Source organism: Paenarthrobacter sp. 10N417, assembly GCF_056394745.1.
In genome coordinates this window covers 169,645-226,930 of the sequence record NZ_JBFTIL010000007.1, presented here as the reverse complement: position 1 = coordinate 226,930, position 57,286 = coordinate 169,645, and the positions used below count along the sequence as shown (strand labels likewise).

Genomic DNA, 57,286 nt, shown 5'->3' with positions numbered 1-57,286 from the left:
TCATCTTAATGTTGCGGTCGATGTACTCCCTTTCCAGGGTGTTCTCCGAGGGACGCACCTGGAATTGCTGGATAACCCATGGGTACACGCCACCAGCCAGGATGGCGGTGATGATGAGCATCGCTGTACCGATTACTGGCAAGCGCCAGCGGCCGATAACCGCAGCGATGATAAAGAGGATGGCAACCAAGCCGGCGGCAACCGCCAGGATGGCCTTCGTGGGTACAACGGCATTGACGTCCGTGTATAGTGCACCCGCCCACCGTCCTGATGAGCTTTGCACCGTTGAGTACCTGTCCAGCCAGAAATTCACGCCAAGAAGCAACAGGAAGAATGCACCCGTCACGGCAATGTGGATCTGCGCGGCACGGCTTGTGAAGACACCACGCTCCATGAGCCGGATGCTTCCGTACAGGTAATGAGTGAGGATGCCCGCAATGCCGGCCACTACGGCGATGCTGATGAGGAATCCGGTAACAAAGCCAAGGAACGGAAGCGACATCAGGTAGAAGCTGATGTCCAGATTGAACAACGGATCTGTTTGGCCAAAGGGTTCCTGGTTGAAGAAGAGGAGGACCTTCTGCCACTGGCTGGCGGCGGCGCTTCCGGCAAAGAGTCCGAACAGGATGGGCAGGCCGATCATGACGACCCTGCGGACAGGCTCAAACTGGGCCTGGTAGCGGTTGAGGTTGTCACGTGACTCAGCATCCGGAGCGTACACCGGCCGGGCGTGGTACGCGATCCTGATGGCAAAGTAAACGGCAGCGAACATCATGGCGAAACCGACCAGGAAGGTGACGATCCGGGCGAGGTTCTCGCGGACATAAACTTCGAAGAAGCCGAGCTGTTGGTACCAGAGGACGTCAGTCCACACATTGGCGAAGAAAATGAATCCAACGACGGCCACTGCAACGACGATGAGTGTCGGAGTCAGGGCACCTCGTCTCAGCGGCGATCTTCCGGGCGGGTTGGAGCTGGCGGGACGGGACAAACTCTGTACCTCATTGGTGGTCGTCAGTTAAAAGTCGGTGTGCGTGTGTTCGACGATCTCTGCCCCTGGGCGATGGCGGAGTCCGTCATATATGCCACGAGTGGCGGTGGAGCTAAGTTCCACCGTCAGTCTAGTTGTTGGCGCAGGTGGGAAGGCCCGCCGTGTCTTGTCCTGAACCGAGTCGTTCCACTGCCGCGGTGGCATCGGCCAGCGTTTCCACCTTCACCACCTGCAGGCCATCGGGAATATGCCCTACGACGTCGGCACAATTCGCCGCCGGAGCCAGGAACATGGTGGCTCCATGCTGACGCGCTCCGATCATCTTCTGTGCAATGCCGCCGATGGCTCCCACTGCCCCATCAGCCGTGATGGTTCCAGTCCCTGCCACGTGCTTTCCTCCTGTGAGGTCCCCCGGCGTGAGATTGTCCACGATGCCCAGGGCAAACATCATTCCGGCGCTCGGACCCCCCACATTGTCCAAGGAAATTTTCACGTCAAAGGGGAAGGTGAAGTCGCTGCCCAGGAGAATGCCCAGAACGTAGCGGCCAGCGGGATTCTTGGTGGGCGTTATCGTTTCCGTGACGGCAGAACCGTTCCTGTCCACGACGACGGCCACGGGAGCGCCGTTTCCGGCTGCCAGTTCAGCCTGGACCAGGCTGAGGGAGGAGATCGGCTTTCCGTTAATGGAGGTCAGCCGGTCTCCTTCCTGAAGTTTCCCTGCTGACGGAGACGGGTCCGACAGGCCTGCAACCTTAAGCCTCTGTTCAAAAGGGATGTCCAATTGCCGCAGTGCTGCGGCAACAGCGTTTTCCTGCGAAGTCTCCATGGCAATCTCGCCTTGCTGGACTGTCTCCTCCGCTGTGGTGCCTTTGGGATAGATCAATTCCTCGGGATAAACGGCTTTCGATTTGTCCAACCAGGCGCGAAAGACCTCGAAAATAGTTGCGGGAGTCTTCGGCCCGCCCGCCATCACCACAGTCGTCAGGTCCAGGTTCCCCTTGGCTGGATAGGACTCATGTCCCGAAATGCTGATGACCGGTTTGTCGCCATCCTGCCCCAGCGTATTAAAGGTCGGTCCGGCAGACTCAACAACATAGGGAACCGGCAAAGCAGCCGCCCCGATCCCAAGTCCCAGTGCCAACAGGCCCGAAACCACCATGATCATGTAACGGCCGCTGCCGGGAGGTTCCGGAGATTCGGGGGAGGAATCGGCGTCGTGCGTTTGACGCGGGTCGAGCGAGCCCTCCGGGCTGGGCGAAGTAAGCATTGAGGCCTCTCTTTACCGGCACTATGCGACCGGTATTTTGGCTCCTGCCGCTGGCCGCGGCGACGGGCACATACCAAACATCCACATTACGCGGTTGGACGTTGTGTGGATGCTTTGCCTACAGCGAACGACGCCACGCACAGGCAGACAGCCTTCCCACCGCGCGGTACGGTGAAAGTGATCACCAGCCAGTTCGACGATCGGCGGCACCATGACTTCCAATCCCAACAACCCGTCAGATGACGATGAGACGCCCAAGGACCCGCTGGCGGAAATGCTGCAGAACCTGATGGGCGGCCAGGGCATGGGTAACATCGATCCCGCCGAACTCGCCAAGGCCGCAGGGCTGCCCAACGATCCCCAGCTCCTGCAACAAATGTTCGCGCAGGTCCAGGCCATGATGAGCTCAACGTCCGAGGGTCCCGTGAACTGGCAACTGGCCCATGAGAACGCTCGACGCGTTGCGGCTTCCGGGAGCGATCCCTCGGTGAACGCCCAGCAGGCCCGGGACATCGATGAAGCGCTCCGGCTCGCGGAACTGTGGCTGGATCCGGTAACAGATCTTTCCGCTACTGGACTTATCGGCCGTGCATGGTCCCGCGCGGAATGGGTTGAAGCAACCCTTGGAACGTGGAAGCGGCTGACTGAGCCAGTTGCCAACAGCATCGCCAATGCCTTGTCCAACGCGCTGACCCAGCAGATGCCCGAGGAAATGAAGTCCATGATGGGTGGTGCCTCGTCCATGCTGCAGAATATGGGCGGCGCCATTTTTGGGATGCAACTGGGACAGGCGATTGGCGCACTCTCGGCCGAGGTAGTCAGCTCCACGGACATTGGTGTTCCCTTGGCTGACCTGGAGATGGCTCTGCTCCCCGCCAACGTCGCCAAGTTCGGCGAAGGACTCAGCCTCCCCGAAAATGATGTCCGGCTCTTCCTCGCCGTCCGCGAGGCAGCCCACGCCCGGTTGTTCGTGCAGGTGCCGTGGCTTCGCGGCCACTTGCTCGGCGCCATTGAAGCCTATGCGCGAGGCATCCACATTGACATGTCCCGAATCGAGGATCTCGCCCGGGATCTGGATCCCGGCAATCCTGAAGGAATCCAGGAGGCCTTGTCCCAGGGTGTCTTCACTCCGGAGCGGACGCCAGTGCAGACCGCCGCTCTTGAGAAGCTCGAAACGGCGCTTGCCCTCGTGGAGGGGTGGGTAGATGAACTCACTGCTGAAGCCACGGACAAGGTACTGCCCTCGGCTACCGCCCTGCGCGAAACTGTCCGTCGCCGCCGTGCCACCGGCGGTCCCGCCGAACATGCTTTCTCTTCGCTTGTGGGGCTGGAACTGCGCCCACGCAGGCTTCGCGAGGCCGCTACTCTGTGGGCGACACTGAAAGAAGAACGCGGTATTGCAGGCAGGGATGCAATCTGGCACCACCCTGACCTGCTGCCCACCGGGGAAGACCTGGACGATCCCAAGGGCTTCTCCGAACGCCGCAGGCTCGCCGAGGCCAGCGACACCGAAGTTGACGATGCTCTGCAGAAGCTCTTGAGCGGTGGCTACGATGAGCCCGCTGAAGCCACATCGGAGGACGAAGACTCCCAGGATGAAGGCTCCCAGGACGACACCGGGCCTGACTCGGGCAGCGAAGACCCGAAGTCACCGTCCACTTAATACTCACCGTCCACCTAAAGTCAGCAATGGCCGCCACGGATTTCATGGCGGGCATTGCCGTCTCTAGCCCGTCGCGTCCGGTTCCGTTCCGGCGGATTGGTTGGCGTCACCGCTCAACCCACGGGAAGTCGCGAACGCGACCCCCTCCAAGAATGCTTTGGCGCGCTGTGTCTCCGGGTAGGCCTCAAGCAAGCGCCAAAACTGCGCGTTGTGTCCAGCTACCAGCAAATGCGCCAACTCGTGCAGGAGCACGTAGTCGATCACCCATTGGGGCATTGCCTGAAGCTTGTTGGAAAGCCGGATGGTTCCATCCGCTGGAGTAGCCGAACCCCACCGTGAGTTCTGGTTGGTCACCCAGCGGACCGACGTCGGAACCGCCCGTCCTCCGAGGTAGGTCCGCGAAAGGTGCGCTGCATGCTGAGCAAGTGCCTCGTCCGTAGCAGGCCTGCGCCGATCTGGTTTACCCGCCCGGCGCTCACCTTGCCTCTGCAGCTTCGCAAGCATGCGCCGCACCCACTCGCGCTCCTGCGATTTGGTAAAGCTTGCCGGAATCGCGACAACGGCATTACCGTCTTCCCAAAACGCTGCTACCGTCCGCCGCCTCCGGGCTGAGCGCCTGACGACTACCGGAGCGCCGTCGTCGGTGAGCATCTGAACGTCGGGCTGACCGGCTGTTGAACGCGGCATCAGAGGTTGGTACTTTCTGCGAGGACGGCGAGGACGGCTTCTCCGTAGCGCTCCAGTTTGGACGGCCCTACCCCCGCCAGTCCAGCCAATTCCTCCAGCGACGCCGGCCGGGCTTCGGCTATTGCCGTTAATGTGGCATCAGTGAAGACAACGTAAGCGGGAACGTCGGCAGATTGCGCTTCATCGCGCCGCCACTGCCTCAGGGCGTCGAAGGTCTGTTCCTCGTACGTGGGCGGGCATTGGTTGCAGCGACCAACCTTCCTCTCTGCCCCAGAGGCAAGCATGCTTCCACACACCCTGCACGACGCCGGTGCCGCAGCTTTGCGGCGCGTGGAACCTGCCCGGCTCCTGGCGTTCGCGGACGCCACCGAATCCGGCCGGAGTCCATCGAGGAAGCGGGAGGGCTTGCGGTTGGCACGGCCACCCGGAGTACGCGCAGAGGACCACGACAGGTTCAGATGCTCACGCGCACGGGTGATCCCGACGTAGAGCAGCCGGCGTTCTTCGTCGACGTCCTCCGGAGTGTCCGCGAAGGAGATAGGCATGAGTCCTTCGCTGAGGCCCACCAGGAACACGGCGTCCCATTCAAGCCCCTTTGCCGAGTGAAGGGAGGCAAGGGTCACACCTTGAACCGTGGGAGCATGCTGGGCAACCGAACGTTCCTGGAGCTCGTTGACGAACTCAGCCAATGTGAAAGACTCTCCGCGGGTGACTGACAACTCATCAGCCAAGGCCACCAAGGCAGCCAGCGATTCCCAACGCTCGCGAAGGGCTCCCCCGCTGTGCGGCGCGGCTTCGCTGTAGCCAAGCGAAGCAACAATGTCACGGACAATCTGGCCCAAGGGCTCCGGAGGGCCTTCCGCGACAGCCCTGGTTGCAGCCCGCAACTGCAGGATCGCATCCCGGACCTCTTTGCGGGCGAAGAACCTCTCTCCGCCGCGAAGCTGGTAACCGATCGCCGCCGACGCCAACGCTTGCTCGTATGCTTCGGATTGCCCGTTGGTGCGGAAAAGTATGGCGATCTCGCTCGCCTTGACTCCCGTGTTGAGTAGCTCCTGGATTCTGCCGGCAACGACCGCCGCCTCCGCTTCGTCGTCCGGACATTCCATGAACCGAGGCTCCGGGCCGGCCGGCCTTTGGGCGACAAGCTTGAGCGGAGGCGCCCACGCCGCATCGGCAACCGGTCCGCCACTTCGCCGGGACCCGAGGAGATCATTGGCCAGCTTAACGACCTGTGGCGTGGACCTGTAGTCACGGATGAGCTTGACCACCGTGGCACCTGGATAGTGTGCCTTGAAATTCAAGAGATGCTTGGGCGAGGCCCCCGTAAAGGAGTAGATGGTCTGGCTGGCATCGCCCACCACGCATAATTCGTCACGGCCACCCAGCCAGAGATCCAGGAGCCGCTGCTGAAGCGGGGAGACGTCCTGGTACTCGTCGACGACGAAGTGGCGGTATTGCTCCCTCACGGTCGCTGCCACTTTGGGATCCTCCTGGAGGATTCCAACGGTAATCAGCAGGACGTCTTCGAAGTCAATGACGTTGCGGTCAGTCTTAATATCCTCGTACGCCTGGAACACCCTGGACACAGCCGTGAGGTCGAAACCACCCGGAGTCCCGCGTCCTTGTGCATTCTCCAGGTAGTTCGCAGGTGTGAGCATAGAGACTTTTGCCCACTCAATCTCTGCAGCCAAGTCCCTGATGGACGCGCGATCGGTGCTGAGGCGAAGCCTGCGTGAGGCCTCCGCGATCATGTTCGCCTTGTGGTCCAGCAGGCTGGGCAGGGTGCCGCCGATCGCCTGAGGCCAGAAGAACTGTAATTGCCTCAGGGCCGCAGCGTGGAAAGTCCGTGCCTGGACATTGGCCACGCCAAGATCCCGAAGCCTGCTGCGCATTTCGGCCGCCGCCCTGGCGGTGAAAGTCACGGCCAGCAGCCTCTGAGGCGAATACACTCCCGAGTGCACTCCATAGGCGATGCGGTGCGTGATGGCGCGGGTCTTGCCTGTGCCCGCACCTGCAAGTACGCACAGGGGGCCTGTCAGAGTGCTGGCTACTTCACGTTGCTCATCATCCAGGCCGCTGAGGATTCGCTCCTCGAGTGAGCCACCGACGTCGAAAATTCCTTCTGTCACGGCTGGAGGTCTTCGATGACGCCGCCGTACCAATGCTCAATCAACGAGCGCGCGATCGACAAGCGCGTGGAGATGGTGATCTCGCCACTCAACACGGCCTCCTGCAACTCTTCCCGGCTGAACCACCGCGCTCGGGTGACCTCGACGCCGTCGGGGCGGGCAACGGCGTCGTTCGTTATTGCCGTAAAGCCCAACATGAGCGAGGCAGGGAAGGGCCACGACTGCGAACCGAGATACTGGCATGCAGTAACGCGGACACCTACTTCCTCGCCAATTTCGCGGACAACAGCCTGCTCAAGCGATTCCCCGGGTTCAACAAATCCAGCGAGGGTGGAGTAGTTCCTGGCGTCGGCAGGCCCGCCGCCACCCAGCAGAAGCCGGCCATCAGGGCCAACTACAGTAACGATGATCGCCGGGTCTGTGCGCGGATAGTGCTCAGAGTTGTCCTTGGGACACCGGCGCACCCAGCCCCCGGTTTCAATATCGGTCGGGGTACCGCACTGCGGACAATGGGTATGTGTTGCGTGCCAGTTGGAGATGGCGCTGGCTTCGATGAACAGGGCGGTGTCAGTAGCATCGAGACGTCCGGCAACTTCCCGGAACCCTGCCCACTGCGCATCGGAAGGGATCAGGGCTGTCCCCGGAACGGGCGGTTCAGCAACTGTAAACAGCAAAACAGGAGTACCCTCGGCCACGGAAGAAGGCCGCAAGGTTGTACCCAAGTAGATAGCCGTCAGGGCGCCAGTTTTTGCCTCGCCGAGGGCCGCCCACAGCGGGCCAGCGTCCCCGAACCAGAGGCCGTCCCTGTTCACCAGCGCCTTGCGTTGGGAAATAACCATGGCCTTGGCCTTGCCGGAGACGATGAGGTCTTCAACCATGCCAGGCTTCATGCGCTCACTGGAGCCTCGGTCCACCAACGCCGGGCGCACTGGAAGAACAGTTTCCATCAAGTGGTTGGCCAGCGCCGGAGACTCCGCATAACTCATGTATCTACCGTACTGATTCGCACCGACAAAGAACATTTGGATCGGCCGCTTGTGCATATCCTGGCATTGCCGGCCGCTGAACTGAACCGATGATCCACTTCGGCCTTGTTTTCGTGCGGATCTGAAGACTCGCCGCACTGCATCATGGCCACAGGCGCCAGTCAATCTACCGTGGAAGACGTGAGAAGAACACCGCTCGAACTGGCCGCTGTAGCAACCGCGGCGGTGCCCGGACTGACACCGACGGCTACAGCCTATTCCCCCGACGACGACGCCGACTTCGATTCGGCGTTGTTGCTCGACGCGGAAGGCAAGCGCTGGCGCGTCCGTTCGCCGCGCCATCCCGAGGCCAGTACCCGCCTCGAAACGGAATTCATGGTCCTGCGGGCCTTCGCGCCCGCCATCCGTGCCGAGCTTCCTTTCCACGTGCCAACCGTCGCCGGCACAGTCCGGCAGGGCGCTCTCACAACGTTCGTGTACGCCCATCTGCAAGGTTCCACGCTGTCCATTGACGAACTATCCGCTGGCAGCCCGGCTTTGGCCCGTGATATTGGCAACGCCCTTGCCGCCATCCACGACCTCCCCTTGGCACTGGTCAACAACGCTGATCTACCCAGTTACTCGGCCAACGAGTTTCGGCAGCGCAAGCTCAACGAATTGGACCAGGCAGCCACCACTGGCAGGATTCCTGCCATATTGCTGCGTCGCTGGGAACATGCCCTTGAGGACGTCGCGCTCTGGCGATTCAACCCCTCGGTGGTTCATGGCGACCTTCATGAAGACAACCTGATGGTCCAGGACGACACTGTGACGGCATTAACAGGATGGACCGACCTTCGCATCGGGGATCCCGCCGATGATTTTGCTTGGCTGGTAGCGTCCAACGAATCCTCGTTCGTTGAGGCCGTGCTAAGCCGGTATACCGAAGCGCGCCGGGACACGCCTGACGCCCATCTGCTTCGACGGGCCGCTTTGCTGGCTGAATTCGCGTTGGCCCAGTACCTGGTGAAGGCAATAGCCGTTGGGCACGAGGATATGACGTCGGAGGCAGTATCAATGCTGCAGTCCCTCGCGGACGACATCGAAGAGCAAGCCCGGCATGACCAGGCCGTACTTGCCGCAGAGCAGGCAGCAGCAGCCGAGGCGGAGGCCGAAAAGGCAGCACTACAGGATGCCTCGAAGCACTCGACGCACACCCAGCAGCCTGCCGTTACAGTTGTGGCGATTCCCGACGCCGGCGCCTCAGTTTCAGCGACGCCCCTACCTCCCACGTCTTCCAAGGACGTCCCCCACGCCGGATTGCCTGACGCCCAAGCGCCTGGCAAGGAAGCGCCTGGCAAGGAAGCGCCTGGCAAGGACGCAGCATCAGGCCCGGATGCCGAAACCAGGTCCGATAAGTTGGCGGAAGAACCCACCTCCCGGCCTCAGGATGACGCGTCGACTGCAGCTTTGAACGTTGTCAATGTGACACCACTGCATGCTGGCGAACGTTCATAGACCAGCGTTTCCACACCGGGGTTCCGGGCGAGCTATCCAGCGCTCCTTCTACCTGGAGACCCCACCCGATAACTCGTTCTTGAGGGCCTTGCTGATGATCTGCTCAAGTTCCTCGGCACTGCCCAAGTCATGCGGACGCACGACAGCATCCTCTGCAACGTAGTAGAACGCCGCGCTGACTTCCTCCAGGGGAACGCCCTTCAACCTCGCCCATGCAAGTCGGTAGACAGCCAGTTGCACGGCTCTCGCTGCGAGCTGTTTGCCCGCCGGCCGGCGACCCGTCTTCCAGTCAATGAGTTGCCAGCGCCCGTCCGCGTCACGGAAAACGGCGTCGATCCGTCCGCGGACCACCACCTCACCGATCCTCGTTTCCACAGGCACTTCCACAAAGGCTGGAGCCCGGTGCGCCCACTCGGATTGCTTGAACGCTTCAACCATGTGATCCAAGCCGTACGCTTCGTCGATATGGGCATCCGAGCCAGGTGCTTCGTCGATGTCCAACATGCCGGTTGTTCCGAAGTACTCCTCCACCCAGGCGTGGAAGGCTGTGCCCTTTCGGGCCGAAATGCCTGGTTCGCGGGGCACGGGCCGACGGAGTTGGGCCAGCACAGCTGCAGGATCTGAGCCAAGGTCAACAAACAGGGACGCCGAGATATGGCTGGGCAAGTGCACGTCCTGATGAAGTTTTCCCTGGAGCCGGCGATCCAATAGCAGCTGGGCTTCGTGTGACCAGCGCCCCGGGTTGCCTGTCAACTCTTCCGGTGATGCTTCGGAAGCGGCTCCCTCCATGAATTCAAGTACCTGGGCTGCAGCCCGGTCCATGGCGGCCCGGCGGCCGGGAACGAGCCTGATACGGGCTCCGGTACGCGGATCGGACGGGCCTTCGAGTGGATCATAAGGAAATTGAGCCACTTCCAACGTTGCTGTGAGCGGACTGCTATCGGGCAGTGATTCTTCGGCTACTGATTCAGGGTGGACCACAACGCTCCGCCCGGCCACGACAGCGAGGGCATTCCCGGACGAGGAGGGCACTCCCGCGAGTGGCGCCAACTCGGATAGGAACGACGACATCCCTGCCATACCGGACCTGGACCCATTCCACGCGGAGCTGGATACCATCAAAACGAACTTGGCCCGGGTGTAGGCGACGTATGCAAGCCTGCGTTCCTCGGCTTCGCCATGATGTTGAACTTCCGACTTGAAGTCCYTCTCTGCGTCCAGCCAACCCTTTTGGTCCTGCTGGTCAAGATCCCACTGCGGCAGATCGGCTCGGTCACCCCGCAACGGCCATGGCAAGGCAGCTGCACCGCTGCTCCACCTTGAGTCCCTGTTGCTGGGGAAGGAACCCGCGTTGAGCCCGGGGACAAATACGACGTCCCATTCCAGCCCCTTGGAGGCATGGACGGTCAAGAGTTGGACTGCTTCCCGGTTGGTTTCAAGAGGGGCAATATCCAGGCCACCCTCTTCGGAGGCCGCAGCTTCCAGCCAGGAGAGGAACGCCAGGAGGTCGATCCGCTGCGACGTCTGCAGGAATCCAGCGGCTGCGTCCTGGAAGGCATCCAGGTTTCGCCGTGCTTGATGAATGCTCACTCCCGGCTTTGCCGCCACCTCGATATCCAGCAACATGGCACGCTCAACTTCGCCGAGCAGTGTAGTCAGGTCATCACCGATGTACGTTCGAAGGGAGCGCAATTCCTCAGACAACCTCGTTAATCGTTGCAGGGCTGAAAGGCTCAGTGTTCTCCCATGTCCGGATGTCCAGCCCGGCCGCGGCAGGAAGTCCAGGGCTTCCACCAGGCTTGCGGCGTCAGTGATGTCGCTTTCCATCACGACTGCAGCCGGTTCTTCGTCGGCGACCTCAAGGGTGTCGCCAGGTCCTGACCTCCGCTTGGCCAGGAAACGGGACCAATCGTTGAGCGCCATGAGGTCCGCTGGTCCAATGCGCCAGCGGGCTCCCGCCAGAAGTCGCATCAAAGCATCGGAACGGCCAGGATCAGCCAGGACCCGCAGCGTTGCCACCAAGTCCACGATCTCAGGAGTGTCCAACAGACCGCCGAGGCCGACGATCTCATAGGGAATTCCTTGGAGTTCGAATTCCCTCCGAAGGCATTCCATCTGCGCACGTCGCCGGCACAGAACCGCCATGGTTGGCTTGACCGGAGTACCGTCTTTCTCTTCCTCGAAGACAGTCCTCTGGTAGCGCCGGATGTCGCGGGCAATAGCGCCAGCCTCGTCTTCGTCAGTGCCAAAGCGACCGATAACAACGCTGCCTTCGGCCGCGGCCGGACTCGGCACCAGGGGCGGAACAGCAACGCCACCTGCATTCCCTCTCTCCCCCGCCGGACCGTCGGTGGCCGCGGCTTTGTTCAACGGGGCCGCAATTGTGTTGGCCGCTTGGAGGATGTTCCGGCCGTTGCGCCAAGCCGTGGTCAGGTAAGACGTCGGGGCCACGGAATAGGCCTCGCCGTCTGACTCTTGGTCGTTGTGCCTCACAGGGAACTCCTGCACAAAGTGGAAGAGCTGCCCCGCCGAGGCACCGCGGAATCCGTAGATCGATTGGTTGGGGTCCCCTACCGCGGTGACGGCATGGCCGAGACCGAAGAGGCGCGAAAACAAGACAAGCTGAGCATGCGAAGTGTCCTGGAACTCGTCCAGCAGCACCACCTTGTAGCGTGCCCGCTCAGTGGCCGCAGCCAATGGTATTTCCCTCGAAATGCGGGCCGCGAGTGCCACGAGGTCCCCGAAATCCAGCACTCCCCTTTGCCGTTTTGCATCCTGGTACCGGAGAACCATGTCTGCGACGCTGGCCCGGGTCCGCAGCATGGCAGCGAGCTCGCCTGCCGCCTGCGTCGGGTTCTTCTTTGCACCGGCCACATAAGGGAGCTGTTCGAAGGACTGAACGCGCTCCAGCAACCAGTCCCGGACGGCGGCCGGGTCCTGCAGGTGTTCTGCGCACTCACCCGCGAGCTGGATGACGGCATTGACGAGCGTCGACTTTGCCGCGGTGAAATGCTCATATTCGCCGTCGTAGGCCTCAACGACCTCGCTTGCCAACTGCCACGATTGCGCGGCACCCAGCAGGACGACGTCGCGCTCGATACCCAATCTCAATCCATAGTCCGAAACAATTCCGCTCGCGTAGGAATGGTAGGTGGACACCTTGGGCTCAAGGTCATCGGCACCCAGAAGCCCCTCAGGGAAGCCGATGCTGCCATCGTCCTCGCCTGCTATTCGCTGGAGGGTGGCCAGTTTGGCCCGGATTCTGCTGGCCAGCTCGCCGGCAGCTTTACGGGTAAATGTCACACCAAGGACTTCCTCGGGCCGGACCCAACCATTGGCCACAAGCCACACAACGCGGTCTGCCATGGTGGCGGTCTTCCCCGAGCCCGCGCCAGCTATCACAAGGCGCGGAGTGAGCGAGGAAGAAATAATGCTGGCCTGCTCAGCAGTGGGATGGTTCTTTTCGCCAAGAATGTCTGCCAACTCGGACGGGGAGAACCTGGGAACAGGCAGCCCGGACTCCACATCCAGGATTTCGGCGTCCCTGGTTTCGGATCCTTCAAGAAGATCGGTAGTCATTCAGTGACCTGCTTTCCTCTGGCGCACAGTGGGCAAATATCGGGTAGACGGCAGCCATGTCCGCCGTGTCCCCCTTTGCTCGGATCGTGCCGGGCCTCGAACGTCGCGCCGGCCATGAGTTCCGCGGCCTCGTTGACCAAAGCCTCTGCCCAGTTGTCGTCAGGCTCGAGTGGATCCTGTTGTTGAACCCCGGGGGTTTTGGTCTTGGTTCCCAGCTGTGCAAGGACGGCCCCACCGGGAACAGGTTTGTCGAACTCCCCCAACGTGCCCGCATCCTCAAATGCACCTTTGAGAACCGCTGCCTGGTACGCCCCCAGCTGAGGGTGCCGGGCCACTTCGGCCTTGCCCGGCTGGCGTTTTCCGGTCTTGAGATCGACGATCACCAAACGGCCTTCGGCGTCGATTTCCAAGCGGTCAACCTGTCCGCGAAGCACAGCGTGCCGGGTGGCTGCGGAATCATCCGCACCTTCCTCCAGACATGCAGAAGGAAGGTGGACGTCAGGAAGTTGGACTTCGAAGTCGTGCTCCACCGCGAGCAGGCTCCGGCCTTCGCTGCGCATGATGAGCACGTACTGCGCTAACTTGCGAACCATCAGTTCCGCGCGCTGGTAATCGAGCTTGCCCTCCCAATTGTCCTTCATGCCAAGGGTCGGCCAGCGGCGAACGAGTTCGGCAACGTACTGGGCACCCGAAGCGTCCGGCAGCTCCTGTGCAATGGTGTGGACCAGTGTGCCAAGGCTCCGTGCGAAGTCGGTGGCAGCTTCTCCCCCGGCCGCTTGCACAAACCAGTCCAGGGGGGACTTGTGGACAGCCTCCACCTTGGATGGCGACACGGAAACAGTGCCTCCCGCCGGGGCCACCGCTTCCTCGGAGCTCAAGGGAGCCAAACCCCACCATGTATCCGGATGGGCTCCCGCTACTGGTGGATCAACAGACGCGAGGCGAGCCAGCACCCGCGCTGCTTCGCGCGCGGTGGACGATTCGCCGTCGTCCTGATCCTCAGCCTGGGCATGCTGTCTCAACTCAGCTACCAGCGCACGCAGGGTCATTGGACGATCCACCGGGGTGTAGTCACGCCTGTAATCGCCGGGAGCCAAGGGGGCCACATAATCCAGGAAGGCCGATGGTTGTTCGTCCTCGGAGGAGACTGCCGTGCAGATGAGGACCTCCTTGGCGCGCGAGACCGCTGTGGAGAAACTCCTGAGTTCGTCGTAGCGAATGTCCCTCAGCCTGCTGAGGGGCCCGCGGCCCAGCGCGTATTCAACTCCATGCTCCACGGCGTCCGCAAACAGGGTACTGCCCAGGAGTTCGCCGCGTAGACGGGTGTTCGGCCAGACACCTTCCTGCAGGCCGGCCACGATCACGACAGGCCATTCGCGGCCTGCAGCACTGGCGGGAGTCATGATTTCCACGCACTCCTCAAGCTGGGCCCTCGCCGCAAGGGTGTCCATCGGAAGTTCCTGGTTCAACAAGTAATCGAGGAACTGTTCCGGGCCGGAGCCAGGCAGTTGATCCACAAACCGCTCAGCTGTGTGGAACAGCGCCATCATGGCGTCAAGGTCGCGGTCAGCGCGGGCCCCGGCACTCCCTCCTTCCAAGGCGGCGTCAGACCAGCGCGAAGCCAAGCCCGTGGCATGCCACAGCGCCCAGAGGACAGATTCCGCATTGGCCCCCGGCTCGGCTGCTGCGGCGGTGCCGGCAGCGATCATCCGTGCAAGCCGCCGGGCAGGGTTCCCTTCAATCCCCAACGACGCCAGCGCTCCGGGTTCAAGCAGCGCTTCTACCAGCAAAGCGTCACTGGATCGACCGCCGCCCCCCAGGAGCTCCTCGCGCCGGAGAGATTGACGGAGGCGGCGGAGCTCAATGGCGGAGGCTCCACCAATACGCGAAGTCAGGAGGGAAACAGCGGTCTCAGGAGTGAGCTTGGCCGGGTCAAGGATGACAGCGAAGACCTCCAGGAGGGGTCGGACGGCCACCTCGTCCCGTACTGCGGAATCAGCCACCGGAACACGCACGGGGATTCCCTGTCCGTTGAGGTAACGCTGGAGCTGCGAGATCAATCCACCATTGCGGACAATGACGGCGATGTCACCAAACTCCCGGCCCTCACGCAACTGGGCTTCCAGAATCCGCTGTGCAACATACCGGAGCTCATGGACGGGAGAAGGCAGCACATGCCCTTCCACCCGCCCCCCGTTGCTGTTTTCCTGAGCGCCTTCGATGGAGTCCGGCTGTTCGAGGCGCCTGGCCCGTTGGCCTCCGGATCGTTGGGAGATACGTGCGGCAACCCTTGTCCAGGCCTCCGCCACCTCGGGTCGGTGACGATGGGTGATCCACAGTGGCCGCTCAAGAACCTCGTGGCTTCCTTCGAGCAGCAAGGGCAGCTCGGCGACAAGGTCCGGCCGCGCTCCGCGAAAGCCTTGCACCACCGTGTCTGGCGAATATGTAACTACGGCGTCCTTGCCCTCAGCAATATCCGCGAGGAGTTCAAACACGGCAGGATTGGATTCCTGGGCGTCGTCCACGAGAATCAGCTGCAGGCGGTCGCGCTCAGCGGCCAGGAAAGCGGGCGAGTCCTGAAAAATCTGGCGCGCCGTGGTGATGATCCCCGCGGGATCGAAGGCCTCGGGCATTCGGAGGTCCAAAACATCCCTGTACTCACCGTAGAGCTCGGCGGCTGCCATCCAATCCGGACGCCCACATTCATAGGCGAGGCCCACCAGGTCCTCTGCAGTGCGGCCGGCCTCGATAATGCGATCAAATAATTGGCGGACCTCGTGGCGGAAACCACGGGTGGGCAACGCTGCGGAGAGGTCCTCTGGCCAGGGCAACTGGTGCCCTGGGCGGGAATGGCCCTCCAGTAACTCTTTGATGATCAGATCCTGTTCCGGTCCGGACAGGAGCTTGGGCGGCCGGGGCAACGGCAGGACGCCTTCCGCTTTGGCGCGCCGGATGACGTCGAACGCGTACGACGCCCAGGTGCGTGCCGGCGTCGTACTGAGGCTCCTGTCCAGGCGACCGGTGAAGGTGTCCCGCAAGGCGGCCGCAGCGTGTCGGCCAGGGGCGAGAATAAGGATCCGTTCGGGATCTACGCCGTCTTCATTAACACGGCGGACCGCTGATTCGACCAGCACTGTGGACTTTCCGGTGCCCGGACCTCCAGGGACCAGGACAGGTCCGCCTCCTTGCCTGACTGACACCACCGCACGCTGGTCCGGAGACAGGTCAGATGCCGCGTAGTGAATCTCGCGCGGCGGAAGCAGGCGGAGGGCTGCCGCGGCTTGGCGGGCTTTACTAGCTGTTGCGGTCACACAGTCATTTCATCATCGGGCACCGACAAAATATGGAGCTGACGCTCCAACTGGTCCGAGATCACATCAATAAGATCGAAATCAGGATCAGTTGGTGCCCATCGTGCAGTGCCGAGGTCCACACGCCAGCGGCCCTCACCTGTCCGCAGGAACTCCTCAAAGGCGCCGTGCAGGGGCGTGGACTCCTGCACATAATGGCGCAGGGCCTCTGCCTCGTGGCCGGGCGGGGCATCACCGCTTGCCCGCAGGACGCGCCACCAAGCTACGGAACTGCCGTAGTGGCTCATCACCGCGCCCACTTGCCTGGGTCCGCCGGCTCCAAGGAGTTCTGCGACGTCACCATATGACACGGCCGTGCCGGGCGGAACAAGGTCCACGACAGCCAGTACCGCCGTCACATACTCCATCCGCATGTGCTCCAGCGTAGCTGCAGGAGTGTCGTGCCCAGTACTGTCGGTGCCAGCCGGTAGCGTGAAAACATGAGCTCCTGGAATACCCTCCCCCGCGCTGCCTTCGACCTCGAAACCACAGGGAAGAATTCCCGTTCCGCCCGCATCGTCACGGCTTCAATCACTGTGGTGGACGCGCACGGACAGCTCATCAAAGAGCATGAATGGCTGGCGGACCCCGGGGTGGAGATTCCGCTGGAGGCCAGCGAGGTCCACGGAGTGACCACGGAGAGGGCCCGCGCCGAAGGCCGCCCGGCGGCCGAGGTCGCCCGCGAGTTGGCCGCCGTTCTTCAAAAATTGTTCGACGACGACACTCCCGTCATTGCTTTCAACGCCAGCTACGACTTCACGGTGCTCGCCGCCGAGTCAGCACGGCATGGTGTCCCGCAATTGACCCGTTTCCCGGTACTGGACCCATATGTGATGAACAAGCAGGTGGACCGGTACCGTAAGGGCAAGCGCACCTTGACAGCTTTATGCGAGGAATATGGTGTGAACCTGGACAACGCCCACACCTCCGCTGCGGACGCCTTGGCGACACTGCGCGTTTTGGATGCCATGGCTGGCAAATTCCCCAAGTTGCAAATGCCGGCCTCCAAGCTGCACCATTTGCAGGTGGACTGGGCCGCATCCCAAGCTGCTGACTTCCAGCAGTATCTGCGGCGAAGCAAGCCCACCGCTGTCATCGAAGGCGAGTGGCCCGTACTGCCACCCGAGGACGCCAGTCGAGGCGGCTTCTGAGGGGGTTCCAGCTCCAGACCAGCCGGAGTTGGGACGCAAGTCACAAGAATCCCCAAGCTCCTTCAGCACGAACCTTGCACGCAGGGATTCCATCACCTTGCCTATCGCCGGAATAGTTCGGCGAGGTAAGGCGTCATCCAGAAACTTTATTCGTAATAAGCGAGCCAGAGCAATCACTTGTTCGATTCACAGCGCTTCCGTGGGCTGGTGACATAATTAAGTTTGGCGGGTTGAAGTCTGCTAGGGCAGCCATCCCCATACTTGCTGCCACGTTCCCCGCCCACCGCGAACGTCTCTGTGACCCGACGAAAGTGATTTCTTCATGAAATTCAAAGCCCTCAAGTGGCTGTCTGCTGCTCCCGTAGCGGCGGCCCTGGCGATCTCCTTGGCAGCATGCGGCGGAGGAACCTCCCAGCCCAGCGGCTCGCCCACCGATGCCCTCGCCGGCAGCGACCAGCAGACCCTGGACAAGTACACCACTGCGGACGTCACCGCGTTGGACAAGATCGACAAGTCCAAGCTGGGCCTCGTCACCGATGGCACGCTGCGTGTTGGTACCCTGTCTGATGCACCGCCGAACATCTTCATTGATCCTTCGGGCAAGTTCACCGGTTATGACAACGAGCTCCTGCGCGCCATCGGCGACAAGCTTGGCCTGAAGGTGGAGTTTGCCTCGACTGACTTCTCCGCCCTGCTCTCGCAGGTAGCAAACAAGCAGTTCGACGTCGGATCCTCCTCGATCTCCACCACGGACGCCCGTCGCAAGACCGTCGGCTTTACCAACGGCTACGACTTTGGCTACATGGCCGTTGTGACCAAGAACGACGCCAAGGTCACCGGCTTCGCCGACCTCAAGGAAGGCGTCCGGATCGGCGTCGTCCAGGGCACCGTCCAGGATGACTATGTCACCAACACACTTAAGCTCGAGCCCGTGCGTTTCCCTGACTACAACACCGTTTATGGCAACGTGAAGAACGGTCAGATCGACGCTTGGGTGGCTCCCTCCCAGCAGGCTTCCGGCCAGGTCAAGGACGGCGACGGTACCAAGATCGCCGAAAAGGTTGTCAACACGCAGAACTTCACGGCTTACGCTGTGAACAAGGACAACCAGCCCCTCCTCGATGCCCTGAACGCCGGCCTGGACGCCGTTATTGCTGACGGTACATGGACCAAGCTCACCTCCGAGTGGTACAAGGATCGTCCCACCGCGGCCGAGCAGACTCCGCAGGGCTGGAAGCCGGGCAGCAAGGCCGTCCAGATCCCGGCCAAGTAACCCGGGCGTTCCATGGATATCCTCAAGCAACTGGCTGACACCTTCTTTGACTGGGAGGCGATGGGCGAAGTCATTCCCAAGATGTTTGCCGTCGGCCTGCCGAACACCCTGGTGCTCGCTGTCATTTCGGGCATCATCGGGACCCTGCTGGGCATGGCCCTGGCCCTGATGGGGATTTCCCGGAACGCCGCGGCCCGGTGGATTGCACGCATCTACACGGACGTCCTCCGCGGACTTCCGCCCGTGCTGACCATTCTGGTCATCGGATTCGGCTTTGGCCCCATCATCCGTGAACTGACTGGTTCCACGAGCCCCTACCCGATGGCCATCGCAGCATTGTCTTTGATGTCGGGGGCATACATCGGCGAGATCTTCCGCTCCGGTATCCAGAGCGTGGACAAGGGACAGCTCGAAGCGTCCCGTGCCTTGGGGTTCGGCTACGGCGCTTCCATGCGTTTGGTAGTGGTTCCCCAAGGCATCCGCCGAGTGCTTCCTGCCTTGGTCAATCAATTCATTGCCCTGATCAAGGAATCCTCCCTCGTCTTCCTGCTGGGCCTGCTGGCCACTGAGCGCGAGATCTTCCAGATCGGCAAGGACGCGGCTGCGACCAGCGGCAACCTCTCGCCTTATGTGGCTGCGGCCATCTTCTACCTGGTGCTCACTATTCCGCTCACGCACTTCGTGAACTGGATTGATGCCCGCTTCCGTTCAGGCAGGCCTGAAAAGAAAGAACCGGACGATGCCGCGGCGGTCGTAGGGAAGGGAGCCCACGCATGAGTGAATTCACATCCGGCACGTTGACGGCAAAAAACATCCATTTGTCGTTCGGCACCAACCATGTCCTGCGGGGAATCGACCTGCACGTTGAGAAGGGCACCACGGCTTCGGTCATCGGCCCCTCGGGTTCCGGCAAGTCAACGCTGCTCCGCGTGATGAACCGACTCATCGAACCTGACCAGGGCGACATCCTGTTGGACGGCCGTTCCGTCCTCAAGGACAATCCCGACGAGCTCCGGCGTCGCATCGGCATGGTGTTCCAGCAATTCAACCTCTTCCCCCACAAGACGGTGGCCGAGAACATCTCTCTGGCGCTCCGTAAGATTCGTGGACTCTCAAAGGAACAGGCACGTGAGGAGGCCTTGGCCCAACTGGACCTGGTCGGCCTCAAGCACAGGGCCGATGCCCGCCCTGCCAACCTTTCGGGTGGCCAGCAACAGCGCGTCGCCATTGCCCGTGCGCTTGCCATGAAGCCCGAGGTTATGTTCTTCGATGAGGCCACTTCCGCGCTGGACCCGGAACTCGTCAAGGGCGTACTTGCCCTGATGACCGATCTCGCGCAGGGAGGCATGACCATGGTGGTGGTTACCCATGAGATGGGCTTCTCCCGCAATGTCTCAGATGTAGTGACGTTCATGGACGCCGGCGTAGTTGTGGAATCAGGTCCGCCGGAGCAGCTGTTCAACAGCCCCCGGACAGAGCGGCTCCAAGGATTCCTCTCGGACGTCCTCTAGTCCCCGCAAGGCAGCCAAACAGCAGACCCCGCCTCCAGACGGTCGCCCCAGTGGTGAAAAGTCATGGAGGCGGGGTTTCCTGTATTAAGGGCAGCTGCGGTCAGGCACCGGCCAGTCTCCGCGCCCTTGACTTAGTTCCAGCATTACTTCCCTGGTTTCACCGACAGCACCGTCAAGGCCGCAGCATCTACCTTGGTACGAAAATCTGGCTCGGACTGTGCTTTCTGGAGTACGGCGTCATACATAGCGGGGATGCTTCCCGGGTCCGCGCAAACCAGCATCGTGCCGCCCGCTGCGAAGAAGTTGATGGCACGGTCCGCGGTGGTCCACGGCTTCAACTGTGCTGCACTACAGACGTCATCCGAGAGGATAATGCCCTTGAAGCCAGCGTCCCCGCGAAGCATCTGCCCCATGACCACGGGCGAGAACGGCGCAATGTTGGCGGGGTCGATTTGGTCGTAGTAGGCATTGGACACCATGACCCATTGCACGCCGTTCGTAATGGCTGTGCGAAATGGCTCCAAGGCGGGATCATTCCGCGTGGTTTCAGTGTCCCTGACGTTCTGGCTGACATCGGTGTTGGGAATTACCCTGCCGAGGCCTGGAAAGTGCTTCACGACCGGTGCCACCCCCGCGTCCTTCATGCCTTGGGCAAAAGCGTTTCCGAGGTTGGACACTTGCCCCGGCACAAATCCGTACTCGCGTTGGAATTGTCCGATGGGTGCATTGGACGGCGCGAATTCAGGGCTCGTCACAGTATCAAGGACCGGAGCCAGATTGACGTTGACGCCAGCGCTAAGCAGTTCCTTTCCCCAAACCGTGGCGTCTGCCCGCAGCTTCGCGGGACCAGCTCCGGCTTGCACCAACGCGGCAGGGATGGTGGAGAAACCCGGACCAGCCAGGACCTGGACGTATCCACCTTCCTGGTCTGTGGCCACGAAGAGAGGCACCCCACCGGTAGTTTCGGCGGAAACGGTCCCGGTAAGGGAGGCCACGACGGCAGCTGTGGCAGCAGCCCCGGCCTTGCTGCGACCACTCAAGTAGACGTTGCCTGCGTGGTATTTGGTGAGTGCTTCCATGGTGCCTGGCTCAGCACCCGTCGCCTTCGCGGCAACCATGAAGAGCTGCCCCACGCGTTGTTCGAGACTTAACTTGGCAAGCTGTTGTTGCGCCGTGGACAGTGCTTCAGGGGTAGGTGCTGCCGAAGGTGGCCGGGAGTCCGTGGGTTCGGTTGAAGCCCCGGAAGTGGACTTGGACGGAACAGGGGTCCTCGTGGGCGAAGGGGTAGTTGCAGATGGTGAAACGGGCGAAGTCGTTGGGCTCGCGGTTTCATTTCCATTTGAGCAACCAGGCACCATTGTGACCAGGATTCCGGCCGCCGCGGCCCTCACTCCAAGGGATGCAATTGACTGGATCTTGCGCATGGTAAACCGTGAATTCGTTGGGGTTGGGTTTCCCTTACGAGCCTACCCCGGGAAGTGACAGTGCCCCAGCCTGCTTGGAACAGCCGGCCGGGGCACTGCAAGTTCTTGCCCTGGGCGATCGCGAACTTAGGCGACCGCGGACTTAGGCGATCGCGGCGGCTGCAGCCTTGGCAGCAGCCGGGAGTGCGTCAACGATCCTGTTCATGGCAGCGTCGTCATGCGCCGAGGACAGGAACCATGCTTCGAAGACTGATGGCGGCAAGTAGACGCCGGAGTCCAGCATCGAGTGGAAGAAGGGTGCGTAGCGGTAGGCTTGCTGGCCCTGGGCGTCGTCGTAGTTGTGCACACCGCTGACCGAGGTACCGAAGGCAACCGAGAACAGGTTGCCTGCACGCTGGATGGAGTGGTCCACACCTTCGGCATCAAGTGCCGAGGAAAGAGCAGCGGACAGCTCCAGCGAACGGGCGTCCACATAGGCGTAAACGTCAGGCGTGGCATGGGTAAGCGTTGCGACACCGGCAGCCATAGCCACAGGGTTTCCTGAGAGCGTGCCTGCCTGGTACACCGGACCCACGGGTGCGAGGTAATCCATGACGTCGGCACGTCCGCCGAGGGCCGCCGTCGGCATTCCGCCGCCAATGACCTTGCCGAAGGTCAGCAGGTCCGGCGCCCATCCGTCCTGGCGGCCCGTGAGTCCCCAGTAGCCGGCGTAACCGGTGCGGAAACCGGTGAGGACTTCGTCGAGGATGAGCAGCGCCCCGTGTTCCGTGGTGATGCGGGACAGCCCGGCGTTGAAGCCCTCGGCCGGGGTGACGACACCCATGTTTGCCGGGGCAGCTTCGGTGATCACGGCCGCGATGTTGTCGCCGTGCTTGGCGAAGGCAGCTTCAACAGCTGCGAGGTCGTTGTAAGGCAAAACAAGTGTCTCAGCGGCGGTGGCTGCCGTGACCCCGGCCGAACCGGGGAGCGCCAACGTCGCGAGCCCGGAACCCGCTGCTGCCAGCAGGCCGTCCAAGTGGCCGTGGTAGCAGCCGGCAAACTTGATGATCAGGTTGCGGCCGGTAAAACCACGGGCGAGGCGAACCGCCGTCATCGTGGCCTCGGTGCCCGTGGAAACCATGCGCAGGCGTTCGACGGCGGACACGCGCTCCTTCACGATCTCGGCGAGGTTGGCCTCATCCGGGGTGGACGCTCCGAAGGACAGGCCGCGGTCCACAGCAGCGTGCACGGCGTCGAGCACGGCGGGGTGGGCATGGCCGAGCAGGGCCGGGCCCCACGAGCAGACAAGATCCACGTATTCCTTGCCATCAGCGTCAGTGAGGTAGGCGCCCTTGGCCGAAACCATGAACTTCGGAGTGCCGCCAACAGAGCCGAAGGCACGCACGGGCGAGTTCACTCCGCCGGGCATGAGGGACTGGGCTCGATCGAAAAGCTGGTCGGACACAGGGGTGTTTGAAGTCATGGTTCCTATTCTTTCAGTCATTCAGAAGCGTCTTTCGGTGATTCAGGAGCGCAGCTATGAGGCGTCCGCCAGCAGCTCAGCGACCCGTGGGGCCACTTCCGTGCCGTACAACTCGATGCAGCGCATCATGGATCCGTGCGGCAGGGTGCCGTTGCTGTATTTGAGGTCGAAGCGGTCCACGCCGAGGTTGCGTTTGAGCAGGACGATTTTTTGGGCCACAGTCTCGGGAGAACCCACATAAAGAGCGCCCTCCGGTCCGCACATTGCGTCGAATTCCCCCCGGTTTCCCGGACCCCAGCCGCGCTCGGCCCCGATTCTGTTGCGCTGCTCCAGCCAATGCGGAAAGAGTTCTTCCCGGGCATCCTGGTCAGTATCTGAGATGAAGCCGGGTGAGTGCGTCGCGATCTGTCGCATGGAGTGACCGTATTTGGCCATTGCGTCGCGATAAAGATTTACAAGGGGAGCGAAACGGCGGGGCTCTCCCCCGATGATCGCGAAGATAACCGGATAGCCATATTCCGCGCACCGCAACACAGATTCAGGTGTCCCACCCACACCTATCCATGCCGGCAGCAAATGGTGCTGCAACCGTGGGTAAACCTGGAGTCCGTTCACGTTGGGGCGGGTCCGCCCTTCCCAATGGACCGGCTTCTGGGCCCGTACTTGGTCAAACAGCTCAAGCTTTTCTTCGAACAGGACGTCATAGTCCGCAAGGTCCAGTCCGAACAATGGGAAGGACTCAATAAACGATCCCCTGCCCAACATGACCTCGGCCCGGCCGTTGGAGATTGCGTCAACAGTGGCAAAGCGTTGGAAGACCCGGATCGGATCATCCGAACTAAGTACCGTTACGGCCGATCCGAGCCGGATCCAGGAAGTCACTGCGGCAGCTGCCGCGAGAAAGACCTCGGGAGCAGACACTGCAAAATCACGGCGGTGATGCTCTCCCACGCCAAAAGCATGAAGGCCCAGGGCATCAGCCAGCTTTGCTTCCTCCAGCAACTCCCGCAGGACCTGGGCGTGCTCCTTGGGATTTCCGTCGGCATCCAGGCCTGCGTCCCCGAAGGTGTTCAGGCCGAGCAGGATTTCCGCAGCGCCCACCGGTGCGGTTGGGTCGGAGTCAACCCTGGATGCAGACGCGGATGCGGACGGAAGTCCCGATTCGGAGGGCACGGCGGTCATCAGGACTCCTTCAGCCAGCCTGCCAGTTCGGAGGCCCAGTAGGTCAGGACGGTATCGGCTCCGGCCCTCTTGATGCCCAGCACCGACTCCGTGATGGCGCCCCGCCGATCGATCCAGCCGTTGGCAGCGGCCGCTTCGATCATGGCGTACTCCCCGGAGATTTGGTAGGCCGAGACCGGTACGGAGCTCATTGCCGCAATATCCGCGAGGATGTCGAGGTAACTCATGGCCGGCTTGACCATGACCATGTCGGCGCCTTCTTCAAGGTCCAGTTCCACTTCGAGAATGGCTTCGCGACGATTGGCTGCATCCATTTGGTACGTTCGGCGGTCACCCTTCAGTTGGGAGTCCACCGCTTCACGGAACGGACCGTAGAAAGCTGAGGCGTACTTGGCAGCATAGGCCAGGACAACGGTGTTCTTGTGGCCGGAATCCTCCAACGCCTGGCGGATGACGGCGATTTGTCCGTCCATCATGCCTGAAGGTCCAAGCACGTGGGCGCCCGCCTCCGCCTGGGCAACGGCCATCTGGCCGTAGATCTCCAAAGTGGCATCGTTATCCACGTATCCATCGGCATCCAGAACGCCGCAGTGTCCGTGGTCAGTGAATTCGTCCAGGCAGACATCGCCCATGATCACGAGGTCATCACCTACTTCGGCCTTGACGTCCCGGATGGCCTTGTTCAGGACACCTTCCGGGTCCAAGGATGCGGTGCCCCGCGCGTCCCGAACCTCCGGCACGCCGAACAGCATGATGCCGCCTACGCCCAGTTCCACGGCTTCCGCAGCGGCGCGCTTAAGAGTGTCGGTGGTGTGCTGGACGACGCCGGGCATCGAACTGATCGGGCTGGGCTCGCTGAGGCCCTCACGGATGAAGGCCGGAAGTATGAGGTCTGCGGGGGCCAGGCGTGTTTCTGCCGTGAGCCTGCGCATTGCCGGGGTTGTCCGCAAGCGGCGGGGACGGTGGTTCGGAAAGCTCATCTGGGGTTCCCTTCGTTGGCGAATACTGTTTCCAAGGCGGCCGCAATGCCGTCCGGGGTAGGTTCTTTGGCCGTGGCTGCCACGGTGATGCCGAGCTGGGTGGCCTCTGCCGCCGTCGGACGCCCAATGGCTATGAATCGGCAGCTGCCCATGGGCAGAAGTGTCTCCGCAATCCGCCGGGCGGCACTGGGGGAAGCGGCCACGACGGCGTCCAGCATCCCGGCGTCAATGGCAGCGCGGGCTTCCGAGGGAGTGATCTCCTGCGGGTGTCCGGTCCGGGAACCAGCACTGCCGGATGCAGAACGGCCGGATGCAGAACGGCCGGAATGCACGACGCCGGCGGGCAGTTCGGCGTCGAGGCGCAGTCCCGTCCGGGCCGGGTAGTCCACCGTGTGATAGGCGGTCACGGACGTTACGTCTGCGCCCTTGGCCGCCAATCCGTCACGCAGGCCGGGGCCCGCAATATCGGCTTGCGGGAGAAGAACGCGTCCAGGAGCCTGCTCCCAGAGGGCGACGAGGCCTTCGGCAGATTGAAGGTCAGTGGGTGCTAGTGAGACGGTCAGGCCGATAGCTTCCAGGATCCGCCGGGAGGATGGACCGATCGTGGCCACGCGCGTCCCTGACGGCACGAGGTTTGCGGGGGGCGTGCCACGCTCGGCAGCCTTTTCGAGCAGGACACGCACGGTGGTGATGCTGCTGATCACCATCCAGTCAAAATATCCGGCGGAGAGCTGGTCCAGGGCGACGTCGAGGGAAGCCTGGTCCTCTGCCCGCTCGAAATCGATGAGGGGAAGCACCAGCGGCTCCGCTCCGAGCGTGTGCAGGAGCGAAACAAGTGGCCGGGCACGGTCGGCACTCCTGGTAATCAGGACCCGCCGACCTGCCAAGGCCGATGCTTGAGTCACATCAGGACGCTGCAAGATCCGCGATCTCCGCGGCACCAGCAGCGAGCAGAAGCTCCGCAACTTCAATGCCGAGCAACGTTGCCCCCACTTCGGTCAGGCCATCCGTGGCTTTCTTCTCGCGCACGGTCTTGGTGCCGTCAACGGCGCAGACAACGGCTTCAAGGTGCAGCGTGCTGCCCTTCCTGAAGGCGTAAGCGCCTACCGGCGCGGCACAGCCAGCTTCGAGCCGGGCCAGGACGGCACGTTCAGCTGTCACAGCAAGTCGGGTGTCGTCGTCGTTCAATGCAGCGAGAGCCTGGGCGAGAACACCATTGGAGCCTTCCACCTGCGGGGCGTCCGCCGTGCGGCATTCGATGGCCAGCGCACCCTGACCCGGGGCAGGCAGCATGACATCCGTCTCGAAGAACTCGCTCACGGTGTCCAGCCGGTCCATCCGTTCCAGCCCAGCAGCAGCGAGCACTACGGCGTCCAGGTCGCAGGACTTGCCGGGAACAACTTGGTCGGTGACGTTGCCGGGAAGCCCGGGGACGCGTCCCAGGCGCGTGTCCACGTTTCCACGGATATCCAGCACCTCGATGTCAGGCCGGGCCGCCCTTAGCTGCGCCGCACGCCGGGGTGAGCCCGTGCCAACCTTGGCGCCACCGGGCAATTCGGCAAGGGTAAGGCCATCCCGGGCACACAGGACATCCCTGACATCCACGCGCTTGGGGGTAGCAGCGATGCTTAGTCCAACTGCAGCCCCCGTAGGCAGGTCCTTCAAAGAATGAACAGCGACATCGCAGGTCTCAGCAAGCAAGGCATCGCGCAGGGCCGCCACGAAGACACCCGTGCCGCCCATCTGTGACAGGGAGCCGGTCCTGACATCGCCCTCGGTCTTGATATGCGCCAGCTCCACCGGGAAGCCACCAACGGCTGCCAGCTGATCGGCGGTCTGTTGGGTCTGGGTCAGCGCGAGCTTGCTGGCCCGGGTGCCAATGCGGATGCTCACTTGCTGACCTCCGAGGAGGTGTAAGCCTCATGCCCGACGCCGATAGTGGAGCCGACCTCGGCAATAACCGGCTTTGCTCCCCGGAAATTTTCGCAACAATTGGGGCGGCAGACGTCGTACCAAGGACCAAGGTCCGTAACGTGGGGGCGATCGGCGATGTTGTTATCCACCGTGCGTTCACAGATCAGGTCAACCAGCCCTGACACAAAGGCAGCGTGCGTTCCCGGGGTGGGCACGCGCGTGGCTTCGATCTCCAGGTTCCTGCAGGTCTCCAGGGCTTCAGTGTCCAGGTCCCATGCAACTTCCATATGGTCACTGACGAAGCCGAGGGGAACGATCACGACGCCGCGTACGCCTTCGGGGGCGATTTCTTCGAGGTGATCGTTGATGTCCGGTTCCAGCCAAGGAATGTGCGGCGCGCCGGAGCGGGATTGGTACACGAGGTCCCAAGCCACGTTCGGGGCAACGGCATCCATGATGGCCTGGGCGTTTGCCAGGTGCTGTGCCGCGTAGGCAGATCCTTCTGCGAACTCGCGCGGCTCGTCCTCAGACCTGCCGGCTGCTTCGGCATCACGCGTGGGGATGGAGTGGGTGGCAAACAGGACTCGGATTTTCGAATCGGGGTCGGATTCGCCGGCGGCAATCAGCTTGGCGCGGATTTCTTCGAGGCCGGCGGCGGCACCTTCAAGGAAAGGCTGCACAACGCCCGGGTGGTCGAAGTACTGGCGGATCTTGTCCACCTCGAGCTTGCCGTCCAGCCCTGTTTCCGTCAGGGCGATGCCAATGTCTTCACGGTACTGGCGGCAGCTGGAGTAGCAGGAGTAGATGCTGGTGGTGAGCATCAGGATCCGGCGGTGGCCGGCGTCGTAGGCGTCCTGCAGGACCGGAGCGATGTACGGATCCCAGTTCCGGTTACCCCACAGGACCGGAAGCTCGATGCCGCGCTTGGCGAGCTCGGCCTCGATCGCCGCCTTCAGTTCACGGTTCTGCTGGTTGATGGGGCTGATGCCCCCAAACGCGCGGTAGTGGTGTGAGACCTCTTCAAGGCGTTCATCCGGGATGCCGCGGCCGCGGGTCACGTTGCGAAGGAAGGGAATGACATCTTCCTGGCCTTCAGGACCACCAAAGGATGCAAGGAGCACGGCGTCGTACTGCTTTGCTTCCTGGCGGCCACGCTCGGTGACCTCGTTGGGGGTGGTGGAGACGGCAAGGCCACTCATGCGAGGACCTCTGCAATCTCGGCAGCAGTCACCCGGCGGCCTGTGTAGAACGGGATTTCTTCGCGGACATGGTTACGGGCGTCGGTTGCACGCAGGTGGCGCATGAGGTCAACGAGGTCAACGAGTTCAGGTGCCTCCAGTCCAAGGATCCACTCCCAGTCACCCAGCGCGAACGAGGAAACGGTGTTCGAGATGACCTGCGGGAACTCCCGACCCAGCATTCCATGGTCACGCAGCATTTTTCCGCGCTCTTCCGCTGGGAGCAGGTACCACTCGTAGGAGCGGACGAACGGATAAACGCACAGCCACGTGCTGGGCTCGACGCCCCGCGCGTAGGCCGGGACGTGGCTCTTGGCAAACTCGGCTTCCCGGTGCACGCCCATGGCGGACCAGACGATCTCGGTGCCGGCAAAGAGCTTGCTGCGGCGAATGGAACGGACGGCGGACTGAAGGTCTTCCGGCTTGGATCCGTGGAGCCACACCATGATGTCGGCGTCCGAGCGCATGGCGGAAACATCGTAACTGCCCCGCAGGGTCACGCCTTCTTCGGCGAGCTTCCCTTCAAGGGCTTCGAATTCCTGGGCAGCATCGCCGCTGCGCAGGACGTCGGCCGAGCGCTTGAAGACGGTCCAGAGCGTAAAGAACTGCTCTTCGGTTCCAGCAGTTTTAGTGACAGATTCGGCAGAAGTGTGGCTCATGGTTCAAGTTTGCCCCGTGCCAGCCACTAAGTCGAAACGGATCACTTCTACAAGGCGTAGAAGTGACACAAATCACGAAATTGGGCGAATATCGCCGATGCCTTGGGCAAGCTGCGAGCGGGTATCCGACACTACTGCGGCAAGGCCATTACCTGCCAACCAGCCACCAACCACCGTCAGGCCATCGGCTGCGGCGCACACCTTCCGGACCTGCTCTACGCGCTGTTTATGACCGACGGCGGCAAACGGCAAGGCGCCTGCCCAGCGCACCACATCCCAATCCACAATGTCCGCGCGCGTAACGGGCACCGTCAACAATGTGGAAGCATCATCAAGCGCTGCGGACAGCAACTGTTCATCGTCCATGACAACATCTGGCGCTCCCCCATCGGCATCCTCACGGCGGCCATAGGAAAGGCGCAGGACGTGCGTGCCCGGCCCGGCTTCTTCTGCCAGCCAGTCCCATTTGGCAGTGGCATGCGTCAGGGCCTTCGCCCGGATTCCCGGCGTTTGAGGGGCCACGAGTATCCCCGTCCCACGGGGCCGCCCGTCCAGCTCGGGGAGGTCAACAACCATCGTCACCAAGCTCACCAAGGGGCCCGGAGCAGGGCGTAGGCCGGACAGTTCCGGCATGGCCCCTTCCAGGAGCCCCACCGCAGCCGGACCACCCAGCGCTACTACCAGCCGGCCGGCGTCGTACGTGGTTTCACCGGCGGTGACCCGCCAACCATTGCCCGTTTTCGAAACGGCGTCAGCCCTCTTTCCGCTGACCATGTCCACGCCCCGGCGACGCAGGTCGTTAACCAGCGCGGCGACCAGTGTGTTCATGCCACCCTTCAAACCCGCGACGGCGGAACCTGCTTTCGCGGATCCGGAACCGGACCCGGGGGCTGCTTTGCGCTGGGCAGCGACAGCCGCAGCCAGGGACCCATGCTTCTTCAGGCCGACGCGGAGGCCCGGAGCCACCATATCGACGTCCAATAAGCCAGGATCGGCGGAGTGGACACCACCCACCACCGGAGCAACCAGCCGCTCCAGGACTCTCTTCCCCATACGGGCGCGCACCAGTGAGGACACGCTGGAGACCTCCGATGATGCGCCGAAAGATGTGGGCAGCCAGCGATCCAGGGATGCACGCAGGGCGCCGGCGAGGCCCAGGGAACGCCTGACCTCGGGGTCCCAAGGATTGGCGGGGATACCAAGAATTCCAGTCTTGGGCAGCTCTTGCGGTCCATCCGGCAGCTGCACCCAGGCGCCGCCCGGGTGCGGGGAAACGATCTTGCCCTCCAGTCCGAGCTCGCGCGCCAGATCGGCGACAGCTGAGGACCGCGTGGCAAAGGACTCGGCCCCGCTGTCCAATGACAGGCCGGCTACCACGTGGCTTCCCACGCAACCACCCCAGGCTTCGCTCGCCTCAAGGATGGCCACCGAGGTTCCCGCCATGGCCAGTTCCCTCGCAGCAAGAAGGCCGGAAATACCGCCACCGACCACTACAGCTGTAGGTCCAGGCATTGATGGTTTAGTGGCTGCTTCCTTCGCTTTGCCGTGGACGTGTTCCCCGCGCATGCGTCCTACTCTGCCGGGATCGAGTGGATGAGCTCCACAACCCGCGTCAGGACGGCCGGGTCCGTCTCCGGGGGCACGCCATGGCCCAGGTTCAGGACATGGCCTGGAGCCTGCGAGCCCGCCGCGATCACTTCGCGGACATGCGCCTCCAGGACCTCCCACGGGGCCGGGAGGAGGGCGGGGTCGATGTTGCCCTGGAGCGGAACCGTGCCACCCAGACGGCGGTTGGCCTCATCAAGTGACAGCCTGTAGTCCACCCCCACAACGTCCACACCGACGTCGCGCATAGCGACAAGGAGCTCGGACGTGCCGGTACCGAAGTGCACCAGCGGAGCACCCAGTCCGCGCACGTGATCCAGCGCCCGGGCCGATGCAGGAGCCACGTACTTGGCGTAATCAGCCAGGCCCAATGACCCAGCCCAGGAGTCAAAGAGCTGTCCGGCTGACGCCCCGGCCTCAAGTTGTGCCTGAAGGAACATTCCGGAAGCATCCGCGGCCCAGTTGGCGAGGGCTGTCCAGGTTTCGGGGTCCGCGTGCATCATGGTCCGGGGGCCGAGGTGGTCCCGCGAAGGTTTCCCCTCCACCATGTAGGCGGCGAGCGTGAACGGCGCGCCGGCGAACCCGATGAGGGGAGTCTTGCCCAGTTCCGCCACTGTCAGGCGAACGGCTTCGCGAATGGGCTCGAGTGCTTCCCAGGTCAGCTTGGGGAGGTCAGCCACATCGGCTGCCGTTCGGATCGGCTTGTCCAAGACCGGACCGACGCCCGGAACGATGTCCACGCCAACGCCTGCGAGCTTCAGCGGGATAACGATGTCGGAGAAGAAAATCGCGGCATCCACGTCATGGCGGCGAACCGGCTGCAGGGTGATTTCCGCGGCCAGTTCGGGGCGCAGGCAGGAGTCCAGCATGGCAACGCCCTCACGGACCTTCAGATATTCCGGCAGGGACCTGCCAGCTTGGCGCATGAACCATACAGGTCTGCGGGACGGCTTGCCGCCCCGGTAGGCGGTGATGAGCGGGGAGTCCGACGTACGGCCGTCCATCAACGGGTGATCCGCGCTAAGTTTGCCGGCAGGTTCGCCTGCAGGGGCGTTGGTGGCCGTACTATTGGATGCTGCCGCGCTAGAAGTCATGCCTTTGATTGTGCCGAAAATCCCGGCCAAAAGATAACGACAGGCTGTCACGTCCCACCCCTCCAACCGGTGGGGTGGCGGGGATCACGGAACCGCGTGTGAATTCCCACTGCGCCGCATTGTTCTACCGGCCTGCGAAAAAGCTATGATTGGGGTGCTGTGGTTCTTTTCTCATTGGTGGCTACACACGCCGACATCGACCTCGAAACCGTTGCTCAGCTGAGCAACGGTTCCTCTGAGCTTGCCTCTTCGGCCCTCTCCGGATCCCCGTTGGTCTCGGGCGCCGTAGTCCTGGCAACCTGCAATCGCTACGAGATCTACGGCGAAACAGCCAACGGAGCAGGCCTCGAAGCCGCCCGTTCGGCCCTTGTCTCCCAGATCAGCGAATTGAGCGGCCTCAACGAGCAACTCGTGTCCCGCTCCTTCAGCACGCACACCGGGCCCGATGTCACCCGGCACCTCTTCGCTGTAAGCGCCGGCTTGGACTCTGCAGTGGTGGGCGAACGCGAAATCGCCGGCCAGGTCCGCCGTGCCCTGATCACGGCGCAGCAGGAGGGCACGGCGAGTTCCGGGCTCGTCCGCCTCTTCCAGGCTGCATCCAAGACCGCAAAAGACGTTGGCGCCCAGACGGCCCTCGGCTCCCGCGGCCTTTCCATCGTCTCGGTAGCCTTGGATCTGGCAACGGACCTCTCTGACAGCGACGATTGGTCTGCCAAGAAGGTAGTTGTCTTCGGAACCGGCGCTTATGCCGGGGCCACCATGTCCCTGCTCCGTGAACGCGGATGCACCGACATTTCCGTCTACTCTTCCTCCGGCCGCGCCGAGGGTTTCGTCGCCACCCGCGGTGGCACAGCGCTCGACGCCGATAGCCTTCCGGCGGCGGTTGCCGCAGCCGACGTCATGATCGGATGCAGCGGTTCGGACACGCGCGTTGAAGCTGAGGATCTGGCCCGCGTCAGGGCGAATTCCGGTAAACCACTCATCGCGATTGATCTCGCGCTCACCCATGACTTCGATCCTGCCGTGGGCGAGCTCGACGGCGTGGAACTCCTCACTCTTGAGTCCGTACGTCTCGCTGCACCTCAGGAGCAGGCAGAATCGCTGTCCCACGCCAGCGAGATCGTCAACGGCGCGGCAACGGCGTTCGAAGCGGAGCGCGAATCCCGCTCCGTCGACTCCGCGATCGTGGCCTTGCGCCGCCACACCATGAACGTACTTGACGCGGAAATGGAAAAGGTCCGCGCCCGCCACGGTTGCACCGCCGCTGCCGAAGAGGTGGAGTTTGCGCTCCGCCGGATGGTCAAGCAGCTCCTGCACATTCCGACCGTGCGCGCCCGCGAGCTGGCAGCCAACGGACAACAAGACGACTATGTAGCCGCCTTGGAAGCCCTGTACGGCATCCAGGTGGAGCAGCCCCAGGCTCCCGCTACTGCAGAATGCCCCGTGGACCACGAGCAACTCCGCTCCGAAAGCGCCTGACGTCCCAGCCCCCAGCCCGAAGCGGCCGGGGGAACCGATGCTTTCTGAGCGCATCCGGAAAACGAGATCCGGCTAACGAGATCCGATTAGCCGAACGCGTTGATCCCGGTCAGCTCTGCCGACAACGCCCACAGCTTCCTTGCGTCGGCTTTGTCCACCGCGTGGGCGTCGACTCCCTGGTAGCGCGCCAGCGGAGACGCCTTGTCGGTCGGATTGGCAATGTCACAGTCCTCGCAGTAGACACCGCCCATGCCGGCCAAAGCCGGGGACGTCGCCGCCCAAACTGACGTAGCTGCCCCTTGCTCCGGCGTCTTGAAACCTTCGCGCACCTTGCCCTCGGCGTCCATCCAGCCTGCGGCCACCATTTCCTCCTTGGGGAGGTGCCGCTGCAACTCGGTCATGATCCCGCCTGGATGGACGGCGAACGCCCGTACACCGGATTCACGGCCCAGGCGGTCGAGTTCCACCGCAAAGAGGGCGTTGGCTGTCTTTGCCTGCCCGTAGGCCTGCCACTTGTCATAACCGGTGCTGAAATTGAAGTCCTCGAACCGGACCGGTGAGATCTTGTGCCCGGTCGATGACAATGAGACAACGCGCGCATTCCCTGATGCCTCCAACGCCGGCCACAAGGTGTTGACCAATGTGTAGTGCCCCAAATGGTTGGTGGCGAACTGGGCTTCCCATCCCGGCCCGACACGTTGTTCAGGACTGGCCATGATGGCAGCGTTGTTGATCAGGATGTCCAGCTTTTCGTGGCCGGCCAGGTAGCGGGCGGTAAAATCCTTGACGCTGTCCTGATCGGCGAGGTCCATGTGCTCCACGTGGACGGCCCCGGAGAGGCCTGCGTCCGCGAGGACGGAGCGGGCGTGCTCAAGCCGCCTGGCAGGTACCGTTACGTCAGCCCCGGCCGAGACCAGGGCCCGCACGGTCTCCAATCCCAACCCGGAATAGCCTCCCGTTACGATTGCTGTCTTGCCCTGCAGGTTGATCCCGTCAATGACCTCCCTGGCAGTGGATCCGTGCCCAAATCCGGAGCCGATGGGATGCTGCTCTGTCTCTGTCCAATGTTCGCTCATTGCCTGAGCTTCCCAGAGAAGTCTGGGAACGGGCAACGACTAGTAGACGGGCTTTTCGGGCTCGACGTCACGGACCCAGGCGAGGATGCCGCCGTCGAGATGGCTGACGCGGGTGTAGCCTGCCTTCTGCGCGGCCTCCAGGACGGCAGCAGAGCGCGTCCCTGCCTTGCAGTGGAACACGATGTCTTTGTCCTGCGGCAACTCGACCCAGGCCTCGCCTGAAAGAATCCTGCCCTGCGGGATGAGGACCGATCCCTGAATGTTCACGATGCTGTGCTCGCCGGACTCGCGCACGTCCACCAATTCAAAGTCGCGTTCACCAGCTTCCCGCTCTGCCAGCATCCGGGCAAGGTCCTTCGCGGTGACGGTGTGCTCCAGGTCAGTGGCAGCAGCCGGAGTCACCCCACAGAATGCTTCATAATCCATGAGTTCGGTGATGGGCTCCGCTTCAGGGTCCTTGGACACCTTGATTTCGCGCCAGCTGCCGCCAAGGGCATCGAACAGCGCCACACGGCCAAGCAAGGAACGCCCGACGCCGGTAATCAGCTTCACTGCCTCCGTCACCATGAGGGATCCAACGGCGGCACACAACATACCGAAGACTCCACCCTCACCGCATGAAGGCACTGAGCCGGCAGGCGGGGCTTCCGGGTAGAGATCCCGGTAGCTGGGGCCGTGCTCGGCCCAGAAGATGCTGACCTGGCCATCGAAGCGGAAGATGGAGCCCCAAACGTACGGCTTGCCCAAAATCGCGGCGGCGTCGTTTACCAGGTAACGGGTGGCAAAGTTGTCAGCGCCGTCCAGGATGAGATCGTAATCGGCGAACAGTTCCAAGGCGTTCGAGGAGTCAAGGCGGACGTTGTGCAGGACAACATCCACCAGAGGGTTAAGCTCCTCAATGGCCTTCCGCGCAGATTCGATTTTGGGGGTGCCCACGTCCTTGACGCCGTGGATGACCTGCCGCTGCAGGTTGCTGAGGTCTACGTCGTCGTCGTCAACTATTCCCAGGGTTCCTACACCCGCCGCGGCGAGATACAGCAACGCTGGAGATCCCAGCCCGCCGGCACCGATGACAAGAACTTTCGCATTCTTAAGCCTGCGTTGGCCCAGAGCGCCGATTTCCGGAATGATGAGATGCCGGGAGTACCGTTCCACCTCGGCCGGCGTTAGTGCGGCGGCCGGTTCAACGAGGGGCGGCAGGACAGCGGGCGCGGGGTGGGCAGCAAGAATTGAGGCCATACCCCAATGTATGCCTGCCGATGCCGCCCGGTCATATTACCCACCGGTACAGTGGTCATAACTGCAAAGGAAAGGCGGCAGACTGTGGCTGACGGCACACGGGCAAACGATGGAGCACCAGCGAAGCAAGAACGGACTGGTTCGACGCGTTCAGCAAGGTTGCCCCGGGACGAGCGCCGCGCACAGTTGCTTAACGCCGCCTTGGAAGTTTTCGTGTCCAACGGCTTCCATGGTGCCGCCATGGACGAAATCGCCGAGACAGCGCATGTGAGCAAGCCGGTCCTGTATCAACACTTCCCTTCCAAGCGCGAGCTGTACATGGCGCTGCTGGACAGCCACCTGGCTGCCCTGACCGATTTGATGCTCAATGCGCTGAACTCAACCACGGACAACAAAGAGCGTGTGAAGGCAGTTATGCGGGCCTACTACAGGTTCATTGCCGACGACGACCAAGCCCACCGGCTGGTTTTCGAGTCTGACCTCATTAATGACCCCGATGTCAGCTCGCGCTTGGAGACCTTCAACAAAACGTTCGCGGACGCAGTGGCCCATGTCATCGCCGAGGACACCAAGTTGCCCCCTCTGGAGGCGCAGCTCCTGGGCCGGGGACTTGCAGGAATGGCGCAGGTCAGCGCCCGCTACTGGCTCGAAACCGATGGAAACCTCGACCTCGATGTAGCCAGCGATCTGATCTATCGTTTAGCTTGGCGCGGAATCAGTCGATTCCCCAAAGAGTCCTAGGCTACAAATAGAGGACTGACTTAAAACTTGATTGGCTTGGAGGCCTTGCTGTGGAAGTAAAGATCGGCATTCAGAATGTTGGCCGTGAAATCGTGCTCGAATCCGCACTCGATGCTGATGCTGTAGCCAAGATTGTCGGAGAGGCCATCTCCAAGGGTTCGGATCTTCGGCTCACCGACGAGAAAGGCCGCCAGATCATCGTTCCCGGCAGCGTGTTGGGATACGTTGAAATTGGTGCTGAGGAAGTCCGCCGCGTCGGTTTCGGCGCACTCTAGCGGTTCCCGGTTACAGCTGCCGCTAAGGAGTCTCCATGCTTTCACTCGTTGTGGTGGTTCTTGCCACCATCGCTACAGGATTCATCGTGTGGGCAAATGACAAGCGACACGGCAAGTACGGCATTGCATTGCCGGCGGGCGTTTCGACAACCGTCGGCGTGCTGAGCTGGATAGCTTTCATCATGGCCGGCTTTGGTTACCAGCCCGGGCTGACCTGGATCCCCTGGATCCTCCCTATCGTGTTGGGGACGGTTATCGCGATTGCCGTTGTGCTCTTTCTTGGCCGCACGCGCACCCAGCATGACACCGCCGCCCTCACCAAAGCCCTGAGGCTCTAGGGCACTGAGACTCTAAGGCACTGTTCAGTTTTAAACGACGCTGGCCACCACCCCGTGGGTGATGGCCAGCACCGTTTAACCTCTTCTATCCCGTTGAAACTCCCGGGTAGCGATCCGGCTGCGCCAAGGCACCGGACGCGGCCGCGGCCTCGCTCACGGCAGCGGCTGCCGCGATGTCGCGTTGGGTCACCTGGCCGCCTGCGTCATGGGAAACGTAGCGCAAGAACACCCTGTTGTAACGCCAGTCAAGATCCGGGTGGTGGTTCTGTTCCTCGGCGATCCGGCCAATGGCGGCGATAAGCGCCAGGGCGTCGGCCGCCGTCGAGGTTTTGAATACCGTCACGAGGCCGTCCTGGAGCTTCCAGTCCGGAAGGCCCTTGAGGGCGGTCTCCACGGCGATCTGGGTCAATGGCTCTTTCCTGTCAGCCACCACTGCTCCTTCATTGAGAGGAACTCTGCATTTAGAGGAACTCTGCCCGGCCTTCCATGGCCGATGACGCGAGGGCGTGCTCCCGGCGCGGGATTCGGCCAGCCTGCTTGGCCAGCCTACCGGCGATCACTGCGTGTTTGAAGGCTTCACCCATCTGCACGGGGTTCTGCGCACGGGTCACGGCTGTTGCCAGCAGGACAGCATCGCATCCCAGTTCCATGGCGAGCGCGGCATCGGACGCGGTTCCAATGCCGGCGTCGAGCACTACCGGGACAGAGGCCCGGGACACTATCAGTTCGATGTTGTGCGGGTTCAGGATGCCCAGCCCTGTACCAATAGGCGAGCCGAGGGGCATGACTGCTGCGGCACCCAGGTTTTCCAGGCGCAGCGCCAGGACAGGGTCATCATTGGTGTACGCGAAGACCTTGAAGCCGCGGTTCACCAGCTGTTCGGTGGCCTCCACGAGTTCCACCGCATCCGGAAGAAGTGTGTGCTCATCGGCGATGACTTCCAGCTTCACCCAGTCTGTCTCCAGCGCCTCCCGGGCGAGCTCCGCGGTCATCACTGCGTCTTTGGCAGTAAAACAGCCAGCGGTGTTGGGCAGGACCCGAATGTTGTGATCCAGCAGGAGTTGAAACAGTGAGCCTGTCTCGGCCGGTGAGTACCTGCGCATTGCCACAGTGGTCAGTTCCGTTCCTGAAGCCAGAAGGGCTGCTCCCAACCCGTCAAGACTCGGTGCACCACCGGTACCCATGATCAGGCGGGAGCCGAATTCGACGCCGTCGATCACCAAAGCATCTGTGCGGATGTCAGATTTTGCTACTGTCATTTTTTCAGCCTCCCTGGACTGCGGTTACGAGTTCGAGTTCGTCTCCATCGGCGAGCGCAGTCGCGGCCCACTGGCTGCGCGGCACTACCTCGGAATTGCGTGCGACGGCGACACCCAGCTTGCCGCCGTCGGCCGCCTGTCCGCGGTGGTCCAGGATGCGGCCTGTGATGGCGCTGACGAGCGTGCTGACGGATGCGTCATCCGCCACGGCATGAACGGAGCCATTGAGTTTGATGTTCATGGTGTGTCCTTGGTTGCTGGTTGGAGGCGGTGATCCGGCGTTGCCGTAAATCGATCAGGGGTGAAGTTGGACCATCGGGGATCGGCTGACCCGCTGATCAGCCCGCCGACGATTCTGGCGGCCACAGGCGTCAACAGGACGCCATGGCGGAAGAACCCGGTTGCGATTACGAGACCGTCGATGGTGCCCGCGCGCCCGGCAACGCGTCCCAGTAATGGTGCGTTGTCCGGAGTGCCGGGCCGTGCGCGGGCTGTCACTTCCAGCAGTTCCAACTCCGCCACCGCAGGCACCAGGATTTGGGCGTCCCGCAGGAGTTGGTAGACGCCTCCGGCGGAGACTGCATTGGTGGAGGCGGATAGTCCGTCCTCGCGCTGGGTGGCTCCAATCACCACGGTGCCATCGTCCCGGGGCACGATGTAAACGGGCACCCCGCGGACAATACCCCGGATGGTGGATGTGAGGAGGGGCTGGAGGTGGTGGGGGACGCGCAGCCTGAGGATGTCGCCGTAAACGGGCCGCAGGGGCAGACTGAGACCTTCGGGGAGATTACCGATCCTGGCCGCGTCCAGCCCGCAGGCGATCACAGTTTCCGAGGCCTCGACTGCGCCAGAAGCCAGTTCAACCCCGGAGACGCGGTCCCCATCCCAGAGCAAACGGGATGCGTGGAACGGCAGGGCGAAACCGTCCTCCGCTCCGGAAACCCACGTTGCGTCACCTGGTCCGTGGGCTGCCAACCCTTCCATGAGGCATCGTGCAAGCCGCCGCGGGTCCACTTGGTGATCGGCCGGTATGTCGAAGGCACAGGAAATCTGTGGACTCAGCAAAGGCTCACGTTGGCGCGCCTCCCGCAATGACAATGGCTCCACGTGCAGGCCCGCGGCCTGCTGGACTGTGCGGAGGTCTGCGAGGGCGCGGCGGTCGGCGGCGTCGGCACCAACGGCGATTGTCGGCGTCGTGCGGTATCCGGTGGCTGATTCGCCGCCATGGACGCCCCGGATGAAAGCGGGCCACAGTTGGGAGGATTCCAGCATGAGTTCCAGGAGGTGTTCCTCCTGGTAGTGGAGTTCGCTGACCGGAGCCAGCATCCCCGCGGCAGCAAACGTCGCACCGGCCGCGGGGGTGGGATCAATGAGGACCACCGAGCGGCCCTGGCGGCGCGCTTCGTGGGCGATGCCAAGGCCAACGATGCCGCCACCAATCACTGCAACGTCTGCCTGCAAGGGGGTTTGGCCGGATTCTGCCATGTGTTTCCTTCCCTACGCCGGTACTAGCCGGATCAGGTCAAGCGGTCGGCGCTGAAGCCCTCTCAGCCGGACGGTCATATGACGCTGTCACGGCTCCCGCAGTACGTGCCCAGTTTAGAGGAACTACTCTGGTTTCCATGACCCAGCATGATGTCCACACCACTGCCCGCCTTTACTTGTGCACTGATGCCCGCAAACGCCAAGGCGATTTCGAAGACTTCGTCGACGCCGCGTTTGAGGGCGGCGTTGACATCATCCAGCTTCGCGACAAGACGCTCGAGGCCGCTGAGGAGCTTGAGGTACTGGAGGTTCTGCACAACGTCGCCCAACGGCACGGACGGCTGTGGGCCGTCAATGACCGCGCCGATGTTGCCAGTATTTCCGGGGCTCCGGTGTTCCATATCGGGCAAAAGGACATCCCCCTGCCCGCCGCACGGCACCTCCTCCACGACCGCACCGTGATCGGCCTTTCCACCCATACGCCGGAACAGGTTGACGCCGCTATAGCTGCCTCCCCCGGCAGGAGCGGACTGGATTATTTCTGTGTTGGTCCGGTGTGGGCAACGCCCACGAAGCCCGGCCGTGAAGCAGTCGGGCTGGATCTGGTCACATATGCCGCAGAAGCCGTAATGCGCGCGGATGCGGAGACCGTAGGTGGCGTCCTCCTCCCCTGGTTCGCGATTGGCGGCATCGACCTCACCAACATTGAACAGGTGGTGGCTGCGGGAGCGAGCCGGATCGTCGTGGTGCGGGCCATTACTGAGGCGGAGGATCCGACGGCGGCGGCAAAGACTCTGCTGGAAGCGCTCGACGCCGGATAATCACCGCCGGCGCCCTGGCGGCAGCCGAGGATATGCGAAAGTCTCTTAAGCCGTGAGCCCGAGCCCGGACATCCGTCGGCCATGCCGCTCGGCAAGTTCAGCGGTAAGGGCCTTGACTGCAGTGCGGGCATCCCCGCCGCCCTTGAGCAGCGGTCCCAAGTGAGGATGTTCCATGCCCACGCGTTGGGCCTGGGTCAGCGCTTCACCGACGAGGCGGCGGCCCCACAAAGCCAGTCGCGATGCCAGGCGAGGATCATCAGCCAAGGCCCTGCGCAGGAGGACGCGTAATACTTCCGTGGCTTGGTCGGCGGAGGCCACCTTCTGGACAAAGAGTTGCGTCCCGCCGTCGAGGTACGAAGCGACCATGCGGTAAAAGTCCGATGACACGGTGTCGATCACATAGGCCTTCATGACTGATTCAAACCAGTCCGCCGGCTTTGTTCGCTCATGGAAGTGGTCAAACGAGCGCTGGAACGGAAGCATGGCCTCTTCGGCATCGAGTCCCATCTCCGAGAGCCGGCTGCTGATCAAGGCAAAGTTTCCGTAAGCCCCAACGGCAATCTTTGCCAACACTGCCCTGTCGTGCAGGGTGGGAGCGTACCGGGAGTCGAAAGACAGCCGGCCAAACGCCGAGAGCTCGCCGTACGCCATGGCTCCCAGCAGCTCCGAAGAGAGGCGCTGGACGCGAGCATTATCGTCCAAGGAAGTGCTCATGGTCCAAGACTATCCAGCGATTTCGGGCTAACCTGATTTTCGTGTCACATCATCGGATTTCGCCCAACGTCGACGACTCGTCGGACCAGCTCGCAGAGGCATTTGCAGCCCTTCGGACCGAACTGGAGCTCCCAGGCGAGTATCCGGCCGAAGCCGTGGCGGAAGCCAGGAAAGCAGTAGAAAAACACACACTGCCAGAGCGTGACCTCAGGGACATTCCGTTCGTGACCATCGATCCAGCCACGTCCACCGATCTGGACCAGGCCGTATTCATTGAACGGGCCGGCGACGGCTACAAAGTCCTCTACGCAATCGCCGACGTGCCATCCTTTGTTGCTCCCGGCGGGGCGCTCGATGCAGAGACGCGGCAACGGGGACAAACGTTCTACGCTCCTGACGGGAGGATCCCCCTGCACCCGGAAGTGATCAGCGAGAACGCCGGAAGCCTGTTGGCTGGTCAGGACTGCAGCGCCTTCGTGTGGGACTTCGAACTCGACCACAATGCGGAGGTGTCCGCTACGTCGGTGGCCCGTGGCACTGTCCGCAGCCGCGCCAAGCTCAGTTACAAGGGTGCCCAGGAACAGATCGATGCCGGCACAGCCCCAACGGTCCTGAAGCTCCTCAAGGAGGTTGGCCTGAAGCGGGTGGAACTGGAACGGCTGCGCGGTGGCGCCAACCTGAACATGCCGGAGCAGGAAATCGTCCAGGCGACCGGCGGCGGGGGCTACAGGATTGTGGCCGCGCCCTCCCTGCCGGTGGAGGACTGGAACGCGCAGATATCCCTCATGACCGGGATGGCAGCGGCCCAACTGATGCTCGACGGAAAAGTGGGCATCCTGCGCACCATGCCGGCGCCGGATGAACGGTCGCTGCTCCATTTCAAGCGCCAGACCAAGGCTCTGGGGAAACCGTGGGACGGCGAGGTTACCTACGGTGAGTACCTTCGGACACTTGACGCTTCGGATCCCAAACAGCTTGCCATCCTGCACTCGGCAGGCACGCTGTTCCGCGGCGCAGGCTACACGCCTTTCGATGGTGAGCTTCCCCCAAACGTCATCCAGTCAGCCATCGGCGCACCCTATGCTCACACCACTGCCCCTTTGCGCCGACTCATCGACCGCTTTGTCCTGGTGATCTGCGAGGCCCTCAGCAACGGCCACCAGATCCCGGCGTGGGCGCGGGAAGCACTTCCATCCCTGCCTGAGATCATGGCGTCATCCGACCAACTGGCCGGGCGGCTTGAGCGTCTGGCCATGGACACCGTGGAAGCTGCACTCGTCGCGAACCACATCGGCGAGGAGTTCGATGCAGTGGTCATCTCCGGTTCCAAGCCGTCCAATGGGACCACCAATGGCAATGGAAGGGGAAACGGAAACGGCAATGGGCCCTTCGGCATCATCCAGATCGCTGAACCCGCCGTGACAGCCCGGTGTGACGGCGAACTGGAGTCAGGCACCAAGGTTCGGGTGCAACTCCTGAAGGCCGATATCGCCAGCCGCGAGATCCGTTTTACCCTGCTCCCGTGAAGCCCCGCAGCACCCGAACTGCCGCCGATCCGGGCTTTAGGGCTCCCAGAGGATAGACTGACCCTGTAGTAATGGATGCCCGGTCGTTGATTCAGTTAATTTTTGAACTCAACAAGCCCGCCCCTACGCGATCTTGAGATGTGCCCGCTGGTCACCAGTGCCAGTACTTAGATAGCCCGCGATCGGCTTCCACTGGATTAGCTTGCGCGCCCGTTCGTGCTCCGGTACGGCTCCGCCACCCGTTGAGCATGCAGCGCCAATGCCCAAATGAATAAGGAAACTCCCTGTGAGTGAATTGCACACCCATGAAGTCCTGACGGACGCCACCGGCACCGAATCCATCGAGCCCGAGGAAACGATCATCTCTGATGAGACGCCCCACGAGATCGAAGAGAAAACGTTCGCTGACTACAACGTCCGCGCCGACATCGTCGAATCCCTCGCCGACGCCGGCATTACCCACCCCTTCCCCATTCAGGCCATGACGCTGCCCGTAGCCCTCAGCGGCCACGACATCATCGGCCAGGCCAAGACCGGTACAGGCAAGACCCTCGGTTTCGGCATTCCGGCATTGCAGCGCGTGGAAGGCCGGGATGACCCCGGCTACGCCAAGCTGGCCGTCCCCGGCGCACCGCAGGCCCTGGTCATCGTTCCTACGCGTGAGCTTGCGGTACAGGTGGCTAATGATCTCCAGACGGCATCGCGTAAACGCAACGCCCGCATCGCCACGATCTATGGTGGCCGCGCCTACGAGCCACAGGTTGACGCCCTGCAGAAGGGTGTCGAGGTAGTTGTTGGCACGCCAGGCCGTTTGATTGACCTCTACAAGCAGAAGCACCTCAGCCTGAAAAACGTCAAAATGGTGATCCTGGACGAGGCCGACGAAATGCTGGACCTCGGCTTCCTGCCGGACGTGGAAACACTCATCGCAGGTACGCCGGCCGTGCGCCAGACCTTGCTCTTCTCTGCCACCATGCCTGGCCCGGTCATCGCGATGGCCCGCCGCTACATGACGCAGCCCACCCACATCCGCGCTGCCGACCCGAACGACGAAGGCCTCACCAAGCGCGACATCCGCCAGCTCATCTACCGTGCCCACAGCATGGACAAGACCGAGGTAGTGGCCCGCATCCTCCAGGCCCGCGGACGCGGCCGCACCATTATCTTCACCAAGACGAAGCGCACAGCTGCCAAGGTCGCGGAGGAACTGGTCGACCGCGGATTTGCCGCTGCTGCGATCCATGGTGACCTTGGCCAAGGCGCCCGCGAGCAGGCTCTCCGTGCTTTCCGCAACAACAAGGTGGACGTCCTGGTTGCCACGGACGTTGCCGCCCGTGGCATCGACGTTGATGACGTTACGCACGTTATCAACTACCAGTGCGTGGAAGACGAAAAGATCTACCTGCACCGCGTGGGCCGTACCGGCCGAGCCGGCAACAAGGGAACCGCCGTCACTTTCGTCGACTGGGACGACATGCCCCGCTGGGGCCTGATCAACAAAGCACTGGGGCTCAGCGTTCCCGAGCCGGTTGAAACCTACTCCTCCTCCCCCCACCTCTACAGTGACCTCGACATTCCCGAGGGCACCAAGGGCCGCCTCCCGCGCAACAAGCGTACGCTTGCCGGTGTCGATGCCGAGGTCCTGGAGGACCTGGGCGAAACAGGCAAGAAGAACTCCCGTTCCGGCGGTTCATCCCGTGACGGTGGACGCGATGGTGGCCGTGGCAGGGACGGCGGACGTGGCCGTGGAAACACAGCCAAGTCCAGCGAAGCCAACTCTGAATCCAACGGTGAGGGCGGACGCAACCGTACCCGCCGCCGTCGTACATCCGACGCCGATGCGGCCCCTGCTGCCGGTTCCTCCGAAACCCGCACCGCGACCGGCGAAAATGCCGAGAAGCCGGCCCGCACGCGCCGTACCCGCACGCGCCGTCGTAACGGCKAAGTGGTTTCCGGCGAGACTGCTGGCGCCCAGCCCGGCAACTCCGAGGCCTAAAGTCCTCAATGACTGATACTGTTTGGGCGCCGGACGGCGGCAATCTGGTGGTGCACGCGGACAACGCGGAATTCCTCCCGACGCTGCCGGACGGCGCCTTCACACTCATTTACGTGGACCCGCCCTTCAACACAGGCCGGGTCCAACGCCGCCAGGAAACACGCATGGTCCGCAACGCGGACGGCGACGGCGACCGCGTCGGGTTCAAAGGACGCTCCTACGACACCATCAAGGGTGCCCTTCACAGCTACGATGACGCCTTCAGCGACTACTGGTCCTTCCTGGAACCCAAGCTCGTAGAGGCCTGGCGGCTCCTTGCCGACGACGGCACGCTGTACCTGCACCTGGACTACCGCGAGGTGCACTACGCCAAGGTGATGCTGGACGCCATCTTTGGCCGGGAGTGCTTCCTCAACGAGATCATTTGGGCCTACGACTACGGCGCCCGGGCCAAGAACCGCTGGCCCACCAAGCACGACAACATCCTGGTGTATGTAAAGAACCCTGCGAAGTATCACTTCGACAACGCTGAAGTGGACCGCGAACCCTACATGGCCCCCGGTCTGGTCACGCCTGCCAAACGCGAGCGGGGAAAACTTCCCACGGACGTCTGGTGGCACACCATCGTTTCGCCCACCGGCAGGGAAAAGACCGGCTACCCGACCCAGAAACCCGAAGGCCTGGTGCGCAGGATCGTCTCTGCCTCAAGCCGCGAGGGCGATTGGTGCCTGGACTTTTTTGCTGGATCAGGAACCCTCGGCGCTGTTGCCGCCAAGCTGGGCCGCAACTTCGTCTGCGTGGACCAGAACGAGCAAGCCATCGACGTCATGCGGAAGCGCCTTGGCGCCAAGGCCGTCTTCCACAGCAGGGGGCCTTTGCCGGAAGGCGCGGTGGACCAGCCGGAAGGCACCCTGGGTCAGGCAGTGCCCTTCACGAATGCCTGATTAGCCGCGGCGATCCTGACCAGGGGCACATCCATCAGCGAACAACCGTGCTGCCGGTTGCCAGTTCCTCGATCTTTGCCAGGACGTCCGGGGATGTCAGGTTCTCTCCCAGCCGATTCGGTTTGCCCGCTCCGTGATAGTCGGATGATCCCGTGATGAGCAGCCCGTGCTCCGACGCCATGTTGCGAAGGAACCCGCGTCCTTCTTCCGGGTTGTCGCGGTGTTCAATTTCCAGGCCAAGCAGTCCGGCGTCGATCATCTCCCGGTACGTCCGCTCCCCCACGATCCGTCCCCTCGCCGAAGCCACCGGGTGCGCGAAGACCGGCACGCCTCCGGCGGCACGGACAAGCTCGACGGCGATAGCGGGATCGGGCGCGTAGTGCTGCACGAAATATCGCGAATGCGAGGTGAGGATCGATGTGAAGGCTTCCGAGCGGTCCGCGACCACACCGGCAGCAACCAAGGCATCCGCGATATGCGGGCGGCCCACTGTAGCGCCAGGAGCCACATGGTGAATGACGTCATCCCACGTCAGAGGATAATCCTCGGACAACAGGGTGACCATGCGTTCAGCGCGCGTGAGCCGCGCGTCCTTTGACTTGGTGATCTCTTCAAGAAGCCCGGGGTGGGAAGGGTCATGCAGGTAGCTCAACAGGTGCACGCTGATCCCCTGCTCCGTCCGGCATGAGATCTCCATTCCGGGAACAAAAGTGACTCCGTGCTCCTTGGCAGCGGCAGCAGCCAACTCCCACCCATCAGTGGAGTCGTGGTCCGTCAACGCAATGACATCCAGGCCTGCAGCTGCGGCCGAAATTATCACCCCGGCGGGGGTCTCGGTTCCATCGGAAACATTCGAGTGCGTATGCAGGTCTATCCTCACTTTCCCAGCCTATGGGATGCGGACCGCCTTGGGGTGTTGCGCCGTTGGCCTCCTCACGAAACTGGTGGGACGATGTAACGGTGAATGATGCCGAAAACACCCCGTACGCGGAATCCACAGATTCCCAGCCCCTGCAAGAACGCGTCAACAACCGTTCGCAGCGGCCCACATCCGATGCCTTCAAGGCATTCATGGCCAGCAACTGGGCGCCCGCACCGCAGGTAACCCACGCTCGTGATGCCGTCGCAGACCACGCTGCCCGCCGCCGTCGTGCAATTTCTGAACTGTTCAAGGGCGAACGGCTCGTTATCCCGGCCGGTCCGCCCAAGGTCCGCTCAAACGACTGCGACTACCGCTTCCGCCCCCACTCCGGATTTGCCCATCTCACCGGGTTGGGCCTGGACCACGAGCCGGATGCCGTTTTGATCCTGGAACCGGTGGGTGAAGGAAAGGGCGACGACGGCGGTCACCACACTGCGACGCTGTACTTCCGTCCCTTGGCGGGCCGCGATACCGAGCAGTTCTACGCCGACTCCAGGGCCGGTGAATTCTGGATTGGCGCACGGCCCACGCTGGCAGAATTCAAAGCCCGCCTGGGTCTGCCCACGGCGCACATTTCCGAACTTGAACTTGCCATCACCAAGAACGTGGGCGCCCCCGAAATCGGCGGCATCTCCATCCGCCTGGTCCGCAAGGTAGATGAGAACATCGATGCTTTGGTGGACACTGCCCGTTACAACACGGCAAAGGATCCTGAGAACCTTGACCTGGGCGAGCTCGATGCTCTGGACGAAAAGCTCAGTGAAGCACTCTCCGAACTCCGCCTGATCAAGGACGAGTGGGAAATCGAGCAGATGAAGATCGCCGTTGACGCCACCGCGGAAGGCTTCGCCGACGTCGTGCGGGCCCTCCCACGTGCTCTGACGCACCAGCGCGGCGAACGCGTGGTGGAAGGGGCGTTCTTCGCCCGTGCCCGCGAGGAAGGCAATGAACTCGGCTACGACACCATTGCAGCCTCCGGCAACAACGCCACAGTGTTGCACTGGACCCGCAACTCAGGAGCGGTCAACGCTGGTGAACTCCTGCTGCTGGATGCAGGAGTGGAGGCTGATTCGCTGTACACAGCAGATGTCACGCGGACCCTGCCGGCAAACGGCACCTTCACCGAGGTGCAGCGCAAGGTCTACGAAGCTGTCCTGGATGCTGCTGACGCGGGGTTCGCCGCCGCACGGCCGGGCGTGAAATTCCGGGACATCCACACGGCAGCCACCACGGTCCTTGCTGAGCGCCTCGCTGAATGGGGTCTCCTCCCTGTCTCTGTTCAGGAAGCCATCAGCCCCGAAGGCCAGCAGCACCGCCGCTGGATGCCACACGGCACCAGCCACCACCTCGGCCTGGACGTACATGACTGCGCCCAGGCCAAGCGCGAACTTTACCTTGATGGAATCCTCACGGAGGGCATGATCTTCACGATCGAGCCAGGCCTGTACTTCAAGAACGAAGACTTGGCTATTCCCGCCGAATACCGTGGCATCGGTGTCCGCATCGAGGACGACATCCTCATGACGGCAGACGGCCCCGTGAACCTGAGCGCGGCATTGCCACGCAAGGCCGACGACGTCGAGTCCTGGATGGCCGGCATCTATCAGGAAGCCGCGGGCTAGCCTCCGCAAAGGCCCCCTCAGGCGACAACAGCACAAAGGGAAGGCCACTGGATCGATATCCGGTGGCCTTCCTCTTTGCGCTTCTTTTGAAGTTATTGCTTCTGGGAGTCGTCCTTCCCAGGCTGCTGTTCCTCGTGCCGTGGGGCATTCTGGCCCTCCGTGACCCGGACGCCGTACTGGGGGCGGCCATCGGGCAGGTCCGGATAGCGCACCGGTGACGGCGTAGGGTTCTGTACAGGCTGCGCTGCCTGCGCAGCAGGAGCCTGCGCGCCGGAAGCATCGGATTCGGTGGCCTCCGGTCCGCGCTGGCCATAGGGATCGTTCCAAGTGGCAGGACGGTCAGGTGCCTGGCCGGGCTGCTGGAAGGGCGCGTTTGGCGGACTGTAATTTTGTGCTTGTCCGGTGGCAGCCTGGGCGGAATTCATGGGCAGTTGGTGGAGCAACCGGCGGGCTTCGTGGGCTGCCTCGATGGCAACAATGACATCGTAGTTGGTGGCGACCACCTGGCTTGTGGACGTGAAGTCGCGCTTGCCGCGCTGAGTGGCGTAGGTRGCGATGCCGAACAGCATGAAGAACGCTGCACCCATGAGCACGGAGGTGATGATCGAGAACGTGCCGCCACCGGGCGTGAAGAAGGAGAGCATGACGCCGACGAAGAGGCCGAACCACATGCCGCTCAAAGCACCGGACAGGGCAACGCGTGGGTAGCTCAGCCGACCGGTTACCCGCTCCACCATCTTGAGGTCGTTGCCCACGATCGACACCAAGTGGACGGGGAACTGCTGGTCCGCGAGGTAGTCCACCGCCTTTTGGGCATCCAAATATGAGGTGTACGAGCCAACAGTGTCACCTTGGGGTACGCTGCGGGATTCCTCAACGGCTTTGGGAGCACCAAAAATGTTAGACATAGCCCCATTGTGTCGCATGTAGATGTGAAGCGGCTGGAATTCAGCTAAAAGAGAGCAGACTCGGTAGCCTGTAGACATGAGCACACATCCCTCACGCGTCTTTGTCGCGCGTCTGCTCGGCTTGGACGTTTTCGACCCCCTGGGCGATCGTTTGGGCCGGTTGCGCGACGTCGTCGTGCTCTCCCGGGGGACCCGCGGCGCCCCGCACGTTGTTGGCATCGTGGTGGAAGTGCCGGGCAAGAAGCGGGTATTCGTACCGATGACCCGCATCACCTCCATCGACCAAACCCAGATCATCTGCACGGGCCTGGTGAACCTGCGTCGTTTCGAACAACGGGGCGCTGAAACACTCGTGGTAGCGGAAATGTTTGATCGCCGCGTCACCCTTGCCGATGGCAGCGATGCAACGATCGAGGACATCGCGATGGATCAGCATCGGTCCAAGGACTGGTTCGTCAGCAAGCTCTTCGTCCGTCGCGGGCATTCCTTGTCGCCCCTGAGCAGGCTCCGCCGCAACGAAACCCTCATCATTGACTGGGCGGACGCGCAGACAGGCGGGCATAACGAGCCTCAGGCGGCCACGCAGTTTGTTGCAACGCACGAAGACCTCAAGCCCGCCGACTTCGCCGAAGCCCTGCAGGAGATGAGCGACAAGCGCCGTTTCGAAGTGGCCAGCGAACTTCAGGACGAACGGTTGGCAGACGTACTCCAGGAGCTCCCCGAGGACGATCAGGTGGAGATCCTCTCCGCGCTGGACGTGGAACGGGCCGCCGACGTCCTGGAGGAAATGGATCCCGACGACGCAGCCGACCTCCTCGCCGAACTCCCCTCCGCCCAAGCGGAAGAACTGCTCCAACTCATGGAGCCCCAGGAAGCCGAAGACGTCCGGCGTCTTTTGGAGTACGACGAAGACACTGCAGGTGGCCTCATGACACCCGTGCCCGTCATCCTGCCTCCTGAAGCCACGGTCGCCGAAGCGCTTGCGCACGTTCGCCGCGAGGAACTCTCCCCTGCCCTGGCGTCCTCCATCTTCATCACACGGCCTCCGCTGGAAACCCCCACCGGCCGGTTCCTGGGCGTCGTCCACATACAACAACTCTTGCGCTTCCCTCCGCCTGAACCGCTGGGCAACCTGGTTGATAAGAACCTTGAGCCGTTGTCGGACCAGGCGCACATCAGCGAAGTAGCCCGGACCCTGGCCACGTACAACCTCAACTCGCTCCCCGTCGTCGACGACGACGGCCGCCTTGTGGGGGCGGTGACTGTTGATGACGTGTTGGATCACCTGTTGCCCGATGACTGGCGCGCTCACGAGGACGACGCCCCTATAAGGAAACTTGGAGGCCGCATTGGCTGATATAAACGTCACCCGATCCCCCAGGTCCACTGGACGCACAAACAATCCCGGCAGCCTTGACACGCCGCTAAGCGGGCGTCAGCGCATACTGCCCAAGTTCTCGCCCAACCCCGATGCTTTCGGCAATGCCACCGAGGGTTTCGCCCGGTTCATGGGCACGCCGCAGTTCCTCGTCTACATGACGATCTTCTGTCTCTTCTGGCTGGCCTGGAATACGTTTGCGCCCACGGAGTGGCAGTTCGACCGCGTCGAGCTGGGCTTCACGCTCCTGACGCTCATGTTGTCGCTCCAGGCCTCCTACGCCGCGCCGCTCCTGTTGTTGGCCCAAAACCGCCAGGACGACCGCGACCGCGTCTCGCTGCAGCAGGACCGCCAGCGCGCCGAGCGGAACCTCTCAGACACTGAATATCTGACCCGTGAATTGGCTTCCCTGCGAATCGCACTTCGCGAAGTAGCCACACGCGACTACGTCCGCGCCGAACTCCGCAGCCTGTTGGAGGACATCATCGATGCCCAGGAGGAACTGCGGGAGAACGAAGCCGCCGCAGAGGGCAGCGAGTCTCCGGCCGACAAGGTCAAGGAGAAGCTCAAGGAGAAACGGGACAAGTCGCGTGGACCCCGTACGCAGCAGATCCCCAAAGTACGCCCGCAGCGTCCGGGGCCCCAGCACTCCAGCGCGAAGCCGGCCCCTCCCGAAAATCCTGAAAGCCGAGCGTAACCCATGAGCACCCCATCCGCCGAGGCACTTAACGCTGCCCTGGCAACCGTCATTGACCCTGAGTTGCGGCGTCCAATCACCGAACTTGGCATGGTGGAGTCGGTGGCGGCCAACGACGACGGCACCGTCCACGTAGCAGTGCTGCTCACGATCGCCGGCTGCCCACTCCGCGACACCATTACGGCAGATGCCACCACTGCGTTATCAGGCATCGCAGGCGTCACCGGTGTTGACGTGGAGCTGAAGGTCATGACTCCCGCCCAGCGCGAGGCCCTGAAGGAACAACTGCGCGGTCCCGGTGGTCAGCGGGGCATCCCTTTCGCCAAGCCCGGGTCCTTGACGAAGGTCTACGCGGTAGCGAGTGGAAAAGGCGGCGTGGGCAAGTCTTCGGTCACCGTCAACCTTGCCTGTGCCTTGGCCGCCCAGGGCCTGCGGGTGGGCATTGTGGACGCCGACGTACACGGCTTCTCCGTCCCGGGGCTCATGGGCATCACACAAAAACCGACGCAGGTGGACGACATGATCCTGCCTCCTGTGGCGTACGGGGTGAAGGTCATATCAATTGGCATGTTCGTCGCGGGTAACCAGCCCGTGGCCTGGCGTGGTCCCATGCTGCACCGGGCCTTGGAGCAGTTCCTCACGGACGTCTACTTCGGTGACCTCGATGCCCTTTTCCTTGACCTGCCTCCCGGAACAGGGGACATCGCAATTTCCGTGGCCCAGCTGCTCCCAAACGCCGAAATCCTCGTGGTAACCACCCCGCAGGCAGCCGCCGCGGATGTCGCCGAACGCGCCGGAACCATTGCCACCCAAACCGGCCAAAAGGTTGCCGGCGTCATCGAGAACATGTCCTTCTTGGAAATGCCCGACGGCGGTCGCATGGAATTGTTCGGAAGTGGCGGCGGTGCCGTCCTGGCTGAGCGGTTGAGTGCTGCTGTGGGCAACGACGTACCCCTTCTCGGCCAGATTCCCTTGGATATCCGGTTGCGTGAGGGCGGAGATGCCGGAAAACCTGTAGTCCTTGCCGCGAGCGAGACTGCTGCTGCGAAAGCGCTGGAAGGCATTGCCGGGATGTTGGCCACTCGTCCACGGGGATTATCCGGGATGCCACTGGGAATCCAGCCGCGCTGACCGTCCTGGATTTCGGGAGAGCCTTCGAAAGGGCTTTGGCAGGCTAAGTAGCTTCGGTATCGAAAGGCGCAGCCTCGCCCTCGGCGAGCCGCTCAATAATCCGGGCCGGAGCCTTGGGCGTCGTATCCACCACTGCCGCCGCAGCTGTTGCAGCAGCAGCCGGCGCGCCGGCGTTGACGGGCTTGGAATCATCGTCAAGCAACGCATCCTTGATGATGCGCCGCGGATCGTACTGGCGGGGATCGTACTTCTTCCAGTCGACCTCATCGATGTCGATGCCGACTTCTTCCTTGATCTGCTCACGCGCGCCCGAGGCCATCCGGCGGACTTCCTTCACCAGGTTGGCGAGCTTTTGAGTGTATTCGGGCAAACGGCTGGGACCGATGACGAGTACGCCGATAATCAGAAGGAGTATGAACTCCGGGCCGTTGATTCCAAACACGCTACGAAGATTACCTTGTCTGTGGTGCCGGTCATAAACCAGCGGGACGGAGCAGTGTCCGGAGGCCGCGGATCATCCGTTCGGACCACGTCTCGGAGGCTTGCGGAGCTTTCGTGCTGATCATGGAGTCCCCTGCACGAACCAACTCGGGAACGGCGTCGTCGGCTACATCTGCCGGCAAGTCCGATGCATAGCTGAGGACGGCCGTCGAGGTCCTGTATACGGCCTCCCACGGGGTCCCCTGGGTGACAGAGAGCTGGGCCGATGGCGAGCGTCCAGTGAGCGCCATGTCTGAAGTCTGCAGGTGCTCTTCCACAACAGTGGCGTAATGGTCCTTGCTTTCCAGCCGGAGTTCTACTGCCGGGTGGCCGTTGTACATGGTGGCCTTGGCTGAGACCACGTGGAAGCCCAGACCACCAAGTTCAGGACACGCCCATCCCTGGTCCCGCAGGGCATCCAACTGCTCAGAGTTCAAGTTCACCGGTGTGCCGGCTCGGAAGTCCGGCGTTGCCACGAACTCCGGCCTCGTCATCAGTTCTGCCGGGCCGCCGGTGAGTGCACTGGAAAGGGACGAGGCATCGTTGCCTGCACGGATGCTTGCTTGTGGCGCGGTATCACCTGCCACCACATAAGCGGCAACCGCCAGTGCACCTGCACTTACCGTAAGAGTACCGGCGGCCAGGCCGGCAATCCGAAGGCCGCGCCACGCACCACCCTCGCTAGCACCACTCCTGGTCCGGGAATTTGCGACCGGCGGGGCCTGCTCATTCGCGAGTCGTTGGGTGTGCTGGAGCAAACGCGTCGTAAGGTCCTGACTGGCTTCGGGCACCGCTGCTCCGCGAAGCCGTTCAAGATATTGCCGCTCCCGGTTCAGGGCAGCACGGCACTCGGGGCAATGCCGTAGGTGCTCAGGGTTCCGGGTGTGGCGAAGGGCAGCCAGTTTGTAACGTGCAGCCAGTTTGCGACGTGACAGGGCACCCGGACGAATGTGGCGTCGAGGCATCGACTACCTAAAGAATGCTGGCGATGCGAGGCATCTTCAGGCGGGGCTTGCGGGCCTCGGCCGGGCGTGGGTCACGGTGGGCGAGCTTCTCCCGCAGCATGGTGCGGCCGCGGTGGATACGGGACCTGACAGTGCCCAGCTTCACGCCCAGCGCCTCCGCCACTTCGTCGTAAGACAATCCTTCAAGATCGCACAGAACAACGGCAGCCCGGAAATCCGGTGGCAATTCTTCCAACGCACGCTGAACGTCAAGGTCCAGATTGTTGTGCTCGAAGCTCTGCTCCGGGCCTGGCTCACGGCCCGGCAGGCGCGACTCGGCGTCCTCGGCAAGGGCGTCAAAGCGGATTCTGCTCTTACGACGTGCCTGATCCAGGAAAAGGTTGGTGGTAATACGGTGCAGCCACCCATCCAGGGTTCCTGGCTTGAAGTTTTCCAGTGAACGGAAAACCCTGACGAAGACCTCTTGGGTGAGGTCCTCGGCGTCGAACTTGTTTCCGGTCAGGCGGTAGGCAAGGCGGTATACCTTGGCGGAGTGGTTGGCGACCACATCCTCCCAGCTGGGCATGACCCAGTCTGTAACGGCCTCAAGGCTCTCCGATGTCTGGACTGGCGCAGCATGCGATGCCGGCATCGTCCACTCCCCTCAAACTGTGGTTCACCGTACTTGTCCGGTGCCGCCCACCACGTGGATGACCGGATCAATATCATCCCAAGTTTTTCTGGGAATTTCCTGACTAAGGCACAATTTCCACGCAAGGCGAAATCCTGCTGCAGACACAATCCCGGGACGGCTGCGAACACAGGGTTTGCAGCACCGGACACAGTAGGCTGGTACAGACACCCCTACGCGCGGAAAGCGAACCCTTCATGAGTGCCGACAAGTCAACCAGCTGGTCCTATGCAGAAGATCTGCCTGCTGAGGATGACGTCTTGTTGCGCGCCCGGGAGAGGTCCTTCGAGTTGGGGGTTAAACCCATCAGCCCGGGCGTTGGCGCGGTGTTGACGGTCCTTGCCGCGGCTTCAAAGGCACAGACAGTAGTTGAGGTTGGTTCAGGCGCCGGAGTCTCAGGAGTTTGCCTGTTGAGGGGTCTGGGTCCACAAGCCGTCCTGACCACCATCGACGTCGACGTTGAACACCTCAAGGCCGCCCGCGAAGCCTTTCTGGAATCCGGCAGCCCCGCCAACCGGACCCGGACCATCTCCGGCAGGGCCGCCGACGTCCTCCCGCGCCTCACGGACTCCGCCTATGACCTTGTCTTCATCGACGCCGACAAGCCCAACTTCCCCCGCTACGTTGAACAAGCTGTCCGCTTGCTCAAGACGGGTGGCACCTTGGTGATCAACGACGCCCTGGATAAGGACCGCGTCTCAAATCCAGCAGCCCGCGACTCCACCACCGTGGTTCTTCGGCAAGTTGGCAAATCCATTCGCGACGACGACCGCTTGGCCTCTGCGATGCTTCCCACGGGCGATGGACTTCTGGTGGCTGTCAAAAAATAGGCAATTGCCATTTAGCGGACATTCTTAAAGAACAGCACCCAAGAAAGACGCTGCTGCTTAAACAAAAGCAGGGCTCCGGCTCTCGCCGGGCCCTGGTCTTTTGAATCCAGCCTGCCTATGAATCTATTCGGTAACGCCTACAAGGCATTCCTTGAGGTTCTCCGCCTCCGCGGCATTGAGCTCGACTACAAGCCGTCCTCCGCCTTCGAGCGGCACACGCATGATCAGGCTGCGTCCCTCTTTGGTTACTTCCATAGGGCCGTCGCCAGTACGTGGTTTCATAGCCGCCATTAGGAAAATCCCCTCCATTTGTCCCAAGTCACGCCCAACCCGGCCGGGCTGGATCCGCTTCGCAATTGCAGCCGGCGGCACCGCTTGGGAGGCCGCCTTGGCCGGGCACTTTTAGGTGCTTTTGTCCTTGCTCGTATTCCATTATCCCGTACTTACCCGTCCGTAGCGAATCAATGGACTAATTACCCCGACACGGAACAAAGACACTTCCCGACGGCGGGTGGTCCGGTTATGGCGGATAGTCTCCGCCTCCCGGCAATGGCGCCCAGGCCCAAAGCCACACCACCCAGACGATCTGCAGGAGGACAAACATGACCACGACGGTTCCTCTGTATGCCTTGGACTTGGACAGCAGCGCTGCACCCAGGGCAAGCGGGAAAAGGGGAAGGAGCATCCGGAAAGTACTGGTCTGGGGATACAGGAACACCAGCAAATAGCCCATGTAGCAGGCGCACCAAAGCCGCATTTCCGTTCCCAGTGCCCGGACAGGCTTTGAAACCATCAGCAGCACGAACAAACCGACGAAGACGAAGGGCGCCAACACGCCAAGAGCCGGACCGAACAGCATCCTTCCGGTATCGAACCACGGTTTGAAGGGCACCAGGTCATGACCGCGCCAGGCGGTTTCCGTACGCGTGTAGGCGCTTGGATCCCCCGTGACCGCCCAAGCCATAGCCGGCCAGGCCAGGGCTCCGAGTCCGGTTGCCAGCGCCAGGGTGCCCAGGGACAGGAGTTCTGGCGTGGACGAAGCCATTGCCCGGGGCTGGTCATCGACGTCGGATGGCCTCAAGCGCTGCCAGATCCGCCAAACCAGGAGGAGGCCCAGCATCGCGGCGAACGGGACTCCAGTGGGCCTGGACAAACACATCAACAGCACTACCGGTATGGCTGCCAAGTAGCGTCGCCGGACCACCAGGAGAAGCGAGCCGGACAGCAGCAGGAGGTTCAACGATTCTGCGTAGGGCACCTGGAGAATTGGCGACACCGGGAATGTCGACACGAAGATGACGCCCCACATTGCGGTACGCCGGCTGGCCGCTTCCCTGAACAGTTTGAAGATCACCAAGGCAGCACCGAGGCCTGCAATCATTGCTATGGCGGTGAGGGACTGCAGAGTCCCGAGGCCCGTGACGGCATTGAGTCCCCGCCCCAGGAACGGGAACAGGGCATAGAAGGCCCAGGCATTCTCCTTGACTACCCCGTTGGCATCCACCGGAAGCAGGGAAGGATAGCCGTTGTCCGCAACCTGGGCATACCAGCGTCCATCCCAGATAGTGATGAAGTTCCAGTAGTCCGGCGCGGGTGGGAACCATGGATTCACTCCCTGATGAACGGCAGCCGCCATGAAGATACAGGCACTGACCACCCGGGCCACTACAAAAACCAAGGAAACCTGCAGCCACCAAGGCCAACGTGCCATCCGGGCTCCCGCGGCGGAGATACCCCGCGAAAGGCGCGCGGTGGGTCCCTCCCCGCCAAAACGGGTAGGTGCAGGGGTGCTCACAGTGTGGTCCGCTTGGCGTCGCCATCCTCAAGCTTTGATTGGACCAAGGCACTGAGTCTCTCGATCTCGCGGTCCTTGGCTACCAGTTGGTCGCGCAGCTCATCAAGGACCTGGTCCACCTGGTCCATGCGGTAACCGCGCAACCCCAGTGCAAAGCGCACGGCGTCGATGTCCGTGGCTGCAGCCTTCTCCGGGAGCAGCACGGGAGGCAAATTGGGCAGGGAGTCATCCAGCCCCGCTCCCACGGAGTCGCCACGGATGATGCCGGAACCAAAATACAATGCGGCACCAATGAGGACAATCGCGACAAACACCAGGAAAAAGCTCACAGCCACCATCGTGCCAGAAAC

At 62.4% G+C, this 57,286-nt stretch carries 52 protein-coding genes and 1 riboswitch (1 of these 53 cut by a window edge); of the genes, 19 read left to right on the top strand and 33 right to left on the bottom strand.

The genetic code is table 11. The features are described from left to right. On the bottom strand, positions 1-991 hold the start of the coding sequence (locus AC1DCM_RS11060) for a UPF0182 family membrane protein (RefSeq protein WP_477518261.1). It extends 2,006 nt beyond the left edge of the window; only the first 991 of its 2,997 coding nucleotides appear in the window; the start codon lies at positions 989-991; the stop codon falls past the left edge of the window. A 130-nt stretch (positions 992-1,121) separates the two neighbouring features. Beyond that, positions 1,122-2,258 (bottom strand): YlbL family protein, encoded by a 1,137-nt coding sequence (locus AC1DCM_RS11055; protein WP_442003737.1) that lies wholly within the window; start codon positions 2,256-2,258, stop codon positions 1,122-1,124. 211 nt (positions 2,259-2,469) lie between these two features. Between AC1DCM_RS11055 and AC1DCM_RS11050 the strand changes: the two genes are divergently transcribed. After that, positions 2,470-3,921 (top strand): zinc-dependent metalloprotease, encoded by a 1,452-nt coding sequence (locus AC1DCM_RS11050; RefSeq protein ID WP_442003736.1) that lies wholly within the window; start codon positions 2,470-2,472, stop codon positions 3,919-3,921. A 63-nt stretch (positions 3,922-3,984) separates the two neighbouring features. On the opposite strand, the gene AC1DCM_RS11045 is transcribed toward AC1DCM_RS11050, so the two are convergent. From AC1DCM_RS11045 to nudC, 3 genes are read right to left on the bottom strand one after another with little or no spacing between them, the layout of a single operon-like run. Further along, entirely contained in the window at positions 3,985-4,608 is a 624-nt protein-coding gene (locus AC1DCM_RS11045) for a M48 metallopeptidase family protein (protein WP_477518260.1), read from the bottom strand. Continuing rightward, a complete protein-coding gene (locus AC1DCM_RS11040; RefSeq protein WP_477518259.1) occupies positions 4,608-6,740 on the bottom strand; it encodes an ATP-dependent DNA helicase UvrD2 in 2,133 nt (710 codons plus the stop codon). The genes AC1DCM_RS11045 and AC1DCM_RS11040 overlap by 1 nt, the downstream gene beginning before the upstream one ends. After that, complete coding sequence (gene nudC / locus AC1DCM_RS11035) at positions 6,737-7,726, bottom strand: NAD(+) diphosphatase (protein ID WP_477518258.1); 990 nt, start codon at positions 7,724-7,726, stop codon at positions 6,737-6,739. Before nudC ends, AC1DCM_RS11040 begins: the two co-directional genes overlap by 4 nt. A 180-nt stretch (positions 7,727-7,906) precedes the next feature. Between nudC and AC1DCM_RS11030 the strand changes: the two genes are divergently transcribed. Next, a complete protein-coding gene (locus AC1DCM_RS11030; protein WP_477518257.1) occupies positions 7,907-9,223 on the top strand; it encodes a macrolide 2'-phosphotransferase in 1,317 nt (438 codons plus the stop codon). A 48-nt stretch (positions 9,224-9,271) separates the two neighbouring features. Here the strand turns inward: AC1DCM_RS11030 and AC1DCM_RS11025 are convergent, their stop codons facing one another. Genes AC1DCM_RS11025 through AC1DCM_RS11015 form a run of 3 tightly spaced genes read right to left on the bottom strand, consistent with a single transcriptional unit; the run spans position 9,272 to position 16,526 of the window. Further along, positions 9,272-12,802, bottom strand: coding sequence for an ATP-dependent helicase (locus AC1DCM_RS11025; protein ID WP_477518256.1), 3,531 nt, complete (start codon positions 12,800-12,802; stop codon positions 9,272-9,274). After that, positions 12,799-16,113, bottom strand: coding sequence for an ATP-dependent helicase (locus tag AC1DCM_RS11020; protein ID WP_477518255.1), 3,315 nt, complete (start codon positions 16,111-16,113; stop codon positions 12,799-12,801). Before AC1DCM_RS11020 ends, AC1DCM_RS11025 begins: the two co-directional genes overlap by 4 nt. Continuing rightward, positions 16,110-16,526 (bottom strand): MGMT family protein, encoded by a 417-nt coding sequence (locus AC1DCM_RS11015; protein WP_477518254.1) that lies wholly within the window; start codon positions 16,524-16,526, stop codon positions 16,110-16,112. The genes AC1DCM_RS11020 and AC1DCM_RS11015 overlap by 4 nt, the downstream gene beginning before the upstream one ends. Before the next feature lie 66 nt (positions 16,527-16,592). Between AC1DCM_RS11015 and AC1DCM_RS11010 the strand changes: the two genes are divergently transcribed. The 4 genes from AC1DCM_RS11010 (at position 16,593) to AC1DCM_RS10995 (ending at position 20,087) form a co-directional block, all read left to right on the top strand. After that, positions 16,593-17,303: an exonuclease domain-containing protein gene (locus tag AC1DCM_RS11010; protein WP_477518253.1), complete on the top strand. Its 711-nt coding sequence runs from the start codon at positions 16,593-16,595 to the stop codon at positions 17,301-17,303. Positions 17,304-17,625: 322 nt separating this feature from the next. Continuing rightward, positions 17,626-18,576, top strand: coding sequence for an ABC transporter substrate-binding protein (locus AC1DCM_RS11005; RefSeq protein ID WP_477518252.1), 951 nt, complete (start codon positions 17,626-17,628; stop codon positions 18,574-18,576). 12 nt (positions 18,577-18,588) lie between these two features. Continuing rightward, entirely contained in the window at positions 18,589-19,353 is a 765-nt protein-coding gene (locus tag AC1DCM_RS11000) for an amino acid ABC transporter permease (protein WP_477518251.1), read from the top strand. Beyond that, positions 19,350-20,087 (top strand): amino acid ABC transporter ATP-binding protein, encoded by a 738-nt coding sequence (locus AC1DCM_RS10995; RefSeq protein ID WP_431115782.1) that lies wholly within the window; start codon positions 19,350-19,352, stop codon positions 20,085-20,087. The genes AC1DCM_RS11000 and AC1DCM_RS10995 overlap by 4 nt, the downstream gene beginning before the upstream one ends. Positions 20,088-20,230: 143 nt before the next feature. Here the strand turns inward: AC1DCM_RS10995 and AC1DCM_RS10990 are convergent, their stop codons facing one another. From AC1DCM_RS10990 to hemE, 10 genes are all read right to left on the bottom strand, one after another. Further along, the gene (locus AC1DCM_RS10990) at positions 20,231-21,220 is read right to left on the bottom strand and encodes a glycoside hydrolase family 3 N-terminal domain-containing protein (protein WP_477518250.1); all 990 of its coding nucleotides are present in this window, start codon (positions 21,218-21,220) and stop codon (positions 20,231-20,233) included. Positions 21,221-21,653: 433 nt separating this feature from the next. Beyond that, positions 21,654-22,973, bottom strand: coding sequence for a glutamate-1-semialdehyde 2,1-aminomutase (gene hemL, locus AC1DCM_RS10985; RefSeq protein WP_477518249.1), 1,320 nt, complete (start codon positions 22,971-22,973; stop codon positions 21,654-21,656). A gap of 54 nt (positions 22,974-23,027) precedes the next feature. Then, positions 23,028-24,155: an LLM class flavin-dependent oxidoreductase gene (locus AC1DCM_RS10980; RefSeq protein WP_477518248.1), complete on the bottom strand. Its 1,128-nt coding sequence runs from the start codon at positions 24,153-24,155 to the stop codon at positions 23,028-23,030. Beyond that, entirely contained in the window at positions 24,155-25,135 is a 981-nt protein-coding gene (gene hemB, locus AC1DCM_RS10975; RefSeq protein ID WP_477518247.1) for a porphobilinogen synthase, read from the bottom strand. The genes AC1DCM_RS10980 and hemB overlap by 1 nt, the downstream gene beginning before the upstream one ends. Beyond that, on the bottom strand, positions 25,132-26,040 hold the full coding sequence (locus AC1DCM_RS10970; protein ID WP_477518246.1) for a uroporphyrinogen-III synthase: 909 nt from the start codon (positions 26,038-26,040) through the stop codon (positions 25,132-25,134). Before AC1DCM_RS10970 ends, hemB begins: the two co-directional genes overlap by 4 nt. Before the next feature lies 1 nt (position 26,041). Beyond that, complete coding sequence (hemC, locus tag AC1DCM_RS10965; protein ID WP_477518245.1) at positions 26,042-27,028, bottom strand: hydroxymethylbilane synthase; 987 nt, start codon at positions 27,026-27,028, stop codon at positions 26,042-26,044. After that, positions 27,025-28,248 (bottom strand): ferrochelatase, encoded by a 1,224-nt coding sequence (locus AC1DCM_RS10960; RefSeq protein ID WP_477518244.1) that lies wholly within the window; start codon positions 28,246-28,248, stop codon positions 27,025-27,027. The genes hemC and AC1DCM_RS10960 overlap by 4 nt, the downstream gene beginning before the upstream one ends. Continuing rightward, positions 28,245-28,946, bottom strand: coding sequence for a hydrogen peroxide-dependent heme synthase (hemQ, locus tag AC1DCM_RS10955; protein ID WP_216924089.1), 702 nt, complete (start codon positions 28,944-28,946; stop codon positions 28,245-28,247). Before hemQ ends, AC1DCM_RS10960 begins: the two co-directional genes overlap by 4 nt. A 72-nt stretch (positions 28,947-29,018) precedes the next feature. Further along, a complete protein-coding gene (gene hemG / locus AC1DCM_RS10950) occupies positions 29,019-30,458 on the bottom strand; it encodes a protoporphyrinogen oxidase (RefSeq protein ID WP_477518361.1) in 1,440 nt (479 codons plus the stop codon). A gap of 59 nt (positions 30,459-30,517) precedes the next feature. Further along, a complete protein-coding gene (gene hemE / locus AC1DCM_RS10945; RefSeq protein WP_477518243.1) occupies positions 30,518-31,645 on the bottom strand; it encodes a uroporphyrinogen decarboxylase in 1,128 nt (375 codons plus the stop codon). Between the two features lie 159 nt (positions 31,646-31,804). Here hemE and AC1DCM_RS10940 point away from each other — a divergent pair, with 159 nt between their 5' ends. After that, entirely contained in the window at positions 31,805-33,124 is a 1,320-nt protein-coding gene (locus tag AC1DCM_RS10940) for a glutamyl-tRNA reductase (RefSeq protein WP_477518242.1), read from the top strand. A gap of 86 nt (positions 33,125-33,210) precedes the next feature. On the opposite strand, the gene AC1DCM_RS10935 is transcribed toward AC1DCM_RS10940, so the two are convergent. Further along, positions 33,211-34,200, bottom strand: a complete 990-nt coding sequence (locus AC1DCM_RS10935) for an SDR family NAD(P)-dependent oxidoreductase (RefSeq protein ID WP_477518241.1) — start codon at positions 34,198-34,200, stop codon at positions 33,211-33,213. 39 nt (positions 34,201-34,239) lie between these two features. Beyond that, positions 34,240-35,439, bottom strand: coding sequence for a molybdopterin-synthase adenylyltransferase MoeB (moeB, locus tag AC1DCM_RS10930; protein WP_477518240.1), 1,200 nt, complete (start codon positions 35,437-35,439; stop codon positions 34,240-34,242). 6 nt (positions 35,440-35,445) lie between these two features. Here moeB and AC1DCM_RS10925 point away from each other — a divergent pair, with 6 nt between their 5' ends. Genes AC1DCM_RS10925 through AC1DCM_RS10915 form a run of 3 tightly spaced genes read left to right on the top strand, consistent with a single transcriptional unit; the run spans position 35,446 to position 36,793 of the window. Continuing rightward, a complete protein-coding gene (locus tag AC1DCM_RS10925) occupies positions 35,446-36,180 on the top strand; it encodes a TetR/AcrR family transcriptional regulator (RefSeq protein ID WP_223946458.1) in 735 nt (244 codons plus the stop codon). A 50-nt stretch (positions 36,181-36,230) separates the two neighbouring features. Next, positions 36,231-36,455 (top strand): DUF3107 domain-containing protein, encoded by a 225-nt coding sequence (locus AC1DCM_RS10920; protein ID WP_216924096.1) that lies wholly within the window; start codon positions 36,231-36,233, stop codon positions 36,453-36,455. 35 nt (positions 36,456-36,490) lie between these two features. Next, the gene (locus AC1DCM_RS10915) at positions 36,491-36,793 is read left to right on the top strand and encodes a cytochrome c-type biogenesis protein (protein WP_442003712.1); all 303 of its coding nucleotides are present in this window, start codon (positions 36,491-36,493) and stop codon (positions 36,791-36,793) included. Positions 36,794-36,878: 85 nt separating this feature from the next. Here AC1DCM_RS10915 and AC1DCM_RS10910 read toward each other — a convergent pair whose 3' ends face one another. The 4 genes from AC1DCM_RS10910 to thiO form a co-directional block, all read right to left on the bottom strand. Next, entirely contained in the window at positions 36,879-37,223 is a 345-nt protein-coding gene (locus AC1DCM_RS10910) for a 4a-hydroxytetrahydrobiopterin dehydratase (RefSeq protein WP_442003711.1), read from the bottom strand. 31 nt (positions 37,224-37,254) lie between these two features. After that, positions 37,255-38,052 carry a thiazole synthase gene (locus tag AC1DCM_RS10905; RefSeq protein ID WP_442003710.1) on the bottom strand — a complete coding sequence of 266 codons (798 nt, stop codon included), beginning with the start codon at positions 38,050-38,052 and terminating at the stop codon, positions 37,255-37,257. Positions 38,053-38,056: 4 nt separating this feature from the next. Next, complete coding sequence (gene thiS / locus AC1DCM_RS10900; RefSeq protein ID WP_442017649.1) at positions 38,057-38,293, bottom strand: sulfur carrier protein ThiS; 237 nt, start codon at positions 38,291-38,293, stop codon at positions 38,057-38,059. Beyond that, a complete protein-coding gene (thiO, locus tag AC1DCM_RS10895) occupies positions 38,290-39,537 on the bottom strand; it encodes a glycine oxidase ThiO (RefSeq protein WP_477518239.1) in 1,248 nt (415 codons plus the stop codon). The genes thiS and thiO overlap by 4 nt, the downstream gene beginning before the upstream one ends. Then, positions 39,530-39,647: riboswitch (TPP riboswitch) on the bottom strand. (Overlaps the previous gene by 8 nt.) 27 nt (positions 39,648-39,674) lie before the next feature. Between thiO and thiE the strand changes: the two genes are divergently transcribed. Next, positions 39,675-40,358: a thiamine phosphate synthase gene (gene thiE, locus AC1DCM_RS10890; protein ID WP_477518238.1), complete on the top strand. Its 684-nt coding sequence runs from the start codon at positions 39,675-39,677 to the stop codon at positions 40,356-40,358. A gap of 45 nt (positions 40,359-40,403) precedes the next feature. Here the strand turns inward: thiE and AC1DCM_RS10885 are convergent, their stop codons facing one another. Then, positions 40,404-41,072 carry a ferritin-like fold-containing protein gene (locus tag AC1DCM_RS10885; RefSeq protein ID WP_477518237.1) on the bottom strand — a complete coding sequence of 223 codons (669 nt, stop codon included), beginning with the start codon at positions 41,070-41,072 and terminating at the stop codon, positions 40,404-40,406. A 41-nt stretch (positions 41,073-41,113) separates the two neighbouring features. Here AC1DCM_RS10885 and AC1DCM_RS10880 point away from each other — a divergent pair, with 41 nt between their 5' ends. The 3 genes from AC1DCM_RS10880 to AC1DCM_RS10870 all read left to right on the top strand — a co-directional run bounded on the left by AC1DCM_RS10880 (position 41,114) and on the right by AC1DCM_RS10870 (position 45,538). Next, positions 41,114-42,598, top strand: a complete 1,485-nt coding sequence (locus tag AC1DCM_RS10880) for an RNB domain-containing ribonuclease (protein WP_477518236.1) — start codon at positions 41,114-41,116, stop codon at positions 42,596-42,598. Positions 42,599-42,884: 286 nt separating this feature from the next. Continuing rightward, positions 42,885-44,594: a DEAD/DEAH box helicase gene (locus AC1DCM_RS10875; RefSeq protein ID WP_477518235.1), complete on the top strand. Its 1,710-nt coding sequence runs from the start codon at positions 42,885-42,887 to the stop codon at positions 44,592-44,594. Positions 44,595-44,602: 8 nt separating this feature from the next. Further along, the gene (locus AC1DCM_RS10870) at positions 44,603-45,538 is read left to right on the top strand and encodes a DNA-methyltransferase (protein ID WP_477518234.1); all 936 of its coding nucleotides are present in this window, start codon (positions 44,603-44,605) and stop codon (positions 45,536-45,538) included. A gap of 34 nt (positions 45,539-45,572) precedes the next feature. On the opposite strand, the gene AC1DCM_RS10865 is transcribed toward AC1DCM_RS10870, so the two are convergent. Next, positions 45,573-46,418: a PHP domain-containing protein gene (locus AC1DCM_RS10865; protein WP_442017643.1), complete on the bottom strand. Its 846-nt coding sequence runs from the start codon at positions 46,416-46,418 to the stop codon at positions 45,573-45,575. 80 nt (positions 46,419-46,498) lie between these two features. Between AC1DCM_RS10865 and AC1DCM_RS10860 the strand changes: the two genes are divergently transcribed. Further along, positions 46,499-48,082, top strand: a complete 1,584-nt coding sequence (locus AC1DCM_RS10860; protein WP_477518233.1) for an aminopeptidase P family protein — start codon at positions 46,499-46,501, stop codon at positions 48,080-48,082. Between the two features lie 92 nt (positions 48,083-48,174). Here the strand turns inward: AC1DCM_RS10860 and AC1DCM_RS10855 are convergent, their stop codons facing one another. Beyond that, positions 48,175-48,990 carry a YflT domain-containing protein gene (locus AC1DCM_RS10855; RefSeq protein WP_477518232.1) on the bottom strand — a complete coding sequence of 272 codons (816 nt, stop codon included), beginning with the start codon at positions 48,988-48,990 and terminating at the stop codon, positions 48,175-48,177. Between the two features lie 76 nt (positions 48,991-49,066). On the opposite strand from AC1DCM_RS10855, the gene AC1DCM_RS10850 reads away from it, so the two are divergent. Genes AC1DCM_RS10850 through AC1DCM_RS10840 form a run of 3 tightly spaced genes read left to right on the top strand, consistent with a single transcriptional unit; the run spans position 49,067 to position 52,196 of the window. Next, positions 49,067-50,347, top strand: coding sequence for a magnesium transporter MgtE N-terminal domain-containing protein (locus AC1DCM_RS10850; RefSeq protein WP_224164857.1), 1,281 nt, complete (start codon positions 49,067-49,069; stop codon positions 50,345-50,347). Beyond that, the gene (locus tag AC1DCM_RS10845; RefSeq protein WP_477518231.1) at positions 50,328-51,065 is read left to right on the top strand and encodes a DUF1003 domain-containing protein; all 738 of its coding nucleotides are present in this window, start codon (positions 50,328-50,330) and stop codon (positions 51,063-51,065) included. The genes AC1DCM_RS10850 and AC1DCM_RS10845 overlap by 20 nt, the downstream gene beginning before the upstream one ends. Before the next feature lie 3 nt (positions 51,066-51,068). Then, the gene (locus tag AC1DCM_RS10840) at positions 51,069-52,196 is read left to right on the top strand and encodes an Mrp/NBP35 family ATP-binding protein (protein WP_477518230.1); all 1,128 of its coding nucleotides are present in this window, start codon (positions 51,069-51,071) and stop codon (positions 52,194-52,196) included. Between the two features lie 43 nt (positions 52,197-52,239). Here AC1DCM_RS10840 and AC1DCM_RS10835 read toward each other — a convergent pair whose 3' ends face one another. From AC1DCM_RS10835 to sigE, 3 genes are read right to left on the bottom strand one after another with little or no spacing between them, the layout of a single operon-like run. Continuing rightward, positions 52,240-52,638: a twin-arginine translocase TatA/TatE family subunit gene (locus AC1DCM_RS10835; protein ID WP_442003697.1), complete on the bottom strand. Its 399-nt coding sequence runs from the start codon at positions 52,636-52,638 to the stop codon at positions 52,240-52,242. A gap of 31 nt (positions 52,639-52,669) precedes the next feature. Next, positions 52,670-53,641 carry a hypothetical protein gene (locus tag AC1DCM_RS10830; protein ID WP_477518229.1) on the bottom strand — a complete coding sequence of 324 codons (972 nt, stop codon included), beginning with the start codon at positions 53,639-53,641 and terminating at the stop codon, positions 52,670-52,672. Positions 53,642-53,648: 7 nt separating this feature from the next. Further along, positions 53,649-54,272 (bottom strand): RNA polymerase sigma factor SigE, encoded by a 624-nt coding sequence (gene sigE, locus AC1DCM_RS10825; protein WP_442017637.1) that lies wholly within the window; start codon positions 54,270-54,272, stop codon positions 53,649-53,651. 236 nt (positions 54,273-54,508) lie between these two features. Here sigE and AC1DCM_RS10820 point away from each other — a divergent pair, with 236 nt between their 5' ends. Continuing rightward, entirely contained in the window at positions 54,509-55,141 is a 633-nt protein-coding gene (locus AC1DCM_RS10820) for an O-methyltransferase (protein WP_223946472.1), read from the top strand. Between the two features lie 123 nt (positions 55,142-55,264). Here the strand turns inward: AC1DCM_RS10820 and AC1DCM_RS10815 are convergent, their stop codons facing one another. The 3 genes from AC1DCM_RS10815 to AC1DCM_RS10805 form a co-directional block, all read right to left on the bottom strand. Continuing rightward, a complete protein-coding gene (locus AC1DCM_RS10815) occupies positions 55,265-55,432 on the bottom strand; it encodes a DUF3117 domain-containing protein (protein WP_064721643.1) in 168 nt (55 codons plus the stop codon). Between the two features lie 229 nt (positions 55,433-55,661). After that, positions 55,662-56,852 (bottom strand): hypothetical protein, encoded by a 1,191-nt coding sequence (locus AC1DCM_RS10810; protein WP_477518360.1) that lies wholly within the window; start codon positions 56,850-56,852, stop codon positions 55,662-55,664. Between the two features lie 80 nt (positions 56,853-56,932). Beyond that, on the bottom strand, positions 56,933-57,274 hold the full coding sequence (locus tag AC1DCM_RS10805; protein WP_477518228.1) for a DivIVA domain-containing protein: 342 nt from the start codon (positions 57,272-57,274) through the stop codon (positions 56,933-56,935). Positions 57,275-57,286 lie beyond the last annotated feature (12 nt).

Bases quoted from the DNA above. Each gene is read 5' to 3' on its own strand.
- AC1DCM_RS11055 (WP_442003737.1), bottom strand. From the start codon at position 2,258: ATGCTTACTTCGCCCAGCCCGGAGGGCTCGCTCGACCCGCGTCAAACG.
- AC1DCM_RS11050 (WP_442003736.1), top strand. From the start codon at position 2,470: ATGACTTCCAATCCCAACAACCCGTCAGATGACGATGAGACGCCCAAG.
- AC1DCM_RS11045 (WP_477518260.1), bottom strand. From the start codon at position 4,608: ATGCCGCGTTCAACAGCCGGTCAGCCCGACGTTCAGATGCTCACCGAC.
- nudC (WP_477518258.1), bottom strand. From the start codon at position 7,726: ATGAGTTATGCGGAGTCTCCGGCGCTGGCCAACCACTTGATGGAAACT.
- AC1DCM_RS11015 (WP_477518254.1), bottom strand. From the start codon at position 16,526: ATGCGGATGGAGTATGTGACGGCGGTACTGGCTGTCGTGGACCTTGTT.
- AC1DCM_RS11010 (WP_477518253.1), top strand. From the start codon at position 16,593: ATGAGCTCCTGGAATACCCTCCCCCGCGCTGCCTTCGACCTCGAAACC.
- AC1DCM_RS11005 (WP_477518252.1), top strand. From the start codon at position 17,626: ATGAAATTCAAAGCCCTCAAGTGGCTGTCTGCTGCTCCCGTAGCGGCG.
- AC1DCM_RS11000 (WP_477518251.1), top strand. From the start codon at position 18,589: ATGGATATCCTCAAGCAACTGGCTGACACCTTCTTTGACTGGGAGGCG.
- AC1DCM_RS10995 (WP_431115782.1), top strand. From the start codon at position 19,350: ATGAGTGAATTCACATCCGGCACGTTGACGGCAAAAAACATCCATTTG.
- hemL (WP_477518249.1), bottom strand. From the start codon at position 22,973: ATGACTTCAAACACCCCTGTGTCCGACCAGCTTTTCGATCGAGCCCAG.
- AC1DCM_RS10980 (WP_477518248.1), bottom strand. From the start codon at position 24,155: ATGACCGCCGTGCCCTCCGAATCGGGACTTCCGTCCGCATCCGCGTCT.
- hemB (WP_477518247.1), bottom strand. From the start codon at position 25,135: ATGAGCTTTCCGAACCACCGTCCCCGCCGCTTGCGGACAACCCCGGCA.
- AC1DCM_RS10960 (WP_477518244.1), bottom strand. From the start codon at position 28,248: ATGAGTGGCCTTGCCGTCTCCACCACCCCCAACGAGGTCACCGAGCGT.
- hemQ (WP_216924089.1), bottom strand. From the start codon at position 28,946: ATGAGCCACACTTCTGCCGAATCTGTCACTAAAACTGCTGGAACCGAA.
- hemG (WP_477518361.1), bottom strand. From the start codon at position 30,458: ATGCCTGGACCTACAGCTGTAGTGGTCGGTGGCGGTATTTCCGGCCTT.
- hemE (WP_477518243.1), bottom strand. From the start codon at position 31,645: ATGACTTCTAGCGCGGCAGCATCCAATAGTACGGCCACCAACGCCCCT.
- AC1DCM_RS10935 (WP_477518241.1), bottom strand. From the start codon at position 34,200: ATGAGCGAACATTGGACAGAGACAGAGCAGCATCCCATCGGCTCCGGA.
- moeB (WP_477518240.1), bottom strand. From the start codon at position 35,439: ATGGCCTCAATTCTTGCTGCCCACCCCGCGCCCGCTGTCCTGCCGCCC.
- AC1DCM_RS10925 (WP_223946458.1), top strand. From the start codon at position 35,446: ATGTATGCCTGCCGATGCCGCCCGGTCATATTACCCACCGGTACAGTG.
- AC1DCM_RS10915 (WP_442003712.1), top strand. From the start codon at position 36,491: ATGCTTTCACTCGTTGTGGTGGTTCTTGCCACCATCGCTACAGGATTC.
- AC1DCM_RS10905 (WP_442003710.1), bottom strand. From the start codon at position 38,052: ATGACAGTAGCAAAATCTGACATCCGCACAGATGCTTTGGTGATCGAC.
- thiS (WP_442017649.1), bottom strand. From the start codon at position 38,293: ATGAACATCAAACTCAATGGCTCCGTTCATGCCGTGGCGGATGACGCA.
- thiO (WP_477518239.1), bottom strand. From the start codon at position 39,537: ATGGCAGAATCCGGCCAAACCCCCTTGCAGGCAGACGTTGCAGTGATT.
- thiE (WP_477518238.1), top strand. From the start codon at position 39,675: ATGACCCAGCATGATGTCCACACCACTGCCCGCCTTTACTTGTGCACT.
- AC1DCM_RS10885 (WP_477518237.1), bottom strand. From the start codon at position 41,072: ATGAGCACTTCCTTGGACGATAATGCTCGCGTCCAGCGCCTCTCTTCG.
- AC1DCM_RS10870 (WP_477518234.1), top strand. From the start codon at position 44,603: ATGACTGATACTGTTTGGGCGCCGGACGGCGGCAATCTGGTGGTGCAC.
- AC1DCM_RS10850 (WP_224164857.1), top strand. From the start codon at position 49,067: ATGAGCACACATCCCTCACGCGTCTTTGTCGCGCGTCTGCTCGGCTTG.
- AC1DCM_RS10840 (WP_477518230.1), top strand. From the start codon at position 51,069: ATGAGCACCCCATCCGCCGAGGCACTTAACGCTGCCCTGGCAACCGTC.
- AC1DCM_RS10830 (WP_477518229.1), bottom strand. From the start codon at position 53,641: ATGCCTCGACGCCACATTCGTCCGGGTGCCCTGTCACGTCGCAAACTG.
- sigE (WP_442017637.1), bottom strand. From the start codon at position 54,272: ATGCCGGCATCGCATGCTGCGCCAGTCCAGACATCGGAGAGCCTTGAG.
- AC1DCM_RS10820 (WP_223946472.1), top strand. From the start codon at position 54,509: ATGAGTGCCGACAAGTCAACCAGCTGGTCCTATGCAGAAGATCTGCCT.
- AC1DCM_RS10815 (WP_064721643.1), bottom strand. From the start codon at position 55,432: ATGGCGGCTATGAAACCACGTACTGGCGACGGCCCTATGGAAGTAACC.
- AC1DCM_RS10810 (WP_477518360.1), bottom strand. From the start codon at position 56,852: ATGGCACGTTGGCCTTGGTGGCTGCAGGTTTCCTTGGTTTTTGTAGTG.
- AC1DCM_RS10805 (WP_477518228.1), bottom strand. From the start codon at position 57,274: ATGGTGGCTGTGAGCTTTTTCCTGGTGTTTGTCGCGATTGTCCTCATT.